This window comes from Pseudomonas sp. BT76 TE3572 (assembly GCF_050435365.1).
Taxonomy (GTDB): domain Bacteria; phylum Pseudomonadota; class Gammaproteobacteria; order Pseudomonadales; family Pseudomonadaceae; genus Aquipseudomonas; species Aquipseudomonas fluorescens_W.
Map to the genome: position 1 here is coordinate 5703839 of NZ_JBNDKE010000001.1, position 57671 is coordinate 5761509.

51 protein-coding genes and 1 pseudogene (2 of these 52 running past the window's edge) are annotated in these 57671 nt (G+C 59.8%); 26 read left to right on the plus strand and 26 right to left on the minus strand.

Annotation, left to right across the window (positions count from 1 at the left end; translation table 11 throughout):
- Together recO and pdxJ are read left to right on the plus strand one after the other, a co-directional pair.
- Window positions 1–595, plus strand: the 3' portion of a protein-coding gene (recO, locus tag ABH912_RS26020; RefSeq protein WP_429511945.1) for a DNA repair protein RecO. Its footprint begins 95 nt before the window's first position; the window shows 595 of its 690 coding nt (coding positions 96–690); the start codon falls outside the window, past its left edge; it ends in the stop codon at window positions 593–595.
- 83 nt (window positions 596–678) lie between these two features.
- A complete protein-coding gene (gene pdxJ, locus ABH912_RS26025; RefSeq protein ID WP_008151581.1) occupies window positions 679–1425 on the plus strand; it encodes a pyridoxine 5'-phosphate synthase in 747 nt (248 codons plus the stop codon).
- A 127-nt stretch (window positions 1426–1552) separates the two neighbouring features.
- Here pdxJ and mltF read toward each other — a convergent pair whose 3' ends face one another.
- Complete coding sequence (gene mltF, locus ABH912_RS26030; RefSeq protein WP_033056410.1) at window positions 1553–3013, minus strand: membrane-bound lytic murein transglycosylase MltF; 1461 nt, start codon at window positions 3011–3013, stop codon at window positions 1553–1555.
- Window positions 3014–3287: 274 nt separating this feature from the next.
- Between mltF and purL the strand changes: the two genes are divergently transcribed.
- On the plus strand, window positions 3288–7184 hold the full coding sequence (purL, locus tag ABH912_RS26035; protein ID WP_429511946.1) for a phosphoribosylformylglycinamidine synthase: 3897 nt from the start codon (window positions 3288–3290) through the stop codon (window positions 7182–7184).
- 19 nt (window positions 7185–7203) lie between these two features.
- Window positions 7204–7515: an NGG1p interacting factor NIF3 gene (locus ABH912_RS26040; RefSeq protein WP_429511947.1), complete on the plus strand. Its 312-nt coding sequence runs from the start codon at window positions 7204–7206 to the stop codon at window positions 7513–7515.
- 389 nt (window positions 7516–7904) lie between these two features.
- Here ABH912_RS26040 and nagE read toward each other — a convergent pair whose 3' ends face one another.
- The 7 genes from nagE to ABH912_RS26075 all read right to left on the minus strand — a co-directional run bounded on the left by nagE (window position 7905) and on the right by ABH912_RS26075 (window position 16594).
- Window positions 7905–9620, minus strand: coding sequence for an N-acetylglucosamine-specific PTS transporter subunit IIBC (nagE, locus tag ABH912_RS26045; RefSeq protein WP_429511948.1), 1716 nt, complete (start codon window positions 9618–9620; stop codon window positions 7905–7907).
- 29 nt (window positions 9621–9649) lie between these two features.
- Complete coding sequence (gene ptsP / locus ABH912_RS26050; protein WP_429511949.1) at window positions 9650–12166, minus strand: phosphoenolpyruvate--protein phosphotransferase; 2517 nt, start codon at window positions 12164–12166, stop codon at window positions 9650–9652.
- A 43-nt stretch (window positions 12167–12209) separates the two neighbouring features.
- Window positions 12210–13232 carry an SIS domain-containing protein gene (locus tag ABH912_RS26055; RefSeq protein ID WP_156363911.1) on the minus strand — a complete coding sequence of 341 codons (1023 nt, stop codon included), beginning with the start codon at window positions 13230–13232 and terminating at the stop codon, window positions 12210–12212.
- Window positions 13213–14319, minus strand: coding sequence for an N-acetylglucosamine-6-phosphate deacetylase (gene nagA, locus ABH912_RS26060; protein ID WP_429511950.1), 1107 nt, complete (start codon window positions 14317–14319; stop codon window positions 13213–13215). Before nagA ends, ABH912_RS26055 begins: the two co-directional genes overlap by 20 nt.
- 33 nt (window positions 14320–14352) lie before the next feature.
- Window positions 14353–15084, minus strand: a complete 732-nt coding sequence (locus ABH912_RS26065; RefSeq protein ID WP_033056403.1) for a GntR family transcriptional regulator — start codon at window positions 15082–15084, stop codon at window positions 14353–14355.
- Window positions 15085–15446: 362 nt separating this feature from the next.
- On the minus strand, window positions 15447–15950 hold the full coding sequence (locus tag ABH912_RS26070; protein ID WP_033056402.1) for a L,D-transpeptidase family protein: 504 nt from the start codon (window positions 15948–15950) through the stop codon (window positions 15447–15449).
- Window positions 15951–16042: 92 nt separating this feature from the next.
- Window positions 16043–16594, minus strand: coding sequence for an NUDIX hydrolase (locus ABH912_RS26075; RefSeq protein WP_129441474.1), 552 nt, complete (start codon window positions 16592–16594; stop codon window positions 16043–16045).
- 146 nt (window positions 16595–16740) lie between these two features.
- On the opposite strand from ABH912_RS26075, the gene ABH912_RS26080 reads away from it, so the two are divergent.
- The 5 genes from ABH912_RS26080 to purT all read left to right on the plus strand — a co-directional run bounded on the left by ABH912_RS26080 (window position 16741) and on the right by purT (window position 20150).
- Window positions 16741–17340, plus strand: a complete 600-nt coding sequence (locus tag ABH912_RS26080) for a CoA pyrophosphatase (protein ID WP_429511951.1) — start codon at window positions 16741–16743, stop codon at window positions 17338–17340.
- 66 nt (window positions 17341–17406) lie between these two features.
- Window positions 17407–17931, plus strand: coding sequence for a gamma carbonic anhydrase family protein (locus ABH912_RS26085; protein WP_007954617.1), 525 nt, complete (start codon window positions 17407–17409; stop codon window positions 17929–17931).
- Window positions 17928–18149 (plus strand): DUF1289 domain-containing protein, encoded by a 222-nt coding sequence (locus ABH912_RS26090; RefSeq protein WP_082459060.1) that lies wholly within the window; start codon window positions 17928–17930, stop codon window positions 18147–18149. Before ABH912_RS26085 ends, ABH912_RS26090 begins: the two co-directional genes overlap by 4 nt.
- A 252-nt stretch (window positions 18150–18401) precedes the next feature.
- Entirely contained in the window at window positions 18402–18869 is a 468-nt protein-coding gene (locus ABH912_RS26095) for a VUT family protein (protein ID WP_033056399.1), read from the plus strand.
- Window positions 18870–18968: 99 nt separating this feature from the next.
- On the plus strand, window positions 18969–20150 hold the full coding sequence (purT, locus tag ABH912_RS26100) for a formate-dependent phosphoribosylglycinamide formyltransferase (RefSeq protein WP_033056398.1): 1182 nt from the start codon (window positions 18969–18971) through the stop codon (window positions 20148–20150).
- A 104-nt stretch (window positions 20151–20254) separates the two neighbouring features.
- On the opposite strand, the pseudogene ABH912_RS26105 reads toward purT, so the two are convergent.
- The 4 genes and pseudogenes from ABH912_RS26105 to ABH912_RS26120 form a co-directional block, all read right to left on the minus strand.
- Window positions 20255–21216 (minus strand): annotated as a pseudogene (locus tag ABH912_RS26105) (IS110 family transposase).
- 228 nt (window positions 21217–21444) lie between these two features.
- The gene (locus ABH912_RS26110) at window positions 21445–22761 is read right to left on the minus strand and encodes an MFS transporter (RefSeq protein ID WP_033056397.1); all 1317 of its coding nucleotides are present in this window, start codon (window positions 22759–22761) and stop codon (window positions 21445–21447) included.
- A gap of 270 nt (window positions 22762–23031) precedes the next feature.
- Complete coding sequence (locus tag ABH912_RS26115; protein ID WP_429511952.1) at window positions 23032–24276, minus strand: transporter associated domain-containing protein; 1245 nt, start codon at window positions 24274–24276, stop codon at window positions 23032–23034.
- A 12-nt stretch (window positions 24277–24288) separates the two neighbouring features.
- Window positions 24289–25101 carry a cytochrome C assembly family protein gene (locus tag ABH912_RS26120; RefSeq protein WP_429511953.1) on the minus strand — a complete coding sequence of 271 codons (813 nt, stop codon included), beginning with the start codon at window positions 25099–25101 and terminating at the stop codon, window positions 24289–24291.
- Between the two features lie 210 nt (window positions 25102–25311).
- On the opposite strand from ABH912_RS26120, the gene ffh reads away from it, so the two are divergent.
- From ffh to ABH912_RS26175, 11 genes are all read left to right on the plus strand, one after another.
- Complete coding sequence (gene ffh, locus ABH912_RS26125) at window positions 25312–26688, plus strand: signal recognition particle protein (protein WP_033056394.1); 1377 nt, start codon at window positions 25312–25314, stop codon at window positions 26686–26688.
- A 249-nt stretch (window positions 26689–26937) separates the two neighbouring features.
- Complete coding sequence (gene rpsP / locus ABH912_RS26130) at window positions 26938–27189, plus strand: 30S ribosomal protein S16 (RefSeq protein WP_007944872.1); 252 nt, start codon at window positions 26938–26940, stop codon at window positions 27187–27189.
- Between the two features lie 5 nt (window positions 27190–27194).
- Complete coding sequence (gene rimM / locus ABH912_RS26135; RefSeq protein WP_008014731.1) at window positions 27195–27731, plus strand: ribosome maturation factor RimM; 537 nt, start codon at window positions 27195–27197, stop codon at window positions 27729–27731.
- The gene (gene trmD, locus ABH912_RS26140; RefSeq protein WP_154503229.1) at window positions 27713–28486 is read left to right on the plus strand and encodes a tRNA (guanosine(37)-N1)-methyltransferase TrmD; all 774 of its coding nucleotides are present in this window, start codon (window positions 27713–27715) and stop codon (window positions 28484–28486) included. The genes rimM and trmD overlap by 19 nt, the downstream gene beginning before the upstream one ends.
- Window positions 28487–28531: 45 nt before the next feature.
- Window positions 28532–28882, plus strand: a complete 351-nt coding sequence (gene rplS / locus ABH912_RS26145) for a 50S ribosomal protein L19 (protein ID WP_003175895.1) — start codon at window positions 28532–28534, stop codon at window positions 28880–28882.
- A 99-nt stretch (window positions 28883–28981) separates the two neighbouring features.
- Window positions 28982–29878, plus strand: a complete 897-nt coding sequence (gene xerD, locus ABH912_RS26150; RefSeq protein WP_033056393.1) for a site-specific tyrosine recombinase XerD — start codon at window positions 28982–28984, stop codon at window positions 29876–29878.
- Between the two features lie 253 nt (window positions 29879–30131).
- Window positions 30132–30863 (plus strand): bifunctional protein-disulfide isomerase/oxidoreductase DsbC, encoded by a 732-nt coding sequence (gene dsbC, locus ABH912_RS26155; protein ID WP_017340265.1) that lies wholly within the window; start codon window positions 30132–30134, stop codon window positions 30861–30863.
- Window positions 30864–30997: 134 nt separating this feature from the next.
- The gene (locus tag ABH912_RS26160) at window positions 30998–32302 is read left to right on the plus strand and encodes a homoserine dehydrogenase (protein WP_033056454.1); all 1305 of its coding nucleotides are present in this window, start codon (window positions 30998–31000) and stop codon (window positions 32300–32302) included.
- A 66-nt stretch (window positions 32303–32368) separates the two neighbouring features.
- Window positions 32369–33778, plus strand: a complete 1410-nt coding sequence (gene thrC / locus ABH912_RS26165; protein WP_033056392.1) for a threonine synthase — start codon at window positions 32369–32371, stop codon at window positions 33776–33778.
- A gap of 133 nt (window positions 33779–33911) precedes the next feature.
- A complete protein-coding gene (locus tag ABH912_RS26170; RefSeq protein WP_033056391.1) occupies window positions 33912–35270 on the plus strand; it encodes a transporter substrate-binding domain-containing protein in 1359 nt (452 codons plus the stop codon).
- Between the two features lie 162 nt (window positions 35271–35432).
- A complete protein-coding gene (locus tag ABH912_RS26175; RefSeq protein WP_033056390.1) occupies window positions 35433–35720 on the plus strand; it encodes a DUF3509 domain-containing protein in 288 nt (95 codons plus the stop codon).
- Window positions 35721–35890: 170 nt separating this feature from the next.
- Here the strand turns inward: ABH912_RS26175 and ABH912_RS26180 are convergent, their stop codons facing one another.
- Both ABH912_RS26180 and ABH912_RS26185 read right to left on the minus strand, forming a co-directional pair.
- Window positions 35891–36886, minus strand: coding sequence for a TIGR02285 family protein (locus ABH912_RS26180; protein ID WP_050482801.1), 996 nt, complete (start codon window positions 36884–36886; stop codon window positions 35891–35893).
- Window positions 36813–38012, minus strand: coding sequence for a CaiB/BaiF CoA transferase family protein (locus ABH912_RS26185; protein WP_033056389.1), 1200 nt, complete (start codon window positions 38010–38012; stop codon window positions 36813–36815). Before ABH912_RS26185 ends, ABH912_RS26180 begins: the two co-directional genes overlap by 74 nt.
- Before the next feature lie 147 nt (window positions 38013–38159).
- On the opposite strand from ABH912_RS26185, the gene ABH912_RS26190 reads away from it, so the two are divergent.
- The 3 genes from ABH912_RS26190 (at window position 38160) to ABH912_RS26200 (ending at window position 41852) form a co-directional block, all read left to right on the plus strand.
- The gene (locus tag ABH912_RS26190; RefSeq protein ID WP_007897614.1) at window positions 38160–38702 is read left to right on the plus strand and encodes a YaeQ family protein; all 543 of its coding nucleotides are present in this window, start codon (window positions 38160–38162) and stop codon (window positions 38700–38702) included.
- Window positions 38703–38768: 66 nt separating this feature from the next.
- Complete coding sequence (gene recJ / locus ABH912_RS26195; protein WP_033056388.1) at window positions 38769–40478, plus strand: single-stranded-DNA-specific exonuclease RecJ; 1710 nt, start codon at window positions 38769–38771, stop codon at window positions 40476–40478.
- A 267-nt stretch (window positions 40479–40745) separates the two neighbouring features.
- Window positions 40746–41852, plus strand: coding sequence for an NADH:flavin oxidoreductase/NADH oxidase (locus ABH912_RS26200; protein WP_429511954.1), 1107 nt, complete (start codon window positions 40746–40748; stop codon window positions 41850–41852).
- A 63-nt stretch (window positions 41853–41915) separates the two neighbouring features.
- Here the strand turns inward: ABH912_RS26200 and ABH912_RS26205 are convergent, their stop codons facing one another.
- A complete protein-coding gene (locus tag ABH912_RS26205) occupies window positions 41916–43541 on the minus strand; it encodes a glucan biosynthesis protein D (RefSeq protein ID WP_033056386.1) in 1626 nt (541 codons plus the stop codon).
- A gap of 391 nt (window positions 43542–43932) precedes the next feature.
- Here ABH912_RS26205 and ABH912_RS26210 point away from each other — a divergent pair, with 391 nt between their 5' ends.
- The gene (locus ABH912_RS26210) at window positions 43933–44118 is read left to right on the plus strand and encodes a hypothetical protein (RefSeq protein WP_033056451.1); all 186 of its coding nucleotides are present in this window, start codon (window positions 43933–43935) and stop codon (window positions 44116–44118) included.
- Between the two features lie 51 nt (window positions 44119–44169).
- Here ABH912_RS26210 and ABH912_RS26215 read toward each other — a convergent pair whose 3' ends face one another.
- From ABH912_RS26215 to ABH912_RS26265, 11 genes are all read right to left on the minus strand, one after another.
- On the minus strand, window positions 44170–44460 hold the full coding sequence (locus ABH912_RS26215; RefSeq protein WP_429511955.1) for a type II toxin-antitoxin system RelE/ParE family toxin: 291 nt from the start codon (window positions 44458–44460) through the stop codon (window positions 44170–44172).
- On the minus strand, window positions 44438–44686 hold the full coding sequence (locus tag ABH912_RS26220; RefSeq protein ID WP_414923805.1) for a CopG family ribbon-helix-helix protein: 249 nt from the start codon (window positions 44684–44686) through the stop codon (window positions 44438–44440). Before ABH912_RS26220 ends, ABH912_RS26215 begins: the two co-directional genes overlap by 23 nt.
- 237 nt (window positions 44687–44923) lie before the next feature.
- Window positions 44924–45430, minus strand: coding sequence for a BRO-N domain-containing protein (locus ABH912_RS26225; RefSeq protein WP_429511956.1), 507 nt, complete (start codon window positions 45428–45430; stop codon window positions 44924–44926).
- Window positions 45431–46125: 695 nt separating this feature from the next.
- The gene (locus ABH912_RS26230) at window positions 46126–47610 is read right to left on the minus strand and encodes an APC family permease (RefSeq protein WP_429511957.1); all 1485 of its coding nucleotides are present in this window, start codon (window positions 47608–47610) and stop codon (window positions 46126–46128) included.
- Between the two features lie 210 nt (window positions 47611–47820).
- Complete coding sequence (locus tag ABH912_RS26235; protein ID WP_429511958.1) at window positions 47821–49245, minus strand: gamma-aminobutyraldehyde dehydrogenase; 1425 nt, start codon at window positions 49243–49245, stop codon at window positions 47821–47823.
- A gap of 50 nt (window positions 49246–49295) precedes the next feature.
- Window positions 49296–50138 (minus strand): ABC transporter permease, encoded by an 843-nt coding sequence (locus tag ABH912_RS26240; RefSeq protein WP_429511959.1) that lies wholly within the window; start codon window positions 50136–50138, stop codon window positions 49296–49298.
- Window positions 50128–51075 (minus strand): ABC transporter permease, encoded by a 948-nt coding sequence (locus ABH912_RS26245; RefSeq protein ID WP_429511960.1) that lies wholly within the window; start codon window positions 51073–51075, stop codon window positions 50128–50130. The genes ABH912_RS26240 and ABH912_RS26245 overlap by 11 nt, the downstream gene beginning before the upstream one ends.
- Before the next feature lies 1 nt (window position 51076).
- A complete protein-coding gene (locus ABH912_RS26250; RefSeq protein ID WP_429511961.1) occupies window positions 51077–52114 on the minus strand; it encodes an ABC transporter ATP-binding protein in 1038 nt (345 codons plus the stop codon).
- Window positions 52115–52342: 228 nt separating this feature from the next.
- Window positions 52343–53494 (minus strand): putative ABC transporter substrate-binding protein YdcS, encoded by a 1152-nt coding sequence (gene ydcS, locus ABH912_RS26255; RefSeq protein WP_429511962.1) that lies wholly within the window; start codon window positions 53492–53494, stop codon window positions 52343–52345.
- An 82-nt stretch (window positions 53495–53576) separates the two neighbouring features.
- A complete protein-coding gene (locus ABH912_RS26260; protein WP_074879833.1) occupies window positions 53577–55064 on the minus strand; it encodes a gamma-aminobutyraldehyde dehydrogenase in 1488 nt (495 codons plus the stop codon).
- A 100-nt stretch (window positions 55065–55164) separates the two neighbouring features.
- Window positions 55165–56079 (minus strand): LysR family transcriptional regulator, encoded by a 915-nt coding sequence (locus tag ABH912_RS26265; protein WP_008151654.1) that lies wholly within the window; start codon window positions 56077–56079, stop codon window positions 55165–55167.
- A gap of 187 nt (window positions 56080–56266) precedes the next feature.
- Between ABH912_RS26265 and ABH912_RS26270 the strand changes: the two genes are divergently transcribed.
- Both ABH912_RS26270 and ABH912_RS26275 read left to right on the plus strand, forming a co-directional pair.
- A complete protein-coding gene (locus ABH912_RS26270; RefSeq protein ID WP_429511963.1) occupies window positions 56267–56989 on the plus strand; it encodes a tellurite resistance TerB family protein in 723 nt (240 codons plus the stop codon).
- A 186-nt stretch (window positions 56990–57175) separates the two neighbouring features.
- Window positions 57176–57671, plus strand: the beginning of a protein-coding gene (locus ABH912_RS26275) for a methyl-accepting chemotaxis protein (protein ID WP_429511964.1). It continues 1127 nt past the right edge of the window; only the first 496 of its 1623 coding nucleotides appear in the window; the start codon lies at window positions 57176–57178; the stop codon falls past the right edge of the window.

Sequence of the window (57671 nt, forward strand, 5' to 3'; positions counted from 1 at the left end):
AGGTCGGCTGCGGGCGGTGTTGCGCAGTGCTCGGGGCAAGGCCGGAACGCTGGCGCGGCCATTCGTGCCGCTGGAAGTCGAGTTCCGTGGGCGTGGTGAGTTGAAGAACGTCGGTCGCATGGAAAGCGCTGGCGTCTCCACCTGGCTCAATGGTGAGGCGCTGTTCAGCGGTCTCTACCTCAATGAGCTGTTGATTCGGCTGTTGCCGTCCGAAGACCCGCATCCCGCCGTCTTCGATCACTACGCCGCGACCCTGCTCGCGCTTGCCGAAGGTCGTCCGCTGGAACCGTTGTTGCGTTCCTTTGAATGGCGGCTGCTCGATGATCTCGGTTACGGTTTCGCCCTGACCACCGACATCCATGGCGACGCCATCGCGCCGGACAGTCTCTACCGTCTGCAAGTGGATGCGGGGCTCGAACGGGTCTACCTGCTGCAACCCGGTCTGTTCAACGGCACCGAGCTGTTGGCCATGGCCGATGCAGATTGGTCAGCCCCTGGCGCGCTATCGGCAGCCAAGCGATTGATGCGCCAGGCACTGGCCGTTCATCTGGGCGGTCGTCCCTTGGTGAGTCGCGAGTTGTTTCGCAAGCCTTAGGGTCTGCTGCTGCCAAACATCAACAGACCCTATCTCCCCGTGTATGCTGTGCGCCGAACTTTTCCATTTTCAGGAGCGCTTCCGTGACCACCAGCAATCGCATTCTTCTTGGCGTGAACATCGACCATGTTGCCACCCTGCGTCAGGCCCGGGGCACGCGCTATCCGGATCCGGTCAAGGCAGCACTGGACGCGGAAGAGGCGGGCGCTGACGGCATCACTGTGCACCTGCGCGAAGACCGTCGGCACATTCAGGAGCGCGACGTGTTGCTGCTCAAGGATGTGCTGCAAACCCGCATGAACTTCGAAATGGGCGTCACCGAAGAGATGATGGCGTTCGCCGAACGCATTCGTCCGGCGCACATTTGCCTGGTGCCGGAAACCCGTCAGGAGCTGACGACCGAAGGTGGTCTGGACGTGGCGGGGCAGGAAGCGCGGATCAAGGCTGCGGTGGATCGCCTGGCGAAAATCGGCTGTGAAGTGTCGCTGTTCATCGACGCTGACGAGCGGCAGATCGAAGCGTCCCGTCGTGTAGGTGCGCCGGCTATTGAGTTGCATACCGGTCGTTATGCTGATGCCGAGACGCCGACCGATGTGGCTGAAGAGCTCAAGCGTGTGGCGGATGGCGTGGCGTTTGGCCTGGCTCAAGGGTTGATCGTCAACGCTGGCCACGGTCTGCATTACCACAACGTTGAAGCGGTCGCGGCGATCAAAGGCATCAACGAACTGAACATCGGCCACGCGCTGGTGGCTCATGCGTTGTTCGTCGGGTTCAAGTCGGCTGTTTCGGAGATGAAGGCGCTGATTCTGGCCGCTGCGTTGAAAGGCTAGATCGGCGGCGCTGCCATCGCGGGCAAGCCACGCTCCCACAGGTCCGTGTCGAGCACACAATTGTCGTTCACGCGGACCTGTGGGAGCGTGGCTTGCCCGCGATGGCGTCTTTGAAGGCCGCGAAGATTTAGAGCTGTGGGGTTTCCGGATTCGGTTTGGTCTTGTCGACCCCCGGCACATGCAGGTTGCCCTCGGCGACCTGATTGCCTTCAAGCTGCGGCTGCGTCACCCAGGTCAGGATGTCGTAGTAGCGGCGGATGTTCGCCACGAAGTGAACGGGTTCGCCGCCACGGGCATAGCCGTAGCGGGTTTTGCTGAACCACTTCTTCTCGGACAGGCGCGGCAGGATCTTTTTCACGTCCAGCCACTTGTCCGGGTTCAGTCCTTCCTTGGCCGCCAGTTTGCGTGCGTCATCCAGATGACCGCTGCCAACGTTGTAGGCCGCCAGTGCAAACCATGTGCGATCCGGCTCCTGGATCGACTCATCCAGCTGATCTTTCATGTAGGCCAGGTACTTGGCGCCACCCATGATGCTTTGTTTGGGGTCCAGGCGATTGGACACACCCATGGCCTGCGCAGTGTTCTGGGTCAGCATCATCAGGCCGCGCACGCCGGTCTTAGATGTGACGGCCGGTTGCCACAGGGATTCCTGATAACCGATCGCTGCCAGCAGACGCCAGTCGACCTTCTCATCCTTGGCATAAGCCTTGAAGTGCTTCTCGTACTTGGGCAGCCGTTGCTGCAGGTGCTGGGCGAAGGTATAGGCGCCCATGTAGCCGAGCACATCGACGTGCCCGTAATAGCGGTCTTTCAGACGCTGCAGGGTGCCGTTTTTCTTCACCTTGTCGAGGTAGTCGTTGATCTCGTTGAGCAAGCTGTTGTCGTCGCCCGCGGCCACCGCCCAGCTCTGGTTGCTGGCGTCACCGAGGTCGAAGGCGACCCGTACGTTGGGGAAGTAGACCTGGTTCATCGCGACTTCGTTTGAGTCGACCAGGGTCAGGTCTATCTGATCTTCATCGACCATCCGCAGCAAGTCGACGACTTCAACCGCGTCGGACTCTTCGTATTCAATGCCGGGATATTTCTTTTTCAGCTCCGCCAATTGCTCGGCGTGGGTGCTGCCCTTGAGCACCATGATCTTCTTGCCCACCAGATCCTTCGCGTCGGTCGGCCGCGATTGGCCGTTGCGATAGATGACCTGCGGGGTGACTTCGAGGTAGGAGTGGGAAAACCGCACCTGCTGTTTGCGTTTCTCGCTGCTGACCAGGCCGGCAGCAGCGATCACCGGGCCGTTGGGTTTGCCCACCTGATTAAACAGGTCGTCGAGGTTGTCGGCGGTTTCGATTTTGAGTTCCACCCCCAGATCGTCGGCGAAGCGCTTCACCAGCTCGTATTCGAAGCCGGTTTCACCGTTGCGATCCTGAAAGTAGGTGGCGGGGCTGTTACGGGTAACCACCCGCAGCACGCCATCCTCCTTTACGCGCTCCAGCGTGTTGGGTTTATCAACACAGCCACTGAGCAGCAGGAAGAGTCCGGTTGCGATCAGCCATTTGGCGAACCGCGGACGCAAAGCCGTTGGGGAAAACATCTGCGCAGTATACGCAAAGGACCACGAGCGCCATATCTCGACAGCGAAGGGCTTGTCTGCTAGGCAATTGAAAACCGCTCCGGAGCCCGCAGGAATGGGCCCGAGCAGCATTTTGTGACAGAAAAAATATCGCTCGGCGCGCACCGGTTTGAGGTCCGAACACACGGCCCGACGCCCGGGTGCAGCCGCCCGTACCGTTTCGGGTGATGTCGCGGCCTGTTTAGGCTAGAATGCACGGCCTCAAAGCACACCCCTTCCCGAGGCTGTCCCGAAGATGTTGATCCTGCGCGGCGCTCCTGCCCTTTCTGCCTTTCGCCACAGCAAACTCCTTGAGCAACTGAGCCAGAAGGTCCCGGCTGTCAGCGGCTTGTATGCTGAATTCGCTCACTTCGCCGAAGTTACCGGCGTCCTGACCGGCGACGAACAGCAGGTGCTCGCGCGCCTTCTGAAGTACGGCCCAAGTGTTCCGGTACAAGAGCCGACCGGTCGTCTGTTCCTGGTGTTGCCGCGTTTCGGCACCATCTCGCCATGGTCCAGTAAAGCCAGCGATATCGCTCGCAACTGCGGCCTGACGAAAATCCAGCGCCTGGAACGCGGCATCGCGTTCTACGTCGCCGGCCAGTTCAGCGACGCCGAAGCGCAGCTGATCTCCGATGCGCTGCACGACCGCATGACCCAGATCGTCCTCGGCAACCTTGAACAAGCCGCCGGCCTGTTCAGCCATGCCGAGCCGAAACCGCTGACCGCGATCGACGTGTTGGGTGGCGGCCGCGCCGCGCTGGAAAAAGCCAACACCGAGCTGGGCCTGGCTCTGGCTGAAGACGAAATCGACTACCTGGTCAACGCCTTCGTCGGCTTGAAGCGCAACCCGCACGACATCGAACTGATGATGTTCGCCCAGGCGAACTCCGAGCACTGCCGTCACAAGATCTTCAACGCCAGTTGGGACATCGACGGTCAGAGCCAGGAAAAAAGCCTGTTCGGCATGATCAAGAACACCTACGTGATGCACAGCGAAGGCGTTCTGTCGGCTTATAAGGACAACGCTTCGGTCATCGTCGGCAACGTCGCCGGCCGTTTCTTCCCGGACCCTGAAACCCGCCAGTACGGTGCGGTGCAGGAACCGGTGCACATCCTGATGAAAGTCGAAACGCACAACCACCCGACCGCGATTGCCCCGTTCCCGGGCGCGTCCACTGGTAGCGGTGGCGAGATCCGCGACGAAGGCGCAACCGGTCGCGGTGCCAAGCCAAAGGCTGGCCTGACCGGTTTCACCGTGTCCAACCTGCAAATCCCGGGCTTCGAACAGCCGTGGGAAGTGCCGTACGGCAAGCCTGAGCGCATCGTTACCGCGCTGGACATCATGATCGAAGGCCCACTGGGTGGCGCCGCGTTCAACAACGAATTCGGTCGTCCGGCCCTGACCGGTTATTTCCGTACCTTCGAACAGTCGATCACCACCCCGCGTGGCGACGAAGTTCGCGGTTACCACAAGCCGATCATGCTGGCCGGCGGTATGGGTAACATCCGTGCCGAACACGTGCAGAAAGGCGAGATCACCGTTGGCTCCAAGCTGATCGTGCTCGGCGGTCCAGCCATGTTGATCGGTCTGGGCGGCGGCGCAGCTTCCTCCATGGCCACCGGCACCAGCTCGGCAGACCTGGACTTCGCTTCCGTACAGCGCGAAAACCCTGAGATGGAACGTCGCTGCCAGGAAGTCATCGACCGTTGCTGGCAGTTGGGTGACAAGAACCCGATCAGCTTCATCCACGACGTCGGCGCAGGCGGTCTGTCCAACGCCTTCCCGGAACTGGTCAACGATGGCAACCGTGGCGGTCGCTTCGAACTGCGCAACATTCCAAACGACGAGCCGGGCATGGCCCCGCACGAAATCTGGAGTAACGAATCCCAGGAACGTTACGTTCTGGCAGTCGGCCCGGCTGACTTCGATCGCTTCCAGGCGATCTGCGAACGTGAGCGTTGCCCGTTTGCCGTGGTCGGCGAAGCCACTGCCGAGCCGCAACTGACGGTCACCGACAGTCACTTCGGCAACAGCCCGGTAGACATGCCACTCGAAGTGCTGCTGGGCAAAGCCCCGCGCATGCACCGTTCGGCCGTTCGCGAAAACGAACTGGGCGACGATTTCGATCCGTCGACCCTGGAGATCGCAGACTGCGTCGAACGCGTTCTGCATCACCCGGCCGTGGCGAGCAAAAGCTTCCTGATCACCATCGGCGACCGCACCATCACCGGCCTCGTGGCCCGTGATCAGATGGTCGGCCCGTGGCAGGTTCCGGTAGCCGACGTTGCCGTCACCGCCACCAGCTTCGACGTGTACACCGGTGAAGCCATGGCCATGGGCGAGCGTACTCCGCTGGCGCTGCTGGACGCTCCGGCGTCGGGCCGCATGGCCATCGGCGAAACCCTGACCAACATCGCGGCTTCGCGCATCAACAAAATCTCCGACATCAAACTGTCGGCCAACTGGATGTCCGCTGCCGGTCACCCAGGCGAAGACGCGCGTCTGTACGACACCGTGAAAGCGGTCGGCATGGAATTGTGCCCAGATTTGGGCATTACCATTCCGGTGGGCAAGGACTCTATGTCCATGGCTACGCGCTGGAACGACAACGGCGAAGACAAAACCGTGACCTCGCCGATGTCCCTGATCGTGACCGGTTTCGCGCCCGTGGCTGACATCCGTCAGACCCTGACGCCGGAACTGCGCATGGACAAGGGCACCACCGACCTGATTCTGATCGATCTGGGCCGTGGCCAGAACCGCATGGGCGCCTCGATCCTGGCCCAGGTTCATGGCAAGCTCGGCTCGCAAGCGCCGGACGTCGACGATGCCGAAGACCTGAAAGCCTTCTTCGCCGTGATCCAGGGCCTCAACGCCGACGGTCACCTGCTGGCTTACCACGACCGTTCCGACGGTGGTCTGCTGACCAGCACCGTGGAAATGGCCTTCGCCGGCCACTGCGGTCTGAGCCTGAACCTCGACGGTCTGGCAGAAACCTCCGCCGATATCGCCGCGATCCTGTTCAACGAAGAGCTGGGCGCTGTGATCCAGGTTCGCCAGGACGCCACCCCGGACATCCTCGCGCAGTTCAGCGCTGCTGGCCTGGGCGAGTGCGTGTCGGTGATCGGTCAGCCGATGAACAACGGCGTGATCAGCATCACCTTCAACGGCGAAACCGTTTTCGAAGGCCAGCGTCGTCTGCTGCAACGTCAGTGGGCTGAAACCAGCTACCAGATCCAGCGCCTGCGTGATAACGCCGACTGCGCCGAACAAGAGTTCGACGTGCTGCTGGAAGAAGACAACCCGGGCCTGAGCGTCAAGCTGAGCTACGACGTCAACCAGGACGTCGCCGCGCCTTACATCAAGAAAGGCATCCGCCCACAGGTTGCCGTGCTGCGTGAGCAGGGCGTCAACGGTCAGGTGGAAATGGCGGCCGCGTTCGACCGCGCCGGTTTCAACGCGATCGACGTGCACATGAGCGACATTCTGGCCGGCCGTGTCGACCTGAACGAGTTCAAAGGCCTGGTCGCTTGCGGTGGTTTCTCTTACGGCGACGTACTGGGTGCCGGCGAAGGCTGGGCCAAGTCCGCGCTGTTCAACAGCCGTGCTCGCGATGCGTTCCAGGGCTTCTTCGAGCGTAGCGACAGCTTCACCCTCGGCGTGTGCAACGGTTGCCAGATGATGTCCAACCTGCATGAGCTGATCCCGGGCAGCGAGTTCTGGCCGCACTTTGTGCGTAACCGTTCCGAGCAGTTCGAAGCGCGCGTGGCGATGGTTCAGGTCCAGGAGTCGAACTCGATCTTCCTGCAAGGCATGGCCGGTTCGCGTATGCCGATCGCTATTGCTCACGGTGAAGGTCATGCCGAGTTCGCCAGCGAAGAAGCGTTGCTGGAAGCCGATCTGTCGGGTTGCGTGGCGATGCGCTTCGTCGACAACCACGGCAAGGTCACCGAAAACTACCCGGCCAACCCGAACGGCTCGCCGCGCGGGATCACCGGTTTGACCAGTCGCGACGGTCGCGTAACGATCATGATGCCGCACCCGGAACGTGTGTTCCGCGCGGTGCAGAACTCGTGGCGTTCGGAAGACTGGAACGAAGACGCACCTTGGATGCGTATGTTCCGTAATGCGCGCGTCTGGGTAAACTAAGAGCGGGTAACTAAGCGCTGTGTACAAGCTCAGCTTTTTTGTTCCTACCAGTCACGTCGAAGACGTGAAGAGTGCCGTATTCGCCGCCGGTGGCGGACGGATCGGCGCTTACGACCATTGCGCCTGGCAAGTGCTCGGCTTCGGCCAGTTTCGCCCGTTGGATGGCAGTCAGCCGTTTATTGGTGAAGCGGGGCAGGTCGAGCAGGTTGAGGAATGGAAGGTTGAGCTTGTGGTCAGCGATGAGTTGATTCGTTCTGTGGTGTTGGCTCTGAAGCAGAGCCATCCCTACGAGACGCCGGCTTATGAGGTGTGGCGGTTGGAGGATTTTTGATCTTCCTACCGCTGAAATGAGAAACCCGTTGAAGTGCATTCAACGGGTTTTTTATTGCTCCGGATTTGAGGCGCTGCGGATCAACGTTGGTAGAGGCGCCGATGGAGGTAGTCACAGGTTGACGGACTGGCTCAGGGCGTGAAGGGGCGGGCAGATCAAGATCAAGAACTGCAGGCGAGCTAACGCTCGGCCTGTTGAATGGTGGGGGTTTGTTGTGCTTTAGCTTTTTATGCCTGAGTTCGACCCAAATCTTTCAGGTCGATGTACCTCTAAGTACAACTCGGTCAGTCCCCTCTCCCCCTTGGGGAGAGGGTTAGGGTGAGGGGTGGATTTAACTGACAAGTAGATAACGATCTAACACCGTCGGCCAATAGACAGGCGCCAACAATCTAAATCTTGGCACTCACTTCACTACGATTCACCAACGCCTCCAGCGCATCACTCAACGTCGATGCCTTGTCGCCAATCAGCAGATGCCAAACCCCTCCGTCCAACTGACTCACACCCTGGCAACCCAACGCCTTCAAATCACATTCCGACAACGCCTTGCCATCCGCCAGTTGCAAGCGAATCCGGGTCATGGCGATGCAGTCCATCTGCAATACATTCTCGCCACCGCCCAACGCCTTCAGCCATTGCTGTGCTTCTGAATTCGCCACCGCTGCAGGTTTCGGCGCATCGATAACAGCAGGAGGGGACGAAACAAGTGCGCGCCCCAATGCAGGCATCGCCAAGCGAATCTCATCGGCGATGCTGTCTGCCATTGGCCCGACCACGACCTGCAAACTCCCGCCCTTGCCCGGCCGCACAACCGCCATTGCACCCAGTGCTTTCAATTCCGCGTCGTTTGCCTTGTTGCGATCCACCATGTCCAGCCGCAACCGAGTGGTGCACGCCCCCACGGTGATCAAATTCTGCGCACCACCCAGCGCCTTGATGTAAGCCCCGGCTCGCTCATTCTCGGCGACTACGACCTTGTCCCCCGCCGGCACTTCTTCTCGCCCCGGCGTCTTGAGGTTGAAACGGCGAATGCAGAAATCAAACACCACGTAGTAGATCACCGCATACGCCAGGCCGACCGGTACCATCAACCAGCCGTTGGTGGATTTACCCCAGCCGAGGATCATGTCGATGAAGCCACCGGAAAACGTAAAGCCGAGATGGATATTCAACAGGTTGGTGATCGCCATCGACAGGCCTGTCAGCAACGCATGCACTAGATAAAGCAGTGGCGCGAGGAACATGAAGGCGAATTCGATCGGCTCGGTTACCCCCGTCAAAAATGAAGTCAGCGCCATCGACAGGAAAATCCCGCCCATGACCTTGCGGCGTTCCGGCAGGGCGTTGCGGTACATCGCCAGGCACGCGGCGGGGAGGCCGAAGATCATCATCGGGAACATGCCGGTCATGAATTGGCCGCCCTTCGGGTCGCCGGCGAAGTAGCGCGACAGGTCGCCGGTGACGATGGCGCCGGTAGTCGGATCAGTGAAGTTGCCGAAGACGAACCACGCCATGTTGTTGAGGATGTGGTGCAGCCCGGTGACGATCAGCAGGCGGTTGAACACGCCAAAGACAAACGCGCCGAAGCTGCCGCTTTCCATCATCAACGTGCCGAAGCTGTTAATACCGTGCTGGATGGGCGGCCAGATCAAGCCGAAGATCACGCCCAGGCCGACGGCGGCGAACCCGGTGACAATTGGCACGAAACGTCGGCCGCCGAAGAACGCCAGGTACTCCGGCAGTTTGATGTCCTTGAAACGGTTGTACAGCGCGCCCGCCATCAAGCCGCTGACGATCCCGGCGAGCATGCCCATGTTGATGCTCGCGTCGAGCACCTTGAGGGTGGAGATCATCACCAGGTAGCCAATCACCCCGGCGAGGCCTGCGGTGCCGTTGTTGTCCTTGGCGAAACCGACCGCGATGCCGATGGCGAAGATCATCGCCAGGTTGGCGAAAATCACCTGGCCGGCGTCGTGGATGATCGCGATGTTCAGCAGGTCGGTGTCGCCCAGGCGCAGCAGCAGGCCGGCGATCGGCAGGATCGCGATCGGCAGCATCAGCGCGCGGCCGAGGCGTTGCAGGCCTTCGATGAAGTATTGGTACATGGCGGATCTCCCTGGATTCTTGTTGTTTTTTAGCTCAGAGGCCATTGCTGGTGACAGGCGTGACGCACAGCAGCGGCGCTGCTCAACTTGACCAAGTCGTGGCTGATGCGTCGGCATTCGCTCGCGTCCAGGTGGCGGACGCGGTCCTTGATTTCACCGATCTGCAGCGGGCTGACCGACAACTCGCTGACACCCAAACCGATCAGTACTGGGGTCGCCAGCGGATCGGAGGCGAGCGCGCCGCAGACACCGACCCAACGGTTATGCACCGCAGCACCGGCGCAGGTCTGGGCGATCAGCCGCAGCAGCGCCGGGTGCATGGCGTCGACCCGTGAGGCGAGGCCAGCGTGGTCACGGTCCATGGCCAAGGTGTATTGCGATAAATCGTTGGTGCCGATGGACAGGAAGTCCGCGTGTTCGGCCAGTTGCTCGGCCAGCAGCGCGGCGGCGGGGACTTCGATCATCACGCCCAGCTCCGGGCGTTCAAGCACACCGAGTTCTGTGCACAACGCATCGAGACGCTGACGGATGTGCAGCAACTCATCCACTTCGGTCACCATTGGCAACAGGATCCGGCAACGCGAAAGCGGGCAGACATGCAGCAAGGCACGCAATTGCTGATCGAGGATTTCCGGACGGACCTGAGCCAGGCGAATGCCGCGCAGGCCAAGCACTGGATTGGCCTCGGCCGGCAGCGGCAGGTAGTCGAGTTGTTTGTCGCCGCCGACGTCGATGGTGCGAATGATCACCGACTTGTCGCCCATGGCATCGAGCACGGCTTGATAGGCGACGCGCTGTTCCTCTTCGTCTGGCGCGGTGTTGCGATCCACAAACAGAAACTCGGTACGCAGCAAGCCGACGCCGTCGGCACCATTGGCCAAGGCATCAGCCGCTTCAGCGCTGGAAGCCACATTGGCGGCGACTTCAATCTGCAAACCGTCGAGCGTCAACGCCGGGGTGTGAGCCTGAGCCTGTTGCTCGGCGCGGCGCTGTTGATGATCCAGTTGTGCCTGATGCACCTCAGCCAAACGTTCGGCATTTGGCATCAGTTCGAGGCGACCGCCATCGGCATCCAGCACAACCGCTTGGCCTTGCTGCTGATCCAGCAGCGTAGAACCCAGTGCAACCATGCACGGCAAGCCTTTGCCTCGCGCGAGAATCGCCACGTGGGAAGTCGCGCCGCCCTCGGCCATGCACAACCCGGCGACACCTTGCTGACTGAGTTGCAGCAGATCGGACGGCGTCAGTTCATGCGCAGCGACGATGGCGCCGGCCGGCACGTCGTAGTGCCAGGTTTCGCCGAGCAGGGCACGCAGCACGCGTTGTTTGAGGTCGCGCAGATCATTGGCGCGCTCGGCCAACAACGGGCTGCCGAGTTGCTGGAGCACCTCGCACTGCGCGTCGATCGATTGGCTCCAGGCGTGGGTTGCGGCCATGCCCTGATCGATGGAAGTGTTCGCCGCGTCGAGCAGCGCCGGGTCTTCGAGCAGGGCGAGGTGCGCGGCGAAGATCGCTTCTTCGTCGGTGTTTTTATGTTTCCTGGCTTGGGCCAGCGTGTGGTCGATTTCACCGCGCACAACGGTCAGCGCGGTGTCGAGGGTTTGCAGTTGTTGCTCGGGATCATGGTTGCCGGCGTCCACCGGCAGGCTGATGGCGTTCAAGCGAAACAACGGCCCGGCAACCAGACCGGGCGCTGCACAAACACCGTGCAGCACGCCCGCTTCGGCAGCTCGAGTGCGTCGGGCAATCGGAGTCGGCGCTGCGGCGTGGCTGTCTTCGGCCAGCGCTGTGGATAACGCGATCAGCAACGCTTGCAAGGCGGCTTCGGCGTCCGGGCCCTGGCAGCTGACCTGAACCTCGTCCTGTTCGCCAACGGCCAAACCCATCAGTCCGATCAAGCTGTCACAGGTCGCCGATTTGCCAGCGAAGTGCAGCTGCGATTTGCTCTTGAAACCTTGCGCCGTCTGACGAATCAGCGCGGCCGGACGAGCATGCAAACCGCCACGATGGGCGATGCGAATGTGGCCGTGAATCTCTTCGCCGGAGAGCTCCGCTTCAGCCTGCGCTCCAGCTGCGTGCCGACGAATGATATGCAGCAATGGCTCGCCAACTTTCACCGACTTCAGCGTGATCGGCCGCGCCTGAAAGTCCTGGCTGTTGGTCAGGATCATCAGGCTGACCAGGCTTTTGCACTGCTGCGCGACCTTGTCCAGGTCGTAGCGCAACAGCGGCTGGCCATTGCTGACCCGCGCACCTTCCTTGACCAGCATTGAGAAGCCTTCGCCCTGCAACTCGACGGTGTCGAGGCCCAGGTGCAGCAGCAATTCGGCGCCGTTGTCGGCACGCAAGGTGACGGCGTGGCCGGTGCGCGCGACGTGCACCACGATGCCGGCGCACGGAGCGTGGAGGGTGTCGTTCAGCGGATCGATGGCGATCCCGTCGCCCATGGCGCCGCTGGCGAACACCGGGTCCGCTACTTTGGCGAGCGTGAGCACCGGGCCGCTGAGCGGGGCGCTGAGGGTCAGCTCTTTATTATTGTTGTGCATGGCTCGGTCTCATCAGTAAAAACGGTTCGGATCAACTCGCCACTCAATGCGTGCGCGTCACTTTGCTCAAGTGCCGCGGCTGGTCCGGATCCATGCCTCGGGCGACGGCCAAACCGGCGGCCATGACGTAAAAACTCTGGATCGCCAGAATCGGGTCGAGGGCCGGGTGCTCGGCGCGGGTCAGGGTGAGGTCGCGTTCGGCAATGTCATCCGGTGCGGCCAGCAATACGCGGGCACCGCGCTGGCGCATGTCGGCGGCGAGGCTCAGCAAACCGGCCTGCTCGGCACCGCGCGGGGCGAAGATCAGCAGTGGATAATTTTCATCGATCAACGCCATCGGGCCGTGACGGACCTCGGCGCTGCTGAAAGCCTCGGCCTGGATCGCCGAGGTTTCCTTGAATTTCAGTGCGGCTTCCTGGGCGATGGCGAAACCGGCGCCACGGCCAATCACCATCAGTCGCTGGCAATCACGCAGGGTGTCGATGGCCAGGCGCCAGTCCTGTTTCGCCGCCTCGCGCAATCCTTCCGGCAGTGCGAGGCCGGCCTCCAGCAATTCCGCGTCCTCTTTCCAGTGGGCGATCAGACGGGCGCTGGCGCTGAGGGTGGCGATAAAACTCTTGGTCGCCGCGACGCTGCTTTCAGTGCCGGCACACAGCGGGAGGCTGAACTCACACGCGGCCTCCAGCGGCGAACTCTCGGCGTTGACCATCGAGATGCTCAGGGCGCCGCGCTTGCGCAGCAGACGCATGCTGTTCACCAGATCGGGACTTTGCCCGGACTGCGAGAAAGCGAACGCCACTTGGCCGCTGACCTTCAACGGCGCTTGCAGCATGGTCACCACCGACATCGGCAACGACGCCACCGGGAAGCCCAATTGCTGCATGGTCAGGTAGGCGAAGTAACTGGCGGCATGATCGGAGCTCCCGCGAGCGACAGTCATCACCACTTGCGGCGGCTGACGACGCAGTCGCCCGGCGATCTCGATCATTTGCGGGTCGAGTTGCTGCAATTGGGCTTGCACGGCCTCGAATGAGGACAGCGCCTCTTCAAGCATTTTTGAAGTCAATGTCTTCTCCTTCGACCATGACGGCGGTCAGTGTGAGTGAGCGATCGAGCCGCACGCAGTCGGCCCAGCTGCCGGGTTGCAGGCGCCCGCGTTCGTTGAGGCCGAGGTAGTCGGCCGGAAATTGCGAAAGACGTTGCGACGCCTCGGCGATCGGCAAACCGATCTTCACCAGATTGCGCAGGGCCTGATCCATGGTCAGGGTGCTGCCGGCCAGCGTGCCGTCGGGCAAGCGCACACCGCCCAGGCATTTGGTCACGGTGTGGCTACCGAGCTTGTACTCACCGTCGGGCATGCCGGCAGCGGCGGTGGAGTCGGTGACGCAATACAGGCACGGGATTGAGCGCAGGGCCACGCGGATGGCGCCGGGGTGCACGTGCAGCAAGTCCGGAATCAGTTCGGCGTATTTGGCGTGAGCCAGTGCCGCGCCGACGATGCCTGGCTCGCGGTGATGCAGCGGGCTCATGGCGTTGTAAAGGTGGGTGAAACTGCTGGCGCCAGCGTTCAGCGCGGCAACGCCTTCCTCATAACTGCCGAGGGTGTGGCCGATTTGCATGCGCACGCCGCGAGCGCTGAGGTTGCGGATCAAGGCGTCGTGGCCGGCGATTTCCGGGGCGATGGTGATCACCCGGATCGGCGCCAGTGCCAGGTATTCTTCGACTTCGGCCATCAACGCGGTGTGGGCGAAATTCGGTTGGGCGCCGAGTTTGCCGGGGTTGATGTACGGGCCTTCCAGGTGCACGCCGAGGACTCGGGCGCTGCTTTTCGGGCGTTGTTCGCAATATTCGCCGAGGGCTTTAAGCACGCTGGAAATTTCTGCCGGCGGCGCGGTCATGGTGGTCGCCAGCATCGACGTCGTGCCGAAACGCACGTGGGTTTTGGTGATGGTCTCGAAGGCTGGTGCACCTTCCATGATGTCTTTGCCGCCGCCGCCATGAACGTGCAGGTCGATGAAACCCGGCAGCAGGTAAGGCAGATCGTTGTCGGCCGGATCGCACGGTTGGCCTTCGATCGACACGACCTTGCCGTGTTCGTGAGTCAGCCGGCCGCGAATCCAGCCGCGGGCGGTGAGGATGTAGTCTTCGGACATGATCGGTTCTCGGTTCTTTAGCGGCGAATCGGGTTATCGACGAAGTTCTGCGACAAAGTCGTAGTAGTCGTTGCGGCAATAGGTGTCGGTGACTTCGATCGGCGTGTTGTCTTCCAGGTAACCGACCCGGGTCATCAGCAGCATGGCGGTGCCGGGGGCGATGCCCACCAGGGCGGCGAATTCGTCCGAGGCGTTGATCGCCTGAATGTGCTGCAGGGCGCGGACGATCGGCTTGCCGATGCTGTCGAGGTATTCGTAGAGGGAGTCGCCCACGGCTTGCGGCTTGGGAATGATCGAGGCGGGCAGGGTGCTCATCTCGATCGCCATCACCGTGTCGTCGGCTTTACGCAGACGCTTGAGCCGCGCGACCTTGTCGTTCGGCGAGAGGCCCAGGCGGATCAGTTCTTCGTGGGTCGGCGGAGTGATTTCACGCTCCAGCCATTGCGAGCCGGGGACGAAGCCTTTCAGGCGTAGCATCTCGCTGAAACCCGAAAGGCGCGACAGCGGTTGTTCCAGGCGCGGGGTGATGAAAGTGCCGGAACCCTGGTTGCGGCGGATCAGGCCCTGCTCGAACAGAACTTCCAGCGCCTTGCGAGCGGTGACGCGGGAGATGCCCAGCATTTCGCTGAGGTTTCGCTCCGACGGCATGGCCTGTTCGGCTTTCCACTGGCCGGCATGGATCGCCGCTTCCAGATTGCGCGCCAGTTGCAAGTACAACGGCGTCGGCTGGGTGTCGTCAGGGCGTAGGGCCTGGAGGTCATTCATGTAGGTTTGGTCCGATGCGGATATAGGATTGTTGTCGCCCGGTGGTGGGGTGAAACCTAATACCACTTGAATACCATGTCAATGAGACCACTTTGCTGTTGGCGCGGGAAAGCCTGCCCTGATTGATGGGTGATAGGGTTGATGGTTTGAAGTGGTATTAGTGGTGGGTGTTTTGAAGGCAAAGATCGCAGCCTGCGACAGCTCTTGCCGATGGGAGTGGTATCTACCCGGTAGGAGTTGCTGCAGGCTGCGATTTTTTGAATTTATTTTTTGATGCGCGACCAAAGGTAGCGCTCGGAAGAGGGAGATCAGAAGCTACTTGGTGTTTTTGTGGCGAGGGAGCAAGCTCCCTCGCCACAGGATTACGGGCGGATTTCGATCATCGTGCCGTCCGGCACCAACCCCCAAACCTCGCGCATGTCCATGTTGCGCATGGCAATGCAGCCGTCGGTCCAGTCCAGTGTGTGGAACAGATCTTCGGGGTTTTCTTCAGTGTCCGGGGTGCCGTGGATCATGATCATGCCGCCGGGTTCGACGCCTTCACGTCGGGAGCGCACGGAGTCACTGATGTTCGGGTAGGAAATGTGCATCGCCAGATTGAAACGGTCGCTGACCTTGCGCCAGTCCAGCCAGTAAAAACCTTCAGGCGTGCGTTTGTCGCCTTCCATGAGTTTCGCGCCGATGGGTCTTTTTCCCAATGAGATGCGATAGGTCTTGATCGGCTTGCCGTCATTGATCAATTGCAATTGGTGGGCGGACTTGAGCACGAGAACTTTTTCGATGACTTTGCCGTCCAGCGTTTCCGCAACGGAAGCCTGGGAGACAGCGACGAACGACAAGCAAAACAGGGCAAGCAACCAGCGCATTGAAACGATATCCCTAATAGGTGTCGCGACTATTTAATAGTTATAGGTGTTTTTGCAGGAGCTGCCGCAGGTGCAGAGGTTCCGAATTCAAATCAAGTAATGGCCGGCTGAGCAAGCGGCGGGATCGACTCGGACCGCACCGGGTAGACCTCGGTCCGCCGGTCAGCGAAGAAGCATTCTAAAGTACGGCCCACCGTGCGGAAAGCCAGCTCGGACCAAGGGATGTCGGCTTCTTCGAAAAGCGCCACTTCGAGGCTCTCGGGACCGGCGGAAAAGTCCAGGTCTACCAGCTCGGCGCGGAAGAACACATGCACCTGGCTGATGTGCGGCACGTCGATCAACGTATAGATGCTCAGGTTGCGCACCCGCGCGCAGGCTTCTTCGGCCGTCTCGCGAATGGCCGCCTGCTCGATGGTTTCACCGTTTTCCATGAAACCGGCGGGCAGGGTCCAATAACCGAGCCGAGGCTCGATGGCGCGGCGGCACAGCAAGACCTTGGAGCCCCAGGTCGCCACGCAACCGGCGACGATATTGGGGTTCTGATAGTGAATCGCCTGACAGCTGTCACAGACAAAACGCAGGCGCGAATCGCCCTCTGGAATGCGTTGGGTCACCGGGTTGCCGCACTGACTGCAAAATTTCATGCTTGGGTTCCTGAATGCTGCGCCTATCTTGGCGTGCGGCGGTGTCTGTCGGCAAGTTGTCGTTTAGCGACATGCAGTGGTTATGGGGTTGGGCGGTGGGTTCGATTGGTGCATGATGCGAGGTAGCGAACAAATCGAGAAGTCTCATGCTGGACGAGCTACTGCATCGAGTAAGCAACCACACCCCTCGAACACTGGAAACCGACAAACGTTTCCCTGAAGCCGCGGTACTGGTGCCCATCACTCGCAGTGACGAACCGGAACTGGTTCTGACCCTGCGCGCCAGCGGGCTCTCGACCCATGGCGGTGAAGTCGCCTTCCCCGGCGGGCGACGCGACCCCGAAGACCCGGACCTTATTTTCACCGCCCTGCGCGAAGCCGAAGAAGAAATCGGCCTGCCGCCGGGGCTGGTCGAAGTGATCGGCCCGCTGAGCCCGTTGATCTCCCTGCACGGCATCAAGGTCACACCCTATGTCGGTGTGATTCCGGATTTTGTCGAATACCTGGCCAACGATGCCGAGATTGCCGCGGTGTTCAGCGTACCGCTGGAATTCTTCCGCAAGGATCCGCGCGAACACACCCATCGCATCGATTACCAGGGTCGCAGTTGGTACGTGCCGAGCTATCGCTATGGCGAGTACAAAATCTGGGGCCTGACGGCGATTATGATCGTCGAGTTGATCAACCTGCTCTATGACGCCAAAATCAGCCTGCACCAGCCACCCAAGACGTTTATCAATACCTGAAGCCATCGCCCGTATGGCGTGAACCCCGCTTTGCAAGTGAGCCAGCCTGGCCTTGAGGACAATAAGATGAAATATCGCCTGGGCGACGCCCGCGTGGAAACCCATCCGCAGAGCTGGGTCGCACCCAATGCCGTGCTGGTGGGCAAGGTCAAACTGGAAGAGGGCGCCAACGTCTGGTTCAACGCTGTGCTGCGTGGCGACAACGAATTGATCCTGATCGGCAAGAACAGCAACGTCCAGGACGGCACGGTGATGCACACCGACATGGGGTACCCGCTGACCATCGGCACCGGCGTGACCATTGGCCATAACGCCATGCTGCATGGCTGCACGGTGGGCGATTACAGCTTGATCGGGATTAACGCGGTGATCCTCAATGGCGCGAAAATCGGCAAGAATTGCATCATCGGCGCCAACTCACTGATTGGTGAGGGCAAGGAGATTCCAGACGGTTCGCTGGTCATGGGCTCCCCCGGCAAAGTGGTGCGTGAGCTGACCGAGCCGCAGAAAAAGATGCTGGAGGCCAGCGCTGCTCACTATGTGCATAACTCGCAACGGTATGCCCGCGACCTGGTTGAGCAGGAAGAATGAGCACGCCCGAGCGCCCGGTTCGATCGCCTTGCGTGAATATCTGCGCGCTGGACGAGGACGATATTTGCACCGGGTGTCAGCGCACGGTGGAAGAGATCACGCGCTGGAGCCGGATGGATAACGAGGAGCGGCGCAAGGTGTTGGGGTTGTGCCATGAGCGGGCCAAATCGAGTGGGTTGATATGGATGTTGCCCTCGAAATCCACCCCCTCACCCTAACCCTCTCCCCGAGGGGCGAGGGGACTGATCAGGCCGTTCTTTCGAGGTACATCGACCTGGAATATCGAGTCGAGCTCAGGTTTTGAAACGTCCCCCGATCGGCTCCCTTTCCCCCTCTCCCTCGTGGGGAGAGGGCTGGGGTGAGGGGTGGCTCTTGAACTCACCGAAAATTTCACTGCCAACCCTCCCTTGGTCCAACCCTGCTCACTGAAGTACCCTGCACGTCAAAATTGACAGGTATCCCGTCGCCCCATGCTCTTCCTGATCGCTTACATCAGCAGCGTCGTGCTGATCAACTACGCCTTTTCCACCGCTCCGCACCTGGACATCATCTGGTCGGCTTGGGGTGGTTTGGTGTTCGTTTTGCGCGACATGGTGCAAATCCGTTTCGGCCATGGCGCGATCGCGGCGATGCTGGCAGCGCTGGTGTTGTCCTACGTGACGTCCGATCCGTCCATCGCGCTGGCCAGCGCCACGGCGTTCGCGGTGTCCGAATGCATCGATTGGCTGGTGTTCAGCATCACCAAGCGTCCCTTGCACGACCGCTTGTGGATAAGTTCAGCCCTGAGCATTCCCCTCGATACCTTCATCTTCTTCGGCCTGATCGGCGCGTTCACGCCAGGCGTGATCCTCACCGCCATGGGCTCGAAGTTCGCGGGCGTGACCATTGTCTGGATCGCAATGGCCTGGCGTCTGCGCAAGAACGCGATTCCCGGTTAAAGCCAAACCCCTCGGTTCATGTAAAATGCCGCGCTTTCTCCCCATGGGAAGCGCGCCTGGCGTTGCGACCCTCGATGATCCGCTTCTTGAGGACCTGAGATGACCCGTATCGGAACTCCATTGTCGCCAACCGCGACCCGCGTATTGCTGTGTGGCTGTGGCGAGTTGGGCAAGGAAGTGGTGATCGAGCTGCAACGCCTGGGCGTTGAAGTGATTGCCGTGGACCGCTACGCCAATGCGCCTGCCATGCAGGTTGCCCATCGCAGCCATGTGATCAACATGCTCGACGGCGCCGCCCTGCGTGCGGTGATCGAAGCCGAAAAGCCGCATTTCATCGTGCCGGAAATCGAAGCCATTGCCACCGCGACCCTCGTGGAACTGGAAGCCGAAGGCTTCACCGTGATCCCGACCGCTCGCGCCGCGCAGTTGACCATGAACCGCGAAGGCATCCGTCGCCTGGCCGCTGAAGAGCTGGACCTGCCGACCTCGCCGTACCACTTCGCCGATACCTTTGAGGATTACAGCAAGGCTGTCGAAGACCTCGGCTTCCCATGTGTGGTTAAACCGGTGATGAGCTCGTCGGGCAAAGGCCAGAGCCTGCTGCGTAGCGTCGATGACGTGCAGAAAGCCTGGGATTACGCGCAAGAAGGCGGCCGTGCCGGTAAAGGCCGCGTGATCATCGAAGGCTTTATCGACTTCGACTACGAAATCACCCTGTTGACCGTGCGTCACGTCGGCGGCACTACGTTCTGCGCGCCAGTCGGCCACCGTCAGGAGAAGGGCGACTATCAGGAATCCTGGCAGCCACAAGCCATGAGCCCGATTGCCCTGGCCGAATCCGAGCGCGTTGCCAAAGCCGTCACTGAAGCCTTGGGTGGCCGTGGTCTGTTTGGTGTTGAGCTGTTCATCAAAGGCGATCAAGTCTGGTTCAGCGAAGTCTCGCCGCGTCCACATGACACCGGTCTGGTGACGTTGATTTCCCAGGACCTGTCGCAGTTTGCACTGCACGCACGTGCGATTCTGGGCCTGCCGATTCCATTGATCCGTCAGTTCGGTCCATCGGCTTCGGCGGTAATCCTGGTGGAAGGGCAGTCGACTCAGACGGCTTTCGCCAATCTTGGTGCTGCGTTGAGCGAACCGGATACGGCGTTGCGTCTGTTCGGCAAGCCTGAGGTCAATGGTCAGCGTCGGATGGGTGTGGCGTTGGCGCGTGATGAGTCGATTGACGCGGCTCGCGCTAAAGCGACCCGCGCTTCTCAAGCTGTCGTAGTAGAGCTGTAAACCGAGTCGCGGCTATCGTCGGATCGCCGCCCGGAGCAAGCTCGCTCCCACAGGATTTAGGTTGTTCGCAGATGTTGCGTACACCCAAACCCATGTGGGAGATTCTATGTTGCAGGGCAACCCTGCAACTTCAGGCCGGCTGGTATTCGCTCTGATTTTTCATCAGGGCAAATGCCACCCGACAGAGTTTCCGGGCAAGGGCCACCAATGCCTGGGTTTTCGAGAAGCCTCTTGCCAAATACGACTCGTAAAACGGTTTCCATTTAGCTGAGCGACAGGCTGCCATTGCGGCGTTGTAAGCCAACCGGCGTACTTCCGGATCCCCTTTTTTGCTCAGGTGCCGGGGGCCGTTCTTCTTCCCGGAGTCATCGACCGTAAGGTCCATCCCTAGAAACGCGATGAACGCATCACTATTGGCAAAATCACCGCGCATAAAGGTCGTCGCCAACCCGGTTGCAGTCAGTTCGCCAACACCTTCGATGGCTTTGCAGCGGTCGATATTCTCTTCAATTCCCGCCTCTTTGCTGACCTTGCGCAGCAGTTTCTGAATGGCCTGATCCGCTTGCTTGAAGGCCTTTTGCTGGGCGGCCTGCACTTTCTTCAACAAGGGTTCATTGGCCCAGCTCAGCATCAGGCCAGCATGGTTCTGGATCAGCGTTGCACGTCTGTGGAGCAGGCTTTTCAGCGAGGTGTAGGCCTTGGGTGGCGGGCTCCAGATCCGTAGTCCGTCTTGTTCGTTCGTCAAATAGCGCGCCAGCAGACGGGCATCGCAGGGATCGTTCTTGGCGCGCTGGCCGATGCCGCGGCGATAGTTGCTTACCCGATAAGCATCCACGACATAGACCTGGTGACCCATCGCATGGGCCAGCTCGACAGTGTCCAGGTGGTAGATGTTGGTGGCTTCAACGGCGATAGCGCTTTGGGCGGGCAATGTTTTAAGCCAGCGTTTAAGGGCTGTTCGATCGTTCTTGATGGCGTCAGTGGATTGCAGGTCGGAGCGATAGACAACTATTTCAGCCTTGGCGATATCGATGCCAACAACCGTCTGCGAAGTAAGGATTGTCATGACGAATCCTCGGAGCTAGGGTTTAAGAGCTTGTCGGGGTCTACCGTTGCGCTGGCTTGCCTCTATCGTCGGTTTTACCGATGAATTCCTTATCGGCGCTTTGGGTAGAAAGGGCGGGACGAGAAGTCTCCCACGGTCCGTACTGGCTAGAGTCGGAATCGAGCTTTTAGTCACGCCCACCCCTTCAAGTCTAAACATACAAGCGAGCTTGCTCGCGATGGCGGCCTGTCAGGCAACCCGATTCAGATCGTTATTGCGCGTTTCCTTCAGGCACAGCACCGCAATCAAGCTCAGCACCGCCGCCCCCGACACATACCCGCCGACATAACTCAAACCGCCCATCGCCACCAGCTTCTGTGCGAAGAACGGCGCCGCCGAGGCCCCGACAATGCCGCCCAGGTTGTAGGCCGCCGACGCACCGGTATAACGCACGTGAGTCGGAAACAGCTCCGGCAGCAGTGCGCCCATCGGCGCAAACGTCACGCCCATCAGAAACAGCTCGATGCACAGGAACAGCGCCACGCCCCAGGTCGAACCTTGGGTCAGCAGCGGCTCCATCAGGAAGCCGGACAGGATCGCCAGCACACCGCCGATGATCAGCACCGGTTTGCGCCCGTAACGATCACTGGCCCAGGCCGACAGCGGCGTAGCGGCGGCCATGAACAGCACGGCGAAGCACAGCAGCGCGAGGAAGGTTTCGCGGGTGTAGCCGAGCGTCGACACGCCATAGCTCAGCGAAAACACCGTCGAGATATAGAACAGCGCATAGCACACCACCATCGACCCGGCACCCAGCAACATCGGCGCCCAATATTGGCTGAGCAGCTCGACCAGCGGGATTTTTACCCGTTCCTGGCGAGCCATTGCGTTGGCAAACACCGGGGTTTCGTGAAGCTTGAGGCGCACGTACAGACCGACCATCACCAGCGCGGCACTGAGCAGGAACGGAATCCGCCAGCCCCACGAGCGGAACTGCTCGTCGTTCAGGGTCATGGCCAGCGTCAGAAACAGGCCGTTGGCGGCGAGGAAGCCGATCGAGGGGCCAAGCTGCGGGAACATGCCGAACCAGGCGCGTTTGCCCTTGGGCGCATTCTCGGTGGCCAGCAGCGCCGCGCCGCCCCATTCGCCGCCGAGTCCCAGGCCCTGGCCGAAGCGCAGCACGCAAAGCAGGATCGGCGCCCAGGCCCCGATGCTGTCGTAACCCGGGAGTACGCCGATCAGCGTGGTGCAAACGCCCATCAGCAGCAGCGAGGCAACCAGTGTCGATTTGCGCCCGATGCGGTCACCGAAGTGGCCGAAAAGCGCCGATCCCAGCGGTCGAGCCAGGAAGGCGATGCCGAAGGTGAGGAACGCCGACAGCATCTGGGCCGTGCCGGAGGTCTGCGGAAAGAATACCGGACCGATCACCAGTGCAGCGGCAGTGGCATAGACGTAGAAGTCGTAGAACTCGATGGCGGTGCCGATGAAACTCGCAGTCGCCACGCGGGTGGCGGAGTTCGTCGGTTGCGCAGGCGCGGTGTCGTTGTAAGTCGTGCTGGTCGTCATGCAGTTATCCCTGACAGTCATGTGCCCCAGTGGAGCGAATTATTATGGTCGAACACCCAGGGATGTGGGCTTAACGCAGAGTGCGGGTAGCACTTGGGTATGGCGGGGCTTGGGTAAGCGGCTTGATTATAGGAAGGCGGCTAACGATCGAACAAGTGCATAGATATTGAAAAAGATCGCAGCCTCGCTTCGCTCAACAGCTGCTACAAGGGAACGCATTCCAAACTGTAGGCGCTGTCGAGCGAAGCGAGGCTGCGATCTTTTAACTATCTAACGGATAGAGGCAATCGCAGGCGTCGAACTGGTATGCCAGATCAACACCCGGGTAACGCGATTATCCTCGGTCTCCAGAATCTCCAGCCGATAACGCCCGATCTTCAGGCATACCGCACTTTCCGGAATCGTCTCCAGCGCCTCGGTCACCAAACCGTTGAGGGTTTTCGGACCGTCGCTCGGCAAGTGCCAGCCCAGGCTCTTGTTCAGTTCGCGAATCGACGCCGCACCTTCAATCACCAGGCGGCCATCGGCCTGTGGGTGGATGTGCGGGTTATGCAGGCTGTGCTGGCTTTCGAACTCGCCGACTATTTCTTCGAGAATGTCTTCCAGGGTCACGACACCGAGCACTTCGCCGTACTCGTCGACCACCATGCCCAGGCGTCGCTGTTGTTTGTGGAAATTCAACAGCTGCAGTTGCAACGGGGTGCTTTCCGGCACGAAGTAGGGGTCGTGACAGGCTGCCAGCAGTGCCTCTAGGGTCAGGCTGGCATCGGGCAGCAGATGGCGGATCTGCCGGGTATTGAGCACTGCCTCGACCTGATTGATGTCGCTGTGGAAAACCGGCAAGCGTGTGCGTTTATTGGCGCGGAGCTGCTCGATGATTTCCTCGAGGGAGTCGTCCAGATTGACCCCGTCGACGTCACTGCGCGGCACCAGAATGTCGTTGACCGTGATGTTGTCCAGCGCATGGATGCCTGACAGCGGGTGAGGGCGGCAGACGGCGTGTTCGTGATCGTCGTGCCGATCGTTCGGGGCCTCGTCTTCGCTCTGTTGCACCACTTTGACTTTGCGGGCGAACGGTCGCATCAGCAGCTGGCTTATGCCATTGAGCAACCAGGCGGCGGGATAGATGATTTTCAGTGGCGCGCCCAGCAAGGTGTTGCCCAGGGCCAGGACTGCATCCGGATAACGGGCGGCGAGGGTGCGCGGCAGGTAGTCGGCGAACACCAGAAGCACGGCGCCAGCCCCCAGGCAGGCTATCCATGGACCGTTTTCCGCCCAAGTGAAAATCGCCAGCAGGGTGCTGATGACCACGACCAGTGCGCGGCACAGGGTGTTGCAGAGGATCAGGCTATTGAGCGAAAAGCTCAGCTTTGCCACCGGCTTGTCGCTCGAGCGCGAAGCGGTCCGCTGGGCGAGCAAGTACTGTTGTGCAGCTTCGATGGCGGTAAACAGCCCCGACCATAAAATCAGCAGGGCCACTACTGCGAGCATCGGCCCTATGGGCAAGTCGTCCATTAATGCCGCCCGTCAGATATGCAGGATGTATTCACGAACCAGCTTACTGCCGAAATACGCCAGCATCAGCAGGCAGAAACCGGCGAGGGTCCAGCGAATGGCCTTGTGTCCGCGCCAGCCGAGGCGATTACGGCCCCAGAGCAACACGCTGAAAACGATCCAGGCGAGGCATGCCAGCAGGGTTTTGTGCACCAGGTGCTGGGCGAACAGGTTCTCGACGAACAGCCAGCCGGAGATCAGCGACAGCGACAGCAGGGTCCAGCCGGCCCAGAGGAAACCGAACAGCAGGCTTTCCATGGTTTGCAGCGGCGGGAAGTTCTTGATCAGGCCGGACGGGTGTTTGTGCTTGAGCTGATGGTCTTGAACCAGCAGCAGCAACGCCTGGAATACTGCAATGGTGAACATGCCGTAGGCAAGGATCGACAGCAGGATGTGGGCGAGAATGCCCGGTTCTTCGTCGATGACCTGCACGGTGCCGGCGGGGGCGAACTGTGCGAGCAGCACGGTGGCGGCGCCGAGCGGGAACAGCAATATAAGCAGGTTCTCCACCGGGATCCGCGAGCAGGCCAACAGCGTCAGGGCAATCACCGCGGCGGCAATCAGGCTGGCGGCGCTGAAAAAATCCAGGCCCAGGCCAATCGGTGTCAGCAGGTGGGTGAACAGACTGGCGCTATGAGCCAGCACGGCGAGTACGCCGAGCGTGACCAGCAGGCGTTTGTTCGCCTTGGCGCCGGTGGCCAGACGAGTGCCCTGATAGAGGGTCGCAGCGGCATATAAGCAGGCGGCGGCGAGGGTAGTTAGCAAGCTGGGTGACAAGGGGAGCATAAATCCTGTTAGGCAAGCCCGAAAGGCGCTGAGTTTGGCATAGAACCCCCGCAGCACGAAAGACCATGCAACCTGACGACGAGGTGTCCGCCAGACGCAGTCTTCGCTATAATCCGCGACCTGCCCACGCCGCAGGCTCGCCGAGCACACGTTTATTCCGGTCTGGGCCGCCATTATCCCGGTCTACACAGGGCCTGAAAGGATCGCGCAATGTTTGAAAACTTAACCGACCGTCTCTCGCAGACGCTGCGCCATGTCACCGGCAAGGCCAAGCTGACCGAAGACAACATCAAAGACACCCTGCGCGAAGTGCGCATGGCGTTGCTCGAAGCTGACGTCGCCTTGCCGGTCGTCAAGGACTTCGTCAATTCGGTCAAGGAACGCGCCGTCGGCACTGAGGTGTCGCGCAGTCTGACGCCGGGCCAGGCCTTCGTGAAGATCGTCCAGGCCGAACTCGAAAGCCTGATGGGCGCGGCCAACGAAGACTTGAACCTGAGCGCCGTTCCTCCTGCCGTCGTGCTGATGGCCGGTTTGCAGGGGGCGGGTAAAACCACCACCGCCGGCAAACTCGCGCGCTTCCTTAAAGAGCGCAAAAAGAAGTCGGTCATGGTCGTGTCTGCGGACGTTTACCGTCCGGCAGCGATCAAGCAGCTGGAAATGCTCGCAGGGGAAGTCGGCGTTACCTTCTTCCCGTCCGACCTGAGCCAGAAGCCGGTCGACATCGCGCAAGCGGCTATAAAAGAAGCAAAGCTTAAGTTTATTGATGTAGTCATCGTCGACACCGCCGGTCGCCTGCACATCGATGAAGAGATGATGGGCGAGATCAAGGCGCTGCATGCCGCGATCAATCCGGTCGAAACGCTGTTCGTGGTCGACGCCATGACCGGCCAGGACGCCGCCAACACGGCCAAGGCCTTCGGCGATGCGCTGCCGCTGACCGGTGTGATCCTGACCAAGGTCGACGGCGATGCCCGTGGCGGTGCCGCGCTGTCGGTGCGCGCCATCACCGGCAAGCCGATCAAGTTCATCGGTATGGGCGAGAAGAGCGACGCGCTCGAGCCGTTCCACCCGGAGCGTATTGCTTCGCGCATCCTCGGCATGGGCGACGTACTCAGCCTGATCGAGCAAGCCGAGCAGACCCTCGACAAGGACAAGGCCGACAAACTGGCCAAGAAGCTGAAGAAGGGCAAGGGCTTCGACCTCGAAGACTTCCGCGATCAGCTGCAACAGATGAAAAACATGGGCGGCCTCGGCGGCCTCATGGACAAACTGCCAAACATGCCCGGTATGAACCTGGCGCAGATGGGCAACGCCCAGGGCGCGGCAGAGAAACAATTCAAGCAGATGGAAGCCATCATCAATTCCATGACCCCGGCCGAGCGCCGCGACCCTGAGATGATCAGCGGTTCGCGCAAGCGCCGGATCGCCATGGGTTCCGGCACTCAGGTGCAGGACATCGGTCGCTTGATCAAGCAGCACAAGCAGATGCAAAAGATGATGAAGAAGTTCTCCGCGAAAGGCGGAATGGCCAAAATGATGCGCGGCATGGGCGGTATGTTGCCCGGCGGCGGCATGCCGAGAATGTAAAGAATTCGCGCAAGGGCTTGCTCTTGCGCAGCCCACACGGAAGTGGGATCTCCAGCAAACCCGCACTTGGCGGGAGCTGACTGGCCGTTTTCAACGACGGCTCTATAGCAAATCTTGATGGCGACTGAAAGGCTGCCGGAAAAAGTCATTTGCAAAAGTCCGGATATTCCTTAGAATATGCGGCCTTTCGGGCACCTATGCCCGCTGTGCCTTTAGATTTGCAGCACCGACTACAGGAACGATGTTCACATGCTAACAATCCGTCTTGCCCTTGGCGGCTCCAAAAAGCGCCCGTTTTACCACTTGACCGTAACCGACAGCCGCAACCCGCGCGACGGTTCGCACAAGGAACAGGTTGGTTTCTTCAACCCTGTTGCTCGTGGTCAAGAAGTCCGTCTGTCCGTGAACCAAGAGCGCGTAGCCTACTGGCTGAGCGTTGGTGCACAACCTTCTGAGCGCGTTGCTCAGTTGTTGAAGGACGCGGCTAAGGCTGCGGCCTGAGCAATATGAACGCGACGCCAGCTGTTGCTGATGATTTGATCGTTATCGGCAAAATTTATTCGGTTCATGGCGTTCGCGGCGAAGTGAAGGTGTATTCCTTTACTGATCCGACTGAAAACCTGTTGCAGTACAAAACCTGGACGCTCAAGCGCGAAGGTAATGTGAAACAGGTCGAGCTGGTCAGCGGACGTGGGAACGACAAGTTCCTGGTCGCAAAGCTCAAGGGTCTTGATGATCGTGAAGAAGCGCGTCTTCTGGCCGGTTATGAGATCTGCGTGCCGCGCAACCTGTTCCCTGAATTGACCGATGGCGAGTACTACTGGTACCAGCTGGAAGGTCTGAAGGTCATTGATCAACTCGGGCAATTGCTCGGGAAAATCGATCATCTTCTGGAAACCGGCGCCAATGATGTAATGGTGGTCAAGCCTTGCGCTGGCAGCCTGGATGATCGCGAACGCCTGTTGCCCTATACGGAGCAATGCGTGTTGGCCGTCGACCTTGCCGCAGGCGAGATGAAGGTGGAATGGGATGCGGACTTCTAAGCGTGGCTAACTTGCGCGTAGAAGTGATCAGTTTGTTTCCCGAGATGTTCTCCGCCATCAGCGAGTACGGCATCACCAGTCGTGCGGTGAAACAGGGGCTCTTGCAGCTCACCTGTTGGAATCCGCGAGACTACACGACGGATCGACATCACACTGTGGATGATCGCCCATTTGGCGGTGGTCCGGGCATGGTGATGAAGATCAAGCCCCTGGAAGATGCGTTGGTTCAGGCCAAGGCAGCAGCCGGGGAGGCGGCGAAGGTAATTTACCTGTCCCCCCAAGGCCGTCAACTGACTCAGTCGGCGGTACGCGAGTTGGCGAATCTGGATGCATTGATCCTGATTGCCGGCCGCTATGAAGGCATTGACGAGCGCTTTATAGAGGCTCATGTCGATGAAGAGTGGTCGATTGGCGACTATGTACTGTCTGGCGGCGAGCTGCCGGCGATGGTCCTGATCGATGCGGTTACACGGCTGCTGCCTGGAGCTTTAGGGCATGCGGACTCCGCCGAGGAAGATTCCTTTACGGATGGTTTGCTGGATTGCCCGCACTACACCCGACCGGAGGTGTATGCGGATCAGCGTGTTCCCGACGTGTTGCTAAGTGGCAATCACGCGCATATCCGGCGTTGGCGTTTACAGCAGTCCCTTGGTAGGACCTTTGAACGACGCGCCGATCTTCTGGAAAGCCGCTCGCTTTCTGGAGAAGAGAAGAAGCTGCTCGAGGAATACATCCGCGAGCGGGACGATAGTTAACAACGTATCGATGGTAAGTCCGTTGATTTACCTTAGGAGCACAGCATGACTAACAAAATCATCCTTGCACTCGAAGCAGAGCAGATGACCAAAGAGATCCCTACCTTTGCCCCGGGCGACACCATTGTCGTTCAGGTGAAAGTGAAGGAAGGCGACCGTTCGCGTCTGCAAGCGTTCGAAGGTGTTGTTATCGCCAAGCGTAACCGCGGCGTAAACAGTGCTTTCACCGTTCGTAAAATCTCCAACGGTGTTGGCGTAGAGCGTACTTTCCAGACCTACAGCCCGCAAATTGACAGCATGGCCGTTAAACGTCGCGGTGACGTACGTAAAGCCAAGCTGTACTACCTGCGTGACCTGTCCGGTAAAGCAGCTCGCATCAAGGAAAAACTGGCTTAAGTCCAGCTTCCGATGCAGAAAAAAGCAGCCTACGGGCTGCTTTTTTGTTGCCTGCGATTTATCTTCCCTGACCGTACTGTCGGTCTTGCCTGAGCCTTTATGCCCGCCATCGATCATCCACTGATAGACCAATTCCTCGACGCTCTGTGGCTGGAGAAAGGTCTTTCCGATAACACCCGCGATGCCTATCGAAGTGATCTGGCCTTGTTCAACGGCTGGCTGCAGGACAAAGGCCTGGAGTTGATCAACGCCGGACGCGAATTGATCCTCGATCACTTGGCCTGGCGCCTGGAGCAAAACTACAAACCCCGTTCCACTGCGCGATTTCTCTCCGGAGTACGTGGGTTCTATCGTTATTTGCTGCGGGAAAAACTGATCGCCGTCGATCCGACGTTGCGCGTCGACATGCCTCAGCTCGGTAGGCCGCTGCCCAAATCCCTGTCGGAAGCGGACGTTGAGGCGCTGCTGAAAGCGCCCGACCTGAGCGAAGCCATCGGCCAGCGCGACCGCGCCATGCTTGAAGTGCTTTATGCCTGCGGCTTGCGTGTGACGGAGCTGATCAGCCTGACATTGGAGCAGGTCAATCTGCGCCAGGGCGTGCTGCGAGTGATGGGCAAGGGCAGCAAGGAGCGGCTTGTGCCGATGGGCGAGGAGGCGATTGTCTGGGTCGAGCGTTACCTGCGCGATGGCCGCCAGGAGCTGCTTGGCGGGCGTCCCAGCGATGTCATGTTCCCCAGCCAGCGCGGCGAGCAGATGACTCGGCAGACTTTCTGGCATCGCATCAAGCACCAGGCCAAGGTTGCCGGGATCGGCAAATCGCTGTCGCCGCACACCTTGCGCCATGCCTTCGCCACGCACCTGCTCAACCACGGCGCCGACCTGCGGGTGGTGCAAATGCTGCTCGGTCACAGCGATCTGTCGACCACGCAGATCTACACCCACGTCGCCCGCGCACGCTTGCAGGACCTGCACGCCAAACACCACCCCAGAGGCTGAACAAAATCCCTGTAGGAGTGAGCCTGCTCGCGATGGCGATCTGTCAGTCACCGCTGTGTTGTCAGGACTACCGCTATCGCGAGCAGGCTCACTCCTACAGGGGATTGCGTTGTCCCAATGTCTTGCGTCAGGCGCATTCGGCCACAGGGGCCTTATGTGGTAGGCTTTGCCGGTTTGCACGATGGGCGTTTATGACCCGGTGTTTCGGCACGGGCGTTCTGATCGTCCCATTTGTCCGCCTTCAGGAGTTCTCATGCGTCTGACCCAGATTTTCGCCGCCGCAGCCATTGCGTTGGTCAGCACCTTTGCCGTCGCCGATGACGCGGCCGACAAAGCCATTCGTAAAAGCCTGGAAACCCTCCAGCTCGAGGTTCCGGTAGAAAGTATTTCCGCCAGTCCGCTGCCGGGCCTGTATGAAGTCAAACTGCAGGGCAGTCGCGTGCTCTATGCCAGTGCCGACGGCCAATACGTGGTTCAGGGCTACATGTTCCAGCTCAAGGACGGCAAACCGGTCAACCTGACTGAAAAAACCGAACGCCTGGGCGTTTCCAAACTGGTCAACGCAATTCCAGTTGCGGAAACCGTGGTCTATCCGGCGATCGGCGAAACCAAATCGCACATCACCGTATTCACCGACACCACCTGCCCGTATTGCCACAAGCTGCACGCCGAAGTGCCTGAGCTGAACAAGCGCGGCATCGAAGTGCGTTACGTCGCGTTCCCGCGCCAGGGCCTTGGCTCGCCGGGTGACGAACAGCTGCAAGCGGTCTGGTGCTCGAAAGACAAGAAAGCTGCCATGGACAAGATGGTCGACGGCAAGGAAATCAAGGCCGCCAAGTGCGATAACCCGGTTTCCAAGCAGTTCGCCCTCGGTCAGTCGATCGGCGTGAACGGTACACCGGCCATCGTTTTGGCCGACGGCCAAGTCATTCCGGGCTACCAGCCTGCGCCACAAGTCGCCAAACTGGCACTGGGCGCGAAGTAAATTCGCATCGTCACGGTCAGCCATTGACGATCATGGTTCGGCGGCAGCATTCGCCGGGCCATTAATAGAGAACCGCGAGTATGCGGTTGTTTTCACGGCCGGCCTTGAGTCGGCCGTTTTATGGGGAGTTCACAGTGAAACCGGTCAAAGTAGGCATCTGTGGGTTAGGGACCGTCGGTGGCGGTACCTTCAACGTACTTCAGCGTAACGCCGAGGAAATTGCTCGTCGTGCCGGGCGTGGAATCGAAGTGGCACAAATTGCCACGCGCACGCCAAAGCCTCAGTTCCAGACGACCGGTATTGCGATTACCAACGATGTCTTCGAAGTGGCCACGAACCCTGAGATCGACATCGTCATAGAGTTGGTGGGCGGCTACACCGTTGCCCGCGAGCTGGTACTCAAAGCGATCGAGAACGGAAAACACGTAGTGACCGCGAACAAGGCGTTGATCGCCGTTCACGGTAATGAAATTTTCGCCAAGGCCCGGGAGAAGGGCGTGATTGTGGCGTTCGAAGCCGCCGTGGCCGGTGGCATTCCGGTGATCAAGGCGATCCGTGAAGGCCTGTCGGCCAACCGCATCAACTGGGTCGCCGGCATCATCAACGGCACCGGCAACTTCATCCTCACCGAAATGCGTGAGAAGGGCCGGACCTTCGAAGACGTACTCGCCGAGGCGCAAGCCTTGGGTTACGCCGAAGCCGATCCGACCTTCGACGTTGAAGGCATCGACGCGGCCCACAAGCTGACGATCCTGGCGTCCATCGCGTTCGGCATTCCGCTGCAGTTCGACAAGGCTTACACCGAAGGCATCACCAAGCTGACCACCGCTGACGTGAACTACGCCGAAGCGCTGGGCTATCGCATCAAGCACCTGGGCGTGGCGCGCAGCACGGCTGCCGGTATCGAATTGCGTGTGCACCCGACGTTGATCCCGGCTGATCGCCTGATCGCCAACGTCAACGGCGTGATGAACGCGGTGATGGTCAACGGTGATGCCGCCGGTTCGACGCTGTTCTACGGCGCTGGCGCCGGCATGGAGCCGACCGCTTCGTCGGTGATCGCCGACCTGGTGGACGTGGTTCGCGCCATGACTTCCGACCCGGAAAACCGCGTACCGCACCTGGCGTTCCAGCCGGATTCGCTGTCGGCCCACCCGATCCTGCCGATCGAAGCCTGCGAAAGCTCCTATTACCTGCGCATCCAGGCCAAGGACCATCCAGGCGTGTTGGCGCAGGTGGCGAGCATCCTGTCGGAGCGCGGCATCAACATCGAATCGATCATGCAGAAGGAAGTCGAAGAACACGACGGCCTGGTGCCGATGATCCTGCTGACTCACCGCGTGCTGGAACAGCACATGAACGACGCGATCGCCGCCCTCGAAGCCTTGGCTGGCGTGGTCGGTCCGGTCGTACGGATCCGCGTCGAGCACCTGAACTAAGCCGTTATCGTTCACCGGGCTCGCCTGCGGGCCCGGGTTTGCGAACACTGTCTATTGGAGCCAGTCATGCGTTATATCAGTACCCGCGGCCAGGCACCGGCCCTGAATTTCGAAGACGTCCTGCTGGCCGGTCTGGCCACGGACGGTGGTCTGTACGTCCCGGAAAACCTGCCACGTTTCACCCAGGAAGAAATCGCTTCCTGGGCCGGCCTGCCGTATCACGAGCTGGCCTTCCGGGTGATGCGCCCGTTCGTGACCGGCAGCATCCCTGATGCCGATTTCAAAAAGATTCTGGAAGAGACTTACGGCGTGTTTTCCCACAACGCCGTGGCACCGTTGCGTCAGCTGAACGGCAACGAATGGGTGTTGGAGCTGTTCCACGGCCCGACTCTCGCGTTCAAAGACTTCGCCTTGCAGCTGCTGGGTCGTCTGCTCGACTACGTGCTGGAAAAACGCGGTGAGCGCGTGGTGATTGTTGGTGCCACCTCCGGCGACACCGGTTCGGCCGCCATCGAAGGCTGCAAACACTGCGAAAACGTCGACATCTTCATCCTGCACCCGCACAACCGCGTGTCCGAAGTGCAGCGTCGCCAGATGACCACCATTTTCGGCGAGAACATCCACAACATCGCCATCGAAGGCAACTTCGATGACTGCCAGGAAATGGTCAAGGCCAGCTTCGCCGACCAGAGCTTCCTCAAAGGCACGCGCCTGGTGGCGGTGAACTCGATCAACTGGGCGCGAATCATGGCCCAGATCGTTTACTACTTCCATGCAGCCCTGCAGTTGGGCGGCCCGGCGCGTTCGGTGTCGTTCTCGGTGCCGACCGGCAACTTCGGCGACATCTTCGCCGGTTACCTGGCGCGCAACATGGGCCTGCCGATCAACCAGTTGATTGTCGCCACCAATCGCAACGACATCCTGCACCGCTTCATGAGCGGCAATCAGTACGTCAAGGACACCCTGCACGCCACGCTGTCGCCGTCGATGGACATCATGGTGTCGTCGAACTTCGAACGCCTGCTGTTCGACCTGCACGGTCGCAACGGCGCAGCGATTGCCGGGCTGATGGACACCTTCAAGCAAGGTGGCGGTTTCAGCGTCGAACAGGAACGTTGGACCGAAGCCCGCAAGCTGTTCGATTCGCTGTCCGTGGATGACGCTCAAACCTGCGAAACCATCGCCGAAGTTTATGAGCAAACTGGCGAACTGCTGGATCCGCACACCGCTATCGGCGTGAAGGCGGCGCGCGAGTGCCGTCGCAGCCTGGATATCCCGATGGTGATCCTCGGTACGGCCCATCCGGTCAAATTCCCGGACGCAGTGGAAAAAGCTGGCGTAGGAAAAGCGCTCGAACTACCTGCACATCTTTCTGATTTGTTTGAGCGAGATGAGCGCTGCACCGTGCTGCCAAATGACCTGAAAGCCGTACAGGCCTTTGTCAGTCAGCATGGCAACCGCGGCAAGCCTCTGTAACCAATTAAAACTGTCACATTTTGAAGCCCGTCTCCTGACGGGCTTTCTCATTTCTGCATGCCACACTTGTCGGGTTTCGTAAATGAAGAGCCGCCTATGAAGGGCGGGCGAGACGATCACCAAGGAAGTGGCAATGCTGTTTTTCAGAGGGTTAAAACCAGCCGCGTGCTGGGTGTTTTTTTTAGTCGGCACCCTGGGCTTTGCTCAATGGGGGGGCGCGTCGCAATTGGCGGCGACCGATTCCAAAGGATCGGTTGCTGGCCCAATGATCGAGCTGGACGCTCAGGAGTTGAAATGGATTGCCGAGCATTCGAACGTCATCGTCGCATCGGTGCAGTATCCGTTGTACCTGTTCAAGGATAAGCACGGCCAATGGAGCGGCTTGAACAATGATCTGCTCAACCGCATCAGCGCGATGACGGGATTGCAGTTTGTTCACGAAGAATCGTTTTCTACCGATCAGTTGCTCGGGCGACTGGAAAGTGGCGCAGCGGACATGAGCACGACGCTGGCAATGAATGACGAACGCAAGACGTTTCTGGATTTCAGTCATGCGTTCGGTGGTGCTGGCTGGGTGTTCGTCGGGCGGGCCGGGGCGCCAGAGGTGCAATCCCTGGAGCAGCTATCGGGAAAGGTTCTGGTGCTGCCGACCCGGCATGCACTGGAAGCCACGATTCGCCGCGACTATCCGGACATCGAACTGCGCTCGGTTAAAACCTACGCGGAGGCCCGGGCGCTGGTCGAGAGCGGTGAAGCCTATGCCACCATCGAAAACGAAACCGGAGCCCAACTCTATCCGTCCGGGCGGCTCAAGGTCGGGTATGCGGTCGAGGGCAAATGGGAGGCGGACCATCTGGCCGTACGTAAAGGTCAGCCTCAGCTGTCGAGCATCCTCAACAAGGCGCTTGAGGCGCTTGATCCTGCCGAATTGCGCGCCATTCGCTTGAAATGGCTCAGTGGGATTGCCCCCGTCAAGGTGCCCGGTGTCTGGCACCGACTCGCCGAGTGGGGCTGCTGGGGAATGTTTATCGTCAGTCTGTTCGGCCTGTTGTCCCTGCTCTGGAATCGACGGCTCACGGTATTGATCCAGCAGCGCCTGGATGCCGAGAAGAGTCTGAGTGATCAGCTCGCCTTCCAGCATGCATTGATGGACGCCGTGCCCGACCCGATGTTTGTTCGTGATCTGGAAGGACGTTTGATCATGTGCAACAAAAGTTATGAGGAGGGCTTGTCGACCCGTTTCGACCAGGTTCAGGGGCGACAGCTGATTGAACTGGACGTCTTGCCCAAAGAGACCGCCGAACTGCTGCATGCAGAGTTCATGGCCCAGCTCGGTACGCGCAAGACGCGCTTCAGTGAACGTCAATTGATGTTCAACAACGGCGTCAGGCATGTCTATCAGTGGACGGTGCCTTTTTACGGTGCCGACGGACAATTGCGGGGCCTGCTGGGAGGATGGACCGATATCGGCAAGCGTAAGACGCAGGCGTGACGTGGCTGTTTTTTATCTGTCATCTTGGCCGTGCATGCTCTATTGACCCGCGGCGCAGGTTCACCAGCAGTCGGTATCCAGAACTTTCTTCTCGAGCCAGTGGTCATTTACTGTAGGCACGCCCCAGGCACTTTGTTTTCGGACTATTGAGTGGTGATCGAGATGGAAAGTATCAGCCTATTGCTCGGTGAAGCTCTGAGCCCGTACCAGGTAACGTTGACCCCGTCGGGGACCCATGGCGAATGCCTGGTGACACTGAAAAATGCGACTGGCGCGATCGTGGTCGAGCGGGCGTTCAATCAGGCTCAGTTGACCAGCAAACGTCTACTGACGGATGTCGTCGACGGTTTGCATCGCGACGTGCTGATCGCCGAAGGTCGACTGGAGCCCTGCGTCATCGCGGCGTTACGTAATGCTGCCCAGGACAAGATCCTGGCCAACCGAAATTGAATTGTTTTTTGTGGGAACCTTCCTGCGCTTAGGTCAGTCAGACCTTGTAACAGCAGGATCAAGCATTGTGCTCCGGTGCTTGTAGCTTGCTGCCACTGGTCTTTATGTAGGCCACGTTTAACCCCGAGTCGTCTCCCCACTTCTCGGGGTTTCTTTTTGCCTGCGATTTGTCATTGCTCGGCCTGCTGCAGGAAAAATGCCCGGCTGGCTTCCAGGTAGTCGCGGCGACTCTCGGGGTCCAGCCAGGCGGCGTATGCCTCGCTCAAGTGATCGTGGGGCAGGGTGCGCAGCAGTTGGTTGATCTCGATGATCGCCTGCCGGCCCTGGGGGGTGTCGGTACAGCCGATGTAACCGGACAGGTATTTGCCCGTGCCGCGAATCGGGTAGAACTGCAATTCATCTTCCGCGATCCCTTGCTGCTGGGCCTGGTAGCGGATCTCCGAGCGGTACCCCAACAGCATCCGCAAGCGCCCCAGGCGTTGCATTTGCAACAGGCTGCCCAAAGCGTCGTTGCCGTAGTGGAGGGTCAGTGAGTTGGCTGGCGCTTGTTTGAGTAGCGCGTCGAGATATTCGCCGTAGTTGCGCTCGGCAATAATGCCCAGTTTCTCGCGGCCACTGGCCAGCAGGGCCGCCAGGTCCACTTCGCCATCCTCGACAAAGGGCGCCAGCAACTCCCGATCGATGCGCTGCACTGCCAGGCCATTACTCATGGCCCGAAAGACCGGGATGGAAAACGCGATCCAGTCATCGCGCTCCTTGCTCCAGTTCAGCGCTGCATCGCACGTGAGGGATGGCTCGTGGAGCATTTGCAAGCCGCGAGCGCGATTGACTCGCATCAGGGTGTGTTCGTATTGCGGCATGCGGGCGATCAGCAGCGGTAACAGTTGATCGATGACGCCCTGGCCCTTTTTCGATCCTTCGAAAATCATCAGCGGTGGAAGGTCGCGCAATAACCAGACCAGGGTTTCCTTCGGTTGCGCCAACGTTGGCTGAGCCTGGCCGGCGAGCACCAGGAAAAATGCGAACGCGCACAATGCTCGTCCGCCGCGCGTCAGGCAGTGGTTGATGGGCTGCTCGAGCAGGCGCCTCAGCTTAGATGGCCCCGTCTTCACGCAGCTTTGCGATCTGTTCCTTGTCGTAACCAAGATCGTTGAGTACCTGCGCATTGTGTTCGCCCAACTGCGGCCCGACCCATTCCGAAGTGCCGGGTGTCTCAGAGAGTTTCGGCACGATTCCCGGCATCTTGAAATCTTTGCCGTCCGGCAACTTGGCCTTCAGGAACATTTCCCGGGCCAGGTACTGTGGATCACTGAACATGTCTTCAGCACTGAAGATCCGGCTGGCCGGCACGTCGGCCTGATTCAACTGCTCGATGATGGTGTCCAGCGGCAGCGAGTTGACCCAGCGATCAATCACCCCATAAATCTCGTCGCGACGACTGTCGCGTCCGTCATTGCTGGCCAGCACCGGGTCGTTGGCCAGGTCCTCGCGACCAATGATCAGCATGAAACGTTTGAAGATCGCGTCGCCATTGGCGCCGATTTGCACATGCTTGCCGTCGGCACTGGTGTGGATCGAGGAGGGCGTGATGCCCGGCATGATGTTGCCGGTGCGCTCGCGGATGAAGCCGAACACGTCGAACTCGGGGACCATGCTTTCCATCATGGCGAAGATCGCTTCATACAGCGCCACATCCACCACTTGGCCGAGACCACCGTTGACCTCGCGATGACGCAGGGCCATCAATGCACCGATCACACCCCACAACGCGGCAATCGAGTCACCAATGGAAATCCCGGTGCGCACCGGTGGTCGGTCTTCGAACCCCGTGATGTAGCGCAGGCCGCCCATGGATTCACCAACGGCGCCAAAACCTGGTTGATCTTTCATCGGCCCGGTCTGACCGAAACCCGAGAGACGCACCATCACCAGTTTCGGGTTCAGAGCGTGCAAGACTTCCCATCCCAGACCGAGTTTTTCCAACACGCCTGGGCGAAAATTCTCGATCAGAATGTCCGCTTCGCTGAGCAGTTTTTTCAGGATCGCCAGGCCGTCGGGGTGTTTGAGGTTCAGGGTCAGGGATTTCTTGTTGCGCGCCTGGACGAACCACCACAGCGAGGTCCCTTCATACAGTTTTCGCCATTTGCGCAACGGATCGCCGCCATCGGGGGACTCGATTTTGATCACCTCGGCACCGAACTCGCCGCAAATGCGCGAGGCAAACGGCCCGGCGATCAGCGTACCCAATTCTATGACTTTCAGACCTGAGAGCGGTTTTCCGGTGAGCGGCATGCTGGTTCCTGTAGGACAAAGGTTGAGCGGATACAGGGTTTTAACATAGCCGAACGTCAGACGACCAAGGTTGATCGCCTTCAATTCGTGGATTGCCTACCGCATCGGTTAGACTTGCCGCCTTTCCCCGTATCAAGAAGCCCGTTCATGGCCCAGCCGTCCACGACCTACAAGTTTGAACTGAACCTTACCGACCTCGATCGCAGCGTGTACGAGAGCGTGAAGCAGACCATCGCCCGTCACCCTTCGGAGACCGAAGAGCGCATGACCGTGCGGCTGCTGGCCTACGCCTTTTGGTACAACGAGCAACTGTCGTTCGGTCGCGGTCTGTCAGACGTGGACGAACCTGCCTTGTGGGAAAAGAGCCTGGACGACCGTGTCCTGCACTGGATCGAAGTCGGCCAGCCAGACGCCGATCGCCTGACCTGGTGCTCACGTCGCACCGAGCGCACCAGCCTGCTGGCCTACGGCAGCCTGCGTGTCTGGGAGACCAAAGTAATCCCGGCGATCAAAAACCTGAAAAACGTGCACATCGCTGCTGTTCCGCAGGAAGTGCTGGAAACCCTGGCCAAGGACATGCCCCGCGTTATCAAGTGGGACGTGATGATCAGCGAAGGGACGATTTTCGTCACCGACGACCGTGGTCAGCACGAAGTCCAGTTGCAGTGGCTGAGCGGCGAACGCGGCTGATTATTCGCTGCTGGTCCGCGTTACCCGTTTTTATCCTACGTATTCAAGAGAAGCACCTGTCACCCCATGCGCATCGAACCTCGCCTGTTGCCCGACACCCTGCCATTCCTCGGTGATCTGCCGCCGCTGCTGACCCGTCTGTACGCGGCGCGGGGCGTGCTGTCCGAGGCTGAACTGGACAAGAGCCTGGCGCGGCTGATTCCGTTCCAGCAACTCAAAGGCATCGATGCCGCAGTGGATTTGCTGGTGACGGCGCTGGAGCAGCGTCAGCGGATTCTGATCGTCGGTGACTTCGACGCCGATGGCGCGACAGCCAGTACGGTGGGCATGTTGGGCTTGCGCCTGCTGGGCGCGGCTCACGTCGACTATTTGGTGCCGAACCGATTCGAGTATGGCTATGGCCTGACGCCGGAAATCGTCGAAGTGGCGTTGACCCGTACACCACAGTTGCTGATCACTGTGGACAACGGTATCTCCAGCGTTGAAGGCGTGGCGGCGGCGAAAAAGGCCGGGCTCCAGGTGCTGGTCACCGACCACCACTTGCCCGGTGACGAATTGCCGCTGGCCGATGCCATCGTTAACCCCAACCAACCGGGTTGCGAGTTTCCGAGCAAGGCGCTGGCCGGCGTCGGGGTGATTTTCTATGTGCTGATGGCTTTGCGTGCGCGTTTGCGCAGCCTCGGCTGGTACGAGAGCAAGCCGCAGCCGAACATCGGCGAGTTGCTGGACTTGGTGGCGCTGGGCAGCGTCGCCGACGTGGTACCGCTGGATGCCAACAACCGGATTCTGGTGCACCAGGGCCTGGAACGGATTCGCGCCGGGCGCGCGCGGCCGGGGATCAAGGCGATCCTCGAAGTCGCCAAGCGTGACCACACGCGCATCACCTCTACCGACCTGGGTTTCATTGTCGGCCCGCGTCTGAACGCGGCGGGGCGTCTGGATGACATGAGCCTGGGCATCGAATGCCTGCTCACCGAAGACGCCGGTCTGGCGCATGAAATGGCCGCTCAACTCGACGGCATGAACCAGGACCGTAAATCCATCGAGCAGGGCATGCAGCGTGAAGCGCTGGCTCAACTAAAGGATTTGCCGGTCGAGTCGATGCCGTTCGGCTTGTGCCTGTTCGATCCCGAGTGGCACCAGGGTGTCATCGGAATCCTCGCGTCGCGTATGAAAGATCGCTATTTCCGTCCGACCATTGCCTTTGCCGATGCCGGCGATGGCCTGCTCAAGGGCTCGGGGCGTTCGGTTCAGGGGTTTCATATTCGCGACGCGTTGAGCGTGGTGGCGGCGCAGCATCCGAATCTGATCAGTAAATATGGCGGCCATGCGATGGCCGCCGGCCTGACGCTGCCGGAAGCGAATTTTCCGTTGTTCGCCGAAGCCTTTGATGCGGAAGTGCGTAGGCAATTGCGCGAAGAAGACCTGACCGGACGTTTGCTGTCGGACGGCACGCTGGCGGTCGAGGAGTTCCACCTGGAGCTGGCCCGCGCCCTGCGCCATGCCGGTCCTTGGGGGCAACATTTCCCGGAGCCGTTGTTCCACGGCGTGTTCCAGCTGGTCGAGCAGCGGGTGGTCGGCGAGCGGCACCTCAAGGTGGTGCTGAAGAGTGAATGTGGTTCGGTGAAGCTGGATGGCATTGCCTTCGGAATCGACCGCGACATCTGGCCGAATCCGACCATCAAATGGGTGGAATTGGCCTACAAACTCGACCTCAACGAGTTCCGTGGCAACGAGACGGTGCAGTTGATGATTGCCCACATCGAACCGCGTTGACCCCATTCGCGGGCAAGCCTCGCTCCTACAGATCACCGATACCTGTAGGAGCGAGGCTTGCCCGCGAAGGCGATTTCCTTCACACCGAATCCCTCGGAACCCTCCCTCATCCCCCGATGTCGACTAGTCTCTAAGCACTGCTTGATTATCCTTGTGACGTCTTGTCGAATTTTTTGCCCGCGGGGGCGGGTGCTATACCTTTTTCCTGTCACTCGTCGACTTTCAAACAGAACCCTGGAGCCTGCCCACTGATTCGAGAGGTGCCCCATGAGTCTGCTGCTTGAACCCTATACCCTTCGTCAATTGACCCTGCTCAACCGCATTGCGGTGTCGCCGATGTGCCAGTACTCCAGCGTCGATGGACTGGCCAATGACTGGCACCTGGTCCACCTCGGCAGCCGCGCTGTCGGCGGGGCCGGCCTGGTGTTTACCGAAGCCACGGCGGTGACCGCCGATGGACGCATCACCGCCCAGGACCTCGGCCTGTGGAACGATGAACAGATCGAACCGTTGCAACGCATCACGCGCTTCATTGCAGCTCAAGGCGCTGTGGCCGGCATTCAGTTGGCTCACGCCGGGCGCAAGGCCAGCACCCATCGGCCGTGGATCGGCAAACATGGCAGCGTTAAACCCGAAGACGGTGGCTGGATCCCGGTGGGCCCATCACCAATTGCTTTCGACCCGCAGCACACCCACCCCAAGCAGCTCGATGATGGCGAGATCGCTGAGGTCATTCAGGCCTTTGTCGCTTCGGCCAAACGGGCGCTGACCGCCGGTTTCAAAGTGGTGGAAATTCACGCCGCCCACGGTTACCTGTTGCATCAGTTTCTTTCGCCCCTGAGCAATCAGCGGCGCGATCAATATGGTGGTTCGTTCGAGAATCGCATCCGGCTGGTACTGCAAGTCACCGAAGCGGTGCGTGCGGTGTGGCCTGAAGAGCTACCGCTGTTCGTGCGGGTGTCGGCCACCGATTGGGTGGAAGACGGCTGGAACCCCGATGAAACCGTGGAGCTGGCGCGACGCCTGCATGCGTTGGGCGTAGACCTGATTGACGTCTCGTCGGGCGGTACGGCGGCCAATGCTGAGATTCCTACAGGTCCCGGGTATCAGACCCGCTTCGCCGAACGTGTGCGCAAAGAGTCAGGTATTGCCACCGGCACGGTAGGAATGATCACCGAGCCGGCACAGGCCGAGCACATTCTGCGTACCTGCCAGGCTGACATCATCTTCCTGGCGCGTGAGCTGCTGCGTGATCCGTACTGGCCGCTGCATGCCGATGATGACCTGGGTGGGCGCAAGGCCATCTGGCCGGCGCAGTATCAGCGGGCCACCCATCGTGAACAGCCGATTCATGAGTCGGATTTGCGCGACTGATTGACGCTGTAAAACCAAAAAGCCCCGGTCGAGTTGACCGGGGCTTTTGCGTTTCTACCGCTGTCAGGTGTACTTGCGCTTCTCAGGCGCAGGCGGGAAGTACTGGTACAACCAGGTTTCACTCAACGTGCGGTCATTAGTACGAATGAACAACCGTAGCTCCACCGGCGCGACGCTGTCATTGGTCGGGTACCAGTCAAAGGTAATGCGGTAACCCTTGATGTCATCCAGCACCAGCACGTTGAAATCCTTCACTTGCCCATTCGAGCACGTCACCACCGGCTCGATCCCCGCGCCTTCCGGCAAGCGGTCCAGACCGCCACCGGTGAAGTCCACGGCAAACCGTCGAGCCCAAACCTCCGGGTAATGCTCGCCGGGGGCCCAGCCTTCGATGAAGCCGCCCATGCCCGAACGCGTGGCGTTGACCCGCGCCAACGGCGTGCCGACCGGAGGCAGTGCGCTCCAGTACAGCTTGTAGCCGTAGTTCAGGGAGTCGCCGGCCGCGACCGGTTTTTTCGGGGTCCAGAACGCGACGATGTTATCCAGGGTTTCGCCGGTCGTAGGAATTTCCAACAGATCGATAGAGCCTTCGCCCCACGCGGTCGTAGGTTCTACCCACAGGCTCGGACGCTTGCTGTACCAGTCGACCGTGTCTTGATAGCTGTCGAACTCATGATCGGTCTGCACCAGGCCGAAACCTTTGGGGTCGGTGTCGGCGAAGGCATTGAATTGCAGGGTGGCCGGGTTGTTCAGCGGGCGGCAGATCCACTCGCCGTTGCCGCGCCACATGGCCAGGCGATCAGAGTCGTGGATTTGCGGGTGAATCGTGTCGCACATGCGCCGTTCGTGGGTGCCGCAGCTGAACATGCTGGTCATTGGCGCAATGCCCAGTTGTTCGATGGCGGTACGCGCGTTGATGTGCGCATCGATGGCCATGACGACCTGGCTGGCCTGACAGTCGATGTCGAAACGGTAAGCGCCGGTGGCGCTCGGTGAATCCAGCAGGGCGTAGACCACGAACCGGGTACTGTCCTTGTCCGGGGTCTCGAACCAGAACTTGGTGAAGTCCGGGAATTCTTCACGCTTCTTGGCATAGGTATCGATCGCCAGGCCGCGTGCCGACAGACCGTACTGGCCTGAGGCATCGACTGCACGGAAATAGCTGGCGCCGAGGAAGGACAGCACGTCGTGCTGGTCCAGCTCCGGGGCCTTGAACAGCTTGAACCCGGAAAACCCCAAATCACCCGTGAGCTGTTTGGTGTCGACCGTGGTTTTTTCATAGTTGAACAGGGAAGGGCGGAAATGCACCTCTCGCGCCTGACGCGTCTTGGGATCGACGCTGTACATGCGCACCGGTTGTTTGAAACCCATGCCCACGTGGAAGAACTGCACATCCAGCTGACCATTGAGGTCATTCCACAGCGAGTGGTTGCCGTCGTAGCGGATCGCGTTGAAGTTCTGCGGCGTCATGGTCGCCAGGGTCGGCGGCAACACCTGCTTGGTGTCCTGATAGCGATTACCGGCAAGCTGCTTGGCCTGGATTTTCAGCGCTTCGAAGTCGAATGCCTGAGCCTCGCCATCCGCCGCGCCGGTACCGGCCCAGGCCCGGGCAGCCAACAGGCCAGACGCTGATAAACCGGTGTAGGCAGCGATGGCCATGGATGCTTTGAGCAAATTCCTGCGGTGCATAAGTTCAACCTGTCGTGAACAATCCCGCGCCGTTCCTGGCACGTGCTGGATCAAAAATAGAGGTTCGGACATGCCTTCGGCCAAACGCAACGGACATTAAACAGATAACAAATAGCTTAAACCGTTCGGTTGTGTAGAAAAAATGATTGGTAGCACTTTGGCTTCGCGGCAATGAAACAAGAAATGTCGGTTAAGTTTTCTGACAGTACTTTCTGATTTTTAGGGCGTTTCTGCTTTTTTCGACTAATTACTCTAAAAATCGCTTTTCACCGCCGTGATAGTTCCTATTCTGTGTTCATGACCGACCTCTGCCCTTCAGGCCGGCGACTACAAAAAGGAGAGGGCGATGCGGTTTTTGAAGTTTTCTCGGGCTTATAGAAGGACATCGTCCATGACGAAAGTACAAGGCATCACCCAGTTGCTGGGCATCCTTCCTTGCCTGACCACAGCGCGCCGAAGGCGTCGGGTCAGTTCGGACGAGATGAAGTTGTTGGAACGCTATCGGGAACTGTCGGAAAGCGACCAGATTGCGATGCGGTATCTGGTGGATGCGATGAGGAGTGTTTCGCGGTTTTAAGGAGGTACTACGTTCAGCCGCCGCGATAGTGTTGCGGCTGAATGTCGCCGATTACCAATTTTGCGATCGCTCTGCCCGCTGGTGCAGAACACGCAGTACCTGTATCTGGCCATGCATCAAACGATAGGGAGCAATGAATGGATAACGACCGAATACCAGCTCACGTACATCCGGTACTACTGAAGGCCTTCCCGACCCTGGAAACTGCTCCAGTTGGTTGAAGGATTGCAGAAAAATCGCTATGACCTCCAATGCGGCATCAGCACCAAGGGCGACTTGGTAATACTCATGAATAGAATCGAGGTCACTTTCCGCTTTTTCAGTCAGTACTACGCTCGGCACGTTTTGCCCACTTAGCCTTTACGGCATCCAGATCGGTGAGTTTTCCTGCGTCGGCGTCTTTTATGCCGTCGCTTATGGCTTGCAGATGCCATGACTCGGCTTCTACATATCGAACCAATGCTCGCTTGAGATGGTACTGACGGTCTCGATCGGTGGCCGCTGCCAGACTATCAAGCTGTTGGGCAAGCGTTTCTTCAACTCGAAAAGACAAAACGGGCGAGGCCATGGCGGCTCTCCTAGAAATGTATACGTTGTAAACGACGTAAACACCCTAGGTCTTACTGGCTTGTTCGTCAACCGATCGCCTTGCATTGGTTTGAAGAAACCTTAGCGGGCGAACGAAGAACGGGGGGAGGGGATGTATTTCGAAATGCAATGAGTGCCCCGCTGCCATTGGTGGCACCGGGGCAAACCCGTTGACCGACTAACCTTCCAAGCATCCCCCCCCCGACTCATCCTGCCTTTAGCTGCAGGTGCCCATGATCGGGAACGGTCGCTGTGCCTGCATCAGATCCGGCATGTCCCGCCATTTAATCCACGCCGAATGTTGCCAGTGCAGCAGCGGCACCGAGAGCCCACCCCATTGCAACGAACTCAGGCTCGGAATGTTATCCACAGGAGCCGCGTTCGACTCACGGAGCGCAGGTATGACGTCATTGCTCAGCCATTGGCGCAGGTTGCGGTTTTCCGGGATGAAATGGTGGACAAGCAGAGTGTACATTCCGGACTCGCTGATCATGAGTGATTCGACTGTTTTGCCGTTCTTCAGCAGCCAGACATATCGGCGCTGATCGGGATCGAGTTTTTGGGTGAGTCGTTGGTCCAGTGGGCGGCCCATCAAACGTCCCAGGTCCTGAACGCAGAACCAGGCTTGATTCGCTTGGATGATGGCGTGGAGGAACCGGTTGTGGCGAGGGAAAACGGTAGGGATGAAATGAGGATGAATTTCAGACTGATTTAGTGGGTGCATTTCTTCGACTCCATGTTGAAAAAGGAGCCGCCACTAATCCTTCGAAAGATTTGGGTGGCGGACCGTGCGGCGTTCGAAGTCGGACATTCTCGATCAACATGTAAGCCAAGAGGCCCGCGTCACACGGCCCGCCATAAAGTGAAACTGAAAGGCAAAAAATGCCCCAGTTCATATGGGAGCGCAGATGCGCCATGTTGATGAGTTTCCGGCTTCGACCCCGGATCGCTGATTTTGCAGCGACGGGGTAAAGCCTATCGGTCAGGCGCTTGCGGCGCCAAGTCTACTCTGGCGACGCTAGTCGTAGGAATGGGAGTCTTTGCTAGAAGGCATGGTCTGTAGGATTTTCCTGTTTTTGCACTGCATGCAGAAATCCGGCACCGGAGACGCAGGTTTTCCTTTATTTATTCAAATCCATGGAGTCAGCGGCAAAGGCTTCACGGTTTGACGAGGATTGGATTTGGTCATGGTCGCTGTGCCACGTCCATTTAGTCTGCGCACAAGGAACAGATCTATGACTGACGGTAGCAACGCGAAACCTGAGGCTTATGTCCAAGATCGCTTCGAAGCGGTACGTGGCAAAGCTGATATCAAAGGGCGTACGGATGAATTGATGGCTGAGCTGCGGGATGACGACAGATGCTGTTTGACGGACAGGACTTGCCCCGGGAACTCACTGGATCCCGGGGCAATCAGCCTTACCGACTAACCTTCCAAGCATCCCCCGCAGGCGCAGTCCCATGGTCATACGGCTTGGCAAGCCACATGTAAACCAGCCCCAACCCAATCACGATCGCAGTACTCAACACCATCGCGTAGTTGATGTACCACGCCGCATCCGGCGTGCGCGGCCAGGCCATGTTGATGATTGCGCCGACGCCATAGACCAGCGCGCCGATGTTCACCGCCCAGCCCCAGGCGCCGAGGGTGAATTTGCCGGTCGGTTTCCAGCCTTTCATGCGCGCATAGAGTGCCGCGAGCACGATCATCTGGAACGCCAGGTAGATACCGATGGCCGCGAAGCTGACGATGGTTGCCACTGCATCCTGCAGGAAGAAGCCCAGCACAATGATCAGTGCAGGCAGGACGCCGGACACGAACAGTGCCGCAACCGGAACCTGAGTCGTAGGGGAAATCTTCTTCAGCAGTGAGCTGCCGATGACCATTTCATCCCGAGCGTAGGAATACAGCAGACGACTCGCCGCCGCTTGTAGGCTGATGACGCAGGAGATGAAGGAAATCATGACCACGCCCATCACCACTTTCGAGCCGACCGGGCCGAAGGCGTTGTTGAGGATGGTGGTGACCGGGTCCTTGTCGGTGCCATTGATGACGGCTTGCATGTCTGGCACGGCGAGGATCAGCGCCAGGCAGGCGAACATCGCCGCGATGCCGCCAATGTAGATGGTCATGCGCATGGCCACCGGGATCTGTTTGCTCGGGTTCGGGGTTTCTTCGGCCACATCGCCGCAGGCCTCGAAGCCGTAGTACAGGAACATCCCCGCCAGCGAGGCGGTGAGGAACGCCGGCAGATACGAGCCATCAATGCTGATATCGAAGGTGTTGAACAACACACTGATCGATTGATGACGCTCGAAGATCAGCAGGTAAACACCGACGATCACCGCGCCGACCAGTTCGCAGAGGAAGCCGAACATGGCGATCCGCGCCAGCACTTTGGTGCCGCTGAGGTTGACCAGGGTGGCGAACAACGTCAGGAACAGTGCGATGACGATGTTGGTGTTGTTGCTCGGTTCAAAACCCATCATGGCGGCCAGGTACGGACCAGCGCCCACCGCAACGGCAGCGATGGTCACACACAGGGCGATGGAGTAGATCCAGCCGACCATCCACGCCCAGCGCTTGCCCACCAAGCGACGAGCCCACGGGTACACGCCGCCGGAAATCGGGAACTGCGAGACCACTTCGCCGAAGATCAGGCACACCAGCAACTGGCCGCATCCGACCAGCAAATAAGCCCAGAACATCGGTGGCCCACCGGCGGCGAGGCACAGGCCGAACAGGGTATAAACCCCTACGACCGGAGAGAGATAAGTGAAGCCCAGGGCGAAGTTTTCCCACAGGCTCATGCTGCGATTGAAGTTCGAGGTGTAGCCCAGCTTGCGCAGTTGCTCGGCGTCGCTGTCAGCGACGGGTACAGCGAGTTCGGGTGTTGAATCCATGGTGTTAGCTCCGGAAAATCGGCAGATTTCGGATGTCCGAAACCGTGGCAGGGCCATGACGGCGCTGCCCGGATCGGTGGTTATTGTTTTGGCTTCTTTGGGGTGGAACCTGGTGGTGCTGGGTGCCGGTTTCTTCCTTGAAGTTGCGGTGAGGCCATCGCGAGCAGGCTCACTCCTACAGGGATTGCGGAGAACCTGCTCGCGATGCTTTTAGTGCTTGAACATCACATGCCGAACGACGGTGTAGTCCTCTAGCCCGTACATGGACATGTCCTTGCCATAACCGGACAGTTTCTGACCGCCGTGGGGCATTTCGCTGACCAGCATGAAGTGCGTATTCACCCAGGTGCAGCCGTACTGCAAGCGTGCGGACAAGCGATGCGCACGACCGACGTCCGAGGTCCAGACCGACGACGCCAGGCCGTAGTTCGAATCGTTGGCCCAGCCCAGCACCTGTGCTTCATCGGTGAATTTGGTCACCGACACCACCGGCCCGAACACTTCGCGACGGACGATTTCATCGTCCTGCTGAGCGTCGGCCAACACAGTCGGCTCGAAGAAGAACCCATTGCCTTCCACAGACTTGCCACCGGTGATCAGACGGATATGCGGCTGTGCCACGGCACGCTCGACAAACCCGGCCACGCGGTCGCGATGTTGGGCGGTGATCAACGGGCCGAGCTCGGTCGATGGATCATCCTGCACACCGTACTTGATGCTGCTGACCGCCTCGCCGAGTTTCTCGACGAACTTGTCGTAGATACCTTCCTGCGCGTAGATGCGGCAGGCGGCGGTGCAGTCCTGGCCGGCGTTGTAGAAGCCGAAGGTGCGAATGCCTTCCACGGCGGCGTCGATGTCGGCGTCGTCGAAGATGATCACCGGGGCCTTGCCGCCCAGTTCCATGTGCATGCGTTTGACGCTGTCGGCGGTGCTGGAAATGATGTTCGAACCGGTGGCGATCGAACCGGTCAACGAGACCATGCGCACTTTTGGGTGTGTGACCAGTGGACTGCCGACCGTAGGACCACGGCCAAACACCAGGTTAAGCACGCCGGCCGGGAAAATCTCCGACGCCAGTTCCGCCAGGCGTAGCGCGGTCAGCGGGGTTTGTTCCGACGGCTTGAGCACCACGGTATTACCCGCCGCGAGGGCCGGGGCGATCTTCCAGGCGACCATCATCAGCGGGTAGTTCCACGGTGCGATGGACGCGATCACGCCGACCGGGTCGCGGCGGATCATCGACGTGTGGCCGTGCAGGTATTCACCGCCTGCCGAACCGCTCATGCAACGGCTGGCACCGGCGAAGAAACGAAACACGTCGGCAATCGCCGGGATCTCGTCGTTCAGCGCGGCGTTGTAAGGCTTGCCGCAGTTGTCTGATTCCAGTTTGGCCAGCTCTTCGCCATGGGCTTCGATGGCGTCGGCGAGTTTGAGCAGCAGCAGCGAGCGTTCTTTCGGCGTGGTTTGCGACCAGCCTTCGAAGGCGCTGTCGGCGGCGCGCACGGCGGCATCGACCTGGGCTTCACTGGCTTCGTTGATTTCCACCAACACACGACCGAGGGCCGGGTTGAACACCGGTTGGGCGGGGCCTTCGCCGTCGATCAGTTGGCCATTGATCAAGAGTTTGGTTTGCATGGCTTTGTCCTCTTTCTACCGCAAATTCATTATTGGAGTTGTCAGGGAAATCACTTGCCGCCACTGCCCGCAACGCTTTCGCCGCCACGGGTCAGGTAATAGGCGCCGAGGATCGGCAACATGGTCACCATCATCACCAGCATCGCGACGACGTTGGTCACCGGCACGTCCCGTGGGCGGCTGAGCTGGTTGAGCAGCCACAGCGGCAGGGTGCGTTCATGGCCGGCGGTGAAGGTGGTGACGATGATTTCGTCGAACGACAGGGCAAACGCCAACATGCCGCCGGCCAGCAATGCCGAGCCTAGGTTCGGCAGGATGATGTAGCGGAAGGTCTGCCAGCCGTCGGCGCCGAGGTCCATCGAAGCCTCGATCAAACTGTGCGAAGTGCGACGCAAGCGGGCGATGACGTTGTTGTAGACGATCACCACACAGAAGGTCGCGTGACCGACGATGATGGTGAACATCCCTGGCTCGATCCCCAACGTCTTGAAGGTCGCCAGCAAGGCGATACCGGTGATGATCCCCGGCAAGGCAATCGGCAGGATCAGCATCAGCGAAATGCCTTGCTTGCCGAAGAAATCCCGGCGGTACAAGGCCGCCGACGCAAGGGTGCCGAGGATCAGCGCAATCAACGTCGCGACGGAGGCGATTTGCAGCGACAGCTTGATCGCTTCCAGTACGTCCGGTCGGGAGAACGCCACGCCGATCCACTTCAACGTGAAGCCTTTTGGCGGAAAACTGAACGCTGCGTCTTCGGTGTTGAAGGCGTACAGGAAGATGATCAGGATCGGAAAGTGCAGAAACACCAACCCGCCCCAGGCTGCGATGCGCAGGCCGAGCGAAGCTTTCTCCCCGTGCGTTTCTGGCGTTTGTTTTTTTGTATCAGAGCGCATCGAAGGCCCCCAGTCGTTTCACGATAGTCAGGTAGATGGCGATCAACACAATCGGCACCAACGTGAAGGCCGCGGCCATTGGCATGTTGCCGATCGCGCCTTGTTGGGCGTACACCATGCTGCCGACGAAGTAGCCCGGCGGGCCCACCAGTTGCGGCACGATGAAGTCGCCCAGGGTCAGCGAAAAGGTGAAGATCGAACCGGCCGCGATGCCCGGAATCGACAGCGGCAAAGTCACTTGCATGAAGGTCTGGCGAGGCTTGGCGCCGAGGTCGGCCGAGGCTTGCAGCAAGGACGGTGGCAGACGTTCCAGCGAGGCCTGGATCGGCAGGATCATGAACGGCAGCCAGATGTAGACGAACACCATGAAGCGCCCCAAGTGCGAGGTCGACAAGGTGCTGCCGCCGACGCCCGGAATGCCCAGAATGAACTGCAAAACCGGCTCAAGATTCAGGTGTTGAACGAACCACTGTGCCACGCCGCCCTTGGCCAGCAGCAAGGTCCAGGCATACGCCTTGACGATGTAACTGGCCCACATCGGCATCATCACCGCGATGTAGAAAAACGCTTTGGTTTTGCCGGTGGTGTAGCGCGCCATGTAATAGGCAATCGGGAACGCGACGATGGCGCTCGCGATCGATACGACGATGGCCATGCTTAAGGTGCGCAGGATGATGTCGAAGTTCGACGGCTGGAACAGGGCTGCAAAGTTCGCCAGTGTCAGGTCGGGCGTGACCGCCATGGTGAAGTCATCAAAGGTGTAGAAACCTTGCCACAGCAGAACCAGCAGCGAGCCGAGGTAGATCGCGCCGAACCACAGCAACGGCGGTACCAGCAGCATCGACAGGTACAGGTTCGGCCGGCGATACAGCAGGTTGGAAAACCTGCGCAACGGCGAGCCGCCGGTCGGGGTTTGAGGGAGAGCCACGCTGTTCATCTCACACCCCGCCGACAACGGTGTCGTGCAGCGGGATCATCGCTTCCCGTGCCCAGCGTGCGCTGATGCGTTGCCCGGTCTGATGTTGCGCGCTGACGTCCAGCCACTGGACGTTGGCCTGGCTGATGTTCAGGGTCTGGCCGTTTTCCAGTTTCAGTTCATAGCGCGTGGCACTGCCCTGGTACTGAATGTCGTGGAGCAAACCGCTGACTTCAATTTCATGGCTGGCCAGCGGACCTTCGGCGAAACGCACGTGTTCCGGGCGAATCGAAAACGGCTGTGGATTGCCACTTAATTGTTTCGCCAGATCGCCGCGAATCACGTTGGAGGTGCCGACGAATTCGGCGACAAAGGTTGTAGCCGGTTTCATGTAGAGGTTGCGCGGGGTATCGACCTGCTCGATGCGCCCCTTGTTGAACACTGCCACACGATCTGACATCGACAGCGCTTCCGTCTGGTCGTGGGTGACGAAGATGAAGGTGATGCCGAGCTGGCGTTGCAGCTTCTTCAGTTCACCCTGCATTTGCTCGCGCAGCTTCAAGTCGAGCGCGCCCAACGGTTCATCGAGCAGCAGCACGCGCGGGCGATTGACCAGGGCGCGGGCCAGGGCCACACGCTGGCGCTGGCCGCCGGACAGCTGCACCGGTTTGCGCTCGCCGTAGCCGCCGAGGGCGACCATGTCGAGGGCTTCTTCGGCGCGTTTCTGGCGTTCGGGCTTGCCGACGCCTTTGACCTTCAAACCGTAGGCGACGTTGTCGAGTACGTTCATGTGCGGGAACAGCGCGTAATCCTGGAACACGGTGTTCACGTCACGCTGATACGGCGGCAGCCCGGCGGCTTCTTCGCCGTGAATACGGATAGAGCCTGCACTCGGTTGTTCGAAACCGGCGATCAGGCGCAGACAGGTGGTTTTGCCCGAGCCTGAAGGGCCCAGCATGGAAAAGAACTCGCCGTCCTGGATATCGATGGAAACCCGGTCAACGGCCTTCACTTCGCCGAACTGACGGGAAACGTTGGTGAACTGGACTGCAAGCGTCATGGTGCGGTGCTCCAAAAAGGCGAGGGCCGTCACAGCGGCCTTGCCAGGACATCTGAAAAATCTGAATCGTGATCGATGCGTTTCTTGTGGCGAGGGAGCTTGCTCCCGCTGGAGTGCAGAGCACTCCCAAAAGGATTGATGCGGTATGCCTGACAGACCGCATTGACTGATTTGGGGCGGCTTCGCCACCCAGCGGGAGCAAGCTCCCTCGCCACAGGGACCGGTGTTTTATCTGCCGCCCATGATCGCGATGTAGTCCTGGGTCCAGCGGCTGTACGGCACGAACTTGCCGCCTTCAGCCTGCGGGGTTTTCCAGAAGGCCAGGTTGTCGAATTGGTCGTAACCGTTGGTTTTGCAGCCCTCGGCGCCTAGCAATTCACTCTCCTTGCAGCCCGCCGGAACCGCCGGCAACGAACCGAACCATGCCGCCAGGTCACCCTGAACTTTCGGTTGCAGCGACCAGTCCATCCACTTGTAGGCGCAGTTCGGGTGCTTGGCTTCGGCGTGCAACATGGTGGTGTCGGCCCAACCTGTTGCACCTTCTTTTGGAATGACCGAGGCAACCGGCTGCTTGTCCGCCACCAGGCCGTTGACCATGTAACCCCACGTGCTGGACGCCGCCACGCCTTCGTTCTTGACGTCACTCATCTGGACCGTTGCGTCATGCCAGTAGCGGTGGATCAAGGGCTGTTGCTTGCGAAGCAGTTCCAGCGCCGCTTTGTATTGCGCTTCGTTGAGCTGGTACGGGTCTTTGATGCCCAGTTCCGGCTGTTTCGATTTGAGATAAAGCGCCGCATCGGCGATATAGATCGGGCCGTCGTAGGCCTGGACCCGACCCTTGTTGGACTTGCCGTCCGGCAGGGTCTGCTCTTCGAACACCACGCTCCAGCTGTCCGGCGCTGTTTTGAAGATATTGGTGTTGTACATCAACACGTTCGGGCCCCATTGGTACGGGGTGCCGTAGGTTTGCTTGTTGACGACGTACCACTGGCCATCCTTGAGGCGAGGGTCAATGTTCTTCCAGTTCGGGATCAACGCCGTATTGATCGGCTGCACACGCTTGCCGGCGATCAACCGCAGGGAGGCATCGCCGGATGCAGTCACCAGGTCATAACCACCCTTGGACATCAGGCTGACCATCTCATCGGAAGTGGCGGCAGTCTTGACGTTGATCTTGCAGCCGGTTTCCTTTTCGAAGCCGGTGACCCAGTCGTAGGCCTTGTCGCTTTCGCCACGTTCGATGTAGCCAGGCCAGGCCACAATATCCAGCTGACCTTCGCCGGCACCGACGGCTTTCAGCGGTTCGGCAGCCTGGATACTGGCACTGGCCAGCAGCGCGGTGGTAATTGCACTGAGCAGTGCGGTCTTGTGCACGAACATGGGGTTTCCCTCTTCTTTAATTATGGTCGGGGCAGTTTTGAACGTGGTGAAGCAGGCCGTTAGCGGCTTGTTATAAGCGTAGTCAGAGATGCTGGCCGTGGCGGGCCATGATGTGCCGCACCACGCTGTAGTCCTGGAGCGAATCGCTGGATAAGTCTTTGCCGTAGCCCGAACGTTTCAGGCCGCCGTGGGGCATTTCGCTGACCAGCATGAAATGGCTGTTGATCCAGGTGCAGCCGTACTGCAAGCGCGCCGCGACCTGCATCGCCTTGTCCAGGTTCTGGGTCCAGACCGAGGAGGCGAGGCCGTATTCCGAGTCGTTGGCCCAGTCCACGGCTTGTTCGAGCTGATCGAAACGGGTCACGGTGACCACCGGCCCGAACACTTCGCGCTGGACAATCTCATCGGTCTGCTTGCAGCCGGCCAGCAACGTCGGCTGGTAATAGAAGCCGGCACCGGAATGCACGGCCGCGCCGGTCACCCGTTCGATGTGCGGCTGGCCGAGGGCGCGCTCGACGAAACTGGCCACGCGATCGCGCTGGCGGGTGCTGATCAGCGGGCCGATCTCGTTGTCGGCGTCGCGTTTGCCGGCGAAGCGCAAACTGCTGACCGCTGCGCCGAGTTCGGCCACCAAACGGTCATGAATCCCGGCCTGTGCATAAATCCGGCACGCTGCGGTGCAATCCTGGCCGGCGTTGTAATAGCCGTAAGTGCGCACGCCTTCGACCACGGCTTGAATGTCCGCATCGTTGCAGACGATCACCGGGGCCTTGCCACCGAGTTCGAGGTGAGTGCGTTTCAGGGTTTTTGCTGCGGCTTGCAGGATTTTTTGCCCGGTGACGATATCGCCGGTCAGCGACACCATGCGCACTTTAGGGTGACTGACCAGGTGGCTGCCGACACCTTCACCGCCGCCGCAAATGATGTTGATCACACCGCGCGGCAGGATCTCGGCCAGCGCTGGGGCCAGGGCCAGAATCGACAGCGGCGTGTGTTCGGACGGCTTGAACACCAGCGTATTGCCGGCGGCCAGGGCCGGGGCGATTTTCCACGCAGCCATCATGATCGGGTAGTTCCACGGCGCAATCGACGCGACCACACCAATCGGATCGCGACGAACCATGCTGGTGTAACCCGGCAGGTATTCGCCGCTGAGCTGGCCGGTCTGGCAACGCACGGCGCCAGCGAAGAAGCGGAACACATCAACCGTGGCGCTCAAGTCATCCTGACGCGCCAGGTGCAACGGCTTGCCGCAGTTCAGGGATTCGAGGCGGGCGAGGAGGTCGGCCTGTTTTTCGATGGCGTTGGCAATGTCTAACAGCAGGTTCGAGCGTTGTTGCGGCGTGGTCCGCGACCAACCGGCAAAGGCGCGGTGGGCGGCGAGAATGGCGGCTTCGACCTGCTCGGTGCTCGCTTCGGCAATGTGCGTCAGCACTTCTCCGGTGGCCGGGTTGAGGATCGGTTCGACAAACCCCTGGCCCGCGACCAATTCGCCATCGATCAATAACGCGGTGAACAACGGGGTCTGCGCGCCAGCCATTTTTCGGGTTCTCTTTTCTTGTGTGGCCATGCTGCTCCCTGTGACTGGGGCCCGGCCGTCTTATAGATGTAGCAAGACTAGTGCTCAGGCCCGAGGTCGACAAATTCTAAATACTGAAGGTGGCGTTCGATTAAATAGATGGCTTGCGCCCGCCGTGGGGTTGTTCGCGGGCGACGGTCAGGAACGGATCCACCAACGCTGGGCGCGCGGTGCCACGACGCCAGGCCAGGCCGACGTCGAGGGTCTGGCTCAAGTCCGCGATCGGCCGCGCTTCGATGATGTCGCCCTCCAGTGACCATGGGCGATAGGTCATGTCGGGCTGGATCGACACGCCCAATCCCGCTGCTACCAGGCTTCGCACCGCTTCCGTCGACGCCGTCCTCAAGGTGATGCGCGGTTGCAGGGAGGCCGCTGTCCACATGCGCTGGGCGTTGCGGTCCATTTCATCGACGTTCAGCTGAATCAGCGGCTCTCGGGCCACGTCGGCGAGGTTGATGCTGTCGTGTTCCAGCAGCGGATGCTGGGCCGGCAGCCATAACCGATGGGGCGAGTGGGTCAGCACTTCGGTCTGCAAGGCGTGGCGGTCTTCGAGGTTGGAGAGGATCAACACGCCCACATCGATCTCGCCGCTGACCAGCAAATGCTCGATGTACGGGCGCTCGTCCTCCATCACCCGGATCTCGACATTGGGGTAGGCGCGCTGGAAACGGGTAAGTAGATCCGCAAGGTAGTAACCGGCTACCAGGCTGGTCACGCCGATGATCAACTGACCGGCGACTTGATCGGTGCTCTGTTGCAGGCTGCGTTTGGCGTTGTCCACCGTCGCCAGAATCAGGTGCGCCTGGCGCAGGAATTGGTGGCCCTGGTGGGTCAGCGTCATGCCCTTGGCGTGACGGTTGAACAGGCCGACACCGATTTCCTGCTCCAGTTGCTGGATGGCCAGGGTCAAGGTGGACTGAGAAATGAATGCGGTTTGCGCGGCGGCGGAGATTGAGCCGGTCTCGGCCACGGCGATGAAGTGACGGATCTGACGCAAGGTCATCATGGAGAAAGTACCCGGTGGGCGGTTTTTATAGATTTGCTTGAGTGTATATCCATTTTTCTGAAGGGCCGTGATCGGCTGAACGGCGCTGCGCAACATCTCGAAGCACTCTCGCTCCCGAATGCCGGGCACTTTCGATCTAGGCTGGTGGCCTTATTGATCCGGTTAACCCCTTTTTTGGAGGCGGAAAATGAATACGCGTGGATTGCTCGATCAGCTACTCAAGTCCGGTCAGGATATGTTGCAGAACAAGGCCGGCGGCTCACAAAACAAGGCTTCTGGCGGTGGCCTGGGCGGATTGCTCGGCGGCAGCGGCGGTTCGGGCGGCCTCGGCAGTTTGCTTTCGGGCGCAGGCGGCGGGGCGTTGGCGGCGGGTGCCATGGGCCTGTTGCTCGGCAGCAAAAAGGCCCGCAATGTCGGCGGCAAAGTCGCTGTCTACGGCGGTCTCGCGGCGCTCGGCGTCATTGCCTACAAGGCCTACGGTAATTGGCAGGCCCAGCAGGGCACCGCGCCGAAGACTGAACCACAAACCCTTGATCGTTTGCCGGCAGAGCAAGTCGAGCTGCACAGCCAGGCGATTCTCAAAGCGCTAGTGGCCGCTGCTAAAGCCGATGGCCATGTCGATGAACGCGAACGTGCGCTGATCGAAGGTGAATTCACCAAACTCGATAACGATCAGGAACTGCAGCACTGGCTGCATGCCGAACTCAGCAAGCCGCTCGACCCAACGGAAGTCGCCCGCGCTGCCAGCACGCCGGAAATGGCCGCAGAGATGTACATCGCCAGCGTGATGCTGGTGGATGAGGAGAGCTTCATGGAGAAGTCCTACCTCGATGAACTGGCGCGTCAGCTCAAGCTTGAGCCGGGGTTGAAGGCTGAGCTGGAAAAGCAGGTGCGTCAGGCTTCTGTGTAAGTCACCAGACCGCCTTCGCGGGCAAGAAGGATCGCGAAGGCGCTTTCAGTCGCGCTACATACCCACCACAGGGCCAATTTCCGGTTGTTTTTGCCGGGGATGAGAAGTGGTATGCAACCCTTTCTAGATGCAGCCCCGCCCTCGGCTATACTGCGCAGCATTTGAAATGCCCCCCGAGGACTGACTGTGAAGAACTGGACGTTGCGCCAACGCATCTTGGCGAGCTTTGCGGTGATTATCGCCATCATGTTGCTGATGGTCGTCGTGTCGTATTCCCGGCTGTTGAAGATCGAAGCCAGCGAAGCCAGCGTCCGTGAAGACGCGCTGCCCGGGTTGTATTACAGCTCGATGATACGCAGTGCCTGGGTCGACACTTACCTGCGGACCCAGGAAATGCTGGGCTTTAAGGAGGGGCAGGGCTTCAGCGCTGAAGAGGCTGAAAATTTCAAAAACTTCGCGGTGCGTCTGCAAGAGCAGATGAGTAACTACCAAACCACGATCACCACGGATGAAGACAAGGTCGAGTACGCCGTTTTTGAAAAACTCCATGGTGATTACAACAAGGTTCTGGCTGCCGTGGTCGATTTGCATAAGCGCAATCAGGAAGCTGAAGCCATCAAGATGTTCAACGAGCAACTGACCCCGGCCTGGACCGCAGGGCGCGTGAAGCTCAATGACATCA

Excerpts from the sequence above, each read along its gene's own strand:
- mltF (WP_033056410.1), bottom strand. The coding sequence starts at position 3,013 with ATGTTTTCCCCAACGGCTTTGCGTCCGCGGTTCGCCAAATGGCTGATC.
- purL (WP_429511946.1), top strand. The coding sequence starts at position 3,288 with ATGTTGATCCTGCGCGGCGCTCCTGCCCTTTCTGCCTTTCGCCACAGC.
- nagE (WP_429511948.1), bottom strand. The coding sequence starts at position 9,620 with ATGTACCAATACTTCATCGAAGGCCTGCAACGCCTCGGCCGCGCGCTG.
- ptsP (WP_429511949.1), bottom strand. The coding sequence starts at position 12,166 with ATGCACAACAATAATAAAGAGCTGACCCTCAGCGCCCCGCTCAGCGGC.
- nagA (WP_429511950.1), bottom strand. The coding sequence starts at position 14,319 with ATGTCCGAAGACTACATCCTCACCGCCCGCGGCTGGATTCGCGGCCGG.
- ABH912_RS26065 (WP_033056403.1), bottom strand. The coding sequence starts at position 15,084 with ATGAATGACCTCCAGGCCCTACGCCCTGACGACACCCAGCCGACGCCG.
- ABH912_RS26070 (WP_033056402.1), bottom strand. The coding sequence starts at position 15,950 with ATGCGCTGGTTGCTTGCCCTGTTTTGCTTGTCGTTCGTCGCTGTCTCC.
- ABH912_RS26075 (WP_129441474.1), bottom strand. The coding sequence starts at position 16,594 with ATGAAATTTTGCAGTCAGTGCGGCAACCCGGTGACCCAACGCATTCCA.
- ABH912_RS26080 (WP_429511951.1), top strand. The coding sequence starts at position 16,741 with ATGCTGGACGAGCTACTGCATCGAGTAAGCAACCACACCCCTCGAACA.
- ABH912_RS26085 (WP_007954617.1), top strand. The coding sequence starts at position 17,407 with ATGAAATATCGCCTGGGCGACGCCCGCGTGGAAACCCATCCGCAGAGC.
- ABH912_RS26090 (WP_082459060.1), top strand. The coding sequence starts at position 17,928 with ATGAGCACGCCCGAGCGCCCGGTTCGATCGCCTTGCGTGAATATCTGC.
- ABH912_RS26095 (WP_033056399.1), top strand. The coding sequence starts at position 18,402 with ATGCTCTTCCTGATCGCTTACATCAGCAGCGTCGTGCTGATCAACTAC.
- purT (WP_033056398.1), top strand. The coding sequence starts at position 18,969 with ATGACCCGTATCGGAACTCCATTGTCGCCAACCGCGACCCGCGTATTG.
- ABH912_RS26110 (WP_033056397.1), bottom strand. The coding sequence starts at position 22,761 with ATGACGACCAGCACGACTTACAACGACACCGCGCCTGCGCAACCGACG.
- ABH912_RS26115 (WP_429511952.1), bottom strand. The coding sequence starts at position 24,276 with ATGGACGACTTGCCCATAGGGCCGATGCTCGCAGTAGTGGCCCTGCTG.
- ABH912_RS26120 (WP_429511953.1), bottom strand. The coding sequence starts at position 25,101 with ATGCTCCCCTTGTCACCCAGCTTGCTAACTACCCTCGCCGCCGCCTGC.
- ffh (WP_033056394.1), top strand. The coding sequence starts at position 25,312 with ATGTTTGAAAACTTAACCGACCGTCTCTCGCAGACGCTGCGCCATGTC.
- rpsP (WP_007944872.1), top strand. The coding sequence starts at position 26,938 with ATGCTAACAATCCGTCTTGCCCTTGGCGGCTCCAAAAAGCGCCCGTTT.
- rimM (WP_008014731.1), top strand. The coding sequence starts at position 27,195 with ATGAACGCGACGCCAGCTGTTGCTGATGATTTGATCGTTATCGGCAAA.
- trmD (WP_154503229.1), top strand. The coding sequence starts at position 27,713 with ATGGGATGCGGACTTCTAAGCGTGGCTAACTTGCGCGTAGAAGTGATC.
- rplS (WP_003175895.1), top strand. The coding sequence starts at position 28,532 with ATGACTAACAAAATCATCCTTGCACTCGAAGCAGAGCAGATGACCAAA.
- xerD (WP_033056393.1), top strand. The coding sequence starts at position 28,982 with ATGCCCGCCATCGATCATCCACTGATAGACCAATTCCTCGACGCTCTG.
- dsbC (WP_017340265.1), top strand. The coding sequence starts at position 30,132 with ATGCGTCTGACCCAGATTTTCGCCGCCGCAGCCATTGCGTTGGTCAGC.
- thrC (WP_033056392.1), top strand. The coding sequence starts at position 32,369 with ATGCGTTATATCAGTACCCGCGGCCAGGCACCGGCCCTGAATTTCGAA.
- ABH912_RS26170 (WP_033056391.1), top strand. The coding sequence starts at position 33,912 with ATGCTGTTTTTCAGAGGGTTAAAACCAGCCGCGTGCTGGGTGTTTTTT.
- ABH912_RS26175 (WP_033056390.1), top strand. The coding sequence starts at position 35,433 with ATGGAAAGTATCAGCCTATTGCTCGGTGAAGCTCTGAGCCCGTACCAG.
- ABH912_RS26180 (WP_050482801.1), bottom strand. The coding sequence starts at position 36,886 with ATGCGCAGGTACTCAACGATCTTGGTTACGACAAGGAACAGATCGCAA.
- ABH912_RS26185 (WP_033056389.1), bottom strand. The coding sequence starts at position 38,012 with ATGCCGCTCACCGGAAAACCGCTCTCAGGTCTGAAAGTCATAGAATTG.
- ABH912_RS26190 (WP_007897614.1), top strand. The coding sequence starts at position 38,160 with ATGGCCCAGCCGTCCACGACCTACAAGTTTGAACTGAACCTTACCGAC.
- recJ (WP_033056388.1), top strand. The coding sequence starts at position 38,769 with ATGCGCATCGAACCTCGCCTGTTGCCCGACACCCTGCCATTCCTCGGT.
- ABH912_RS26200 (WP_429511954.1), top strand. The coding sequence starts at position 40,746 with ATGAGTCTGCTGCTTGAACCCTATACCCTTCGTCAATTGACCCTGCTC.
- ABH912_RS26205 (WP_033056386.1), bottom strand. The coding sequence starts at position 43,541 with ATGCACCGCAGGAATTTGCTCAAAGCATCCATGGCCATCGCTGCCTAC.
- ABH912_RS26210 (WP_033056451.1), top strand. The coding sequence starts at position 43,933 with ATGACGAAAGTACAAGGCATCACCCAGTTGCTGGGCATCCTTCCTTGC.
- ABH912_RS26220 (WP_414923805.1), bottom strand. The coding sequence starts at position 44,686 with ATGGCCTCGCCCGTTTTGTCTTTTCGAGTTGAAGAAACGCTTGCCCAA.
- ABH912_RS26225 (WP_429511956.1), bottom strand. The coding sequence starts at position 45,430 with ATGCACCCACTAAATCAGTCTGAAATTCATCCTCATTTCATCCCTACC.
- ABH912_RS26230 (WP_429511957.1), bottom strand. The coding sequence starts at position 47,610 with ATGGATTCAACACCCGAACTCGCTGTACCCGTCGCTGACAGCGACGCC.
- ABH912_RS26235 (WP_429511958.1), bottom strand. The coding sequence starts at position 49,245 with ATGCAAACCAAACTCTTGATCAATGGCCAACTGATCGACGGCGAAGGC.
- ABH912_RS26240 (WP_429511959.1), bottom strand. The coding sequence starts at position 50,138 with ATGCGCTCTGATACAAAAAAACAAACGCCAGAAACGCACGGGGAGAAA.
- ABH912_RS26245 (WP_429511960.1), bottom strand. The coding sequence starts at position 51,075 with ATGAACAGCGTGGCTCTCCCTCAAACCCCGACCGGCGGCTCGCCGTTG.
- ABH912_RS26250 (WP_429511961.1), bottom strand. The coding sequence starts at position 52,114 with ATGACGCTTGCAGTCCAGTTCACCAACGTTTCCCGTCAGTTCGGCGAA.
- ydcS (WP_429511962.1), bottom strand. The coding sequence starts at position 53,494 with ATGTTCGTGCACAAGACCGCACTGCTCAGTGCAATTACCACCGCGCTG.
- ABH912_RS26260 (WP_074879833.1), bottom strand. The coding sequence starts at position 55,064 with ATGGCCACACAAGAAAAGAGAACCCGAAAAATGGCTGGCGCGCAGACC.
- ABH912_RS26265 (WP_008151654.1), bottom strand. The coding sequence starts at position 56,079 with ATGATGACCTTGCGTCAGATCCGTCACTTCATCGCCGTGGCCGAGACC.
- ABH912_RS26270 (WP_429511963.1), top strand. The coding sequence starts at position 56,267 with ATGAATACGCGTGGATTGCTCGATCAGCTACTCAAGTCCGGTCAGGAT.